This window comes from Microbacterium luteolum (assembly GCF_039533965.1).
In the GTDB taxonomy this organism is placed as follows: domain Bacteria; phylum Actinomycetota; class Actinomycetes; order Actinomycetales; family Microbacteriaceae; genus Microbacterium; species Microbacterium luteolum.
The window spans coordinates 396,544-451,859 of the sequence record NZ_BAAAUN010000001.1 but is presented as its reverse complement, the minus strand read 5'-3'; the positions used below and the strand labels follow the sequence as shown (position 1 = coordinate 451,859).

Below are 55,316 nucleotides of genomic sequence, written 5' to 3'. Positions count from 1 at the left end.
AGCGTGCGACGGAAGGTCTCCTCCTCGGCGACGGCGGATGCGGAGAGCGTCGACCAGTCCTTCTCGAGCACGGGGTAGGCCGACTTCATCGCGTCTCGCGACGTCGCGAAGAGCTCCGGGAACACGGGCTCGTCGACGCCGAGCAGACGCATCGCGCGCACCGTGCGCCGCATGAGACGCCGAAGGATGTAGCCGCGGCCCTCGTTCGACGGGCGCACGCCGTCGGAGAGCAGCATGAGCGACGAGCGCACGTGATCGGCGATCACGCGGAAGCGCACGTCGTCCTCGTGGGACGCGCCGTAGCGACGGCCCGAGAGCTCGACCGCACGGTCCAGCACCGGTCGCACCTGATCGGTCTCGTACATGTTGTCGACGCCCTGCTTGAGGAACGCGACGCGCTCGAGACCCATGCCGGTGTCGATGTTCTTCATCGGCAGTTCGCCGACGATGTCGAACTCGGTCTTGCTGCGGATGTTCTCGATGAAGTCCTGCATGAACACGAGGTTCCAGATCTCGAGGAACCTCGAGTCGTCGGCCGCGGGCCCGCCATCCTTGCCGAAGGCCGGACCCCGGTCGAAGAAGATCTCCGAGTCGGGACCGCCGGGGCCGGGCTGACCGGTGTTCCAGTAGTTGTCGGCGCGGCCGAGGCGCTGGATGCGCTCCGGCTTCAAGCCGATGATGTCGCGCCAGATCGCTTCGGCTTCGTCATCCGTCTCGTAGACGGTGACCCAGAGGTCCTTCTCGTCGAAGCCGTAGCCGCCGTCGGCCTCGGAACTCGTCAGGAGCTCCCAGGCGTACCGGATGGCGCCTTCCTTGAAGTAGTCGCCGAACGACCAGTTGCCGAGCATCTGGAAGAACGTGCCATGGCGCGCAGTGCGGCCGACCTCTTCGATGTCGTTGGTGCGGATGCACTTCTGCACGTCGGCGATCCGCGGGTGGGGAGCAGGCACCACACCGGTCAGATACGGGATCATCGGCACCATGCCTGCGACCGTGAACAGCAGGGAGGGATCGTCACTGACCAGAGAGGCCGACGGGACGATGACATGGTCGTTCTTCTCGAAGAAGTCGAGGTAACGCTGCGCGATCTCCGCAGTTTTCATAGAGTGCCGGGTGTCCTTGCGTGAGAATGCCGCGCCGAGGCGCAGCGATGGTTCAGTTGTCGCCCGGCTCCGTGAGCCGTGCCTCCTGCTCGCGGTAGGCGTCGCCGAGGGCAGCCGTGAATCCGTTGATCCTGGCATCGACCTCGGCGAGGATGTCGTGACCCCGCGGGTCCTTGTCCATGAAATGAGCAACGACGAAGCCGCCGACCAGACCGAACAGGAACCATCGCAAGCTCTTCATGTCACCATCCTTGCCTTTATCCGCGAAGGCGCGGTTTCTCCATCGTAGGCCGAAACGACAGAAGGCGTCGGGTTGCCCCGACGCCTTCTGAGAATTGCTCGATCGCTGGATCAGCGAGCCGCGTAGTACTCGACGACGAGCTGCACTTCACAGGTCACGGGGACCTCGGCGCGCTTCGGACGACGGAGCAGACGGGCCTGGAGCTTGTCGAGCTCGACCTCGAGGTAGCCGGGAACGGGGGGAAGCACCTCGGCGTGACCGCCGGCTGCCGCCACCTGGAAGGGCTCGGTGCCCTCGCTCTTGGCCTTGACGTGGATGAGCTGACCCGGCTTCACGCGGAACGACGGGCGGTCGACGAGCTGGCCGTCGACGAGGATGTGACGGTGCACGACGAGCTGGCGAGCCTGCGCGGTGGTGCGGGCGAAGCCCGAACGCACGACGAGCGCGTCGAGACGCATCTCGAGGAGCTCGACCAGGTTCTCACCGGTCAGGCCGTCGTGACGACGAGCCTCGTTGAACGTGTTGCGCATCTGCTTCTCGCGGATGCCGTACTGCTCGCGCAGACGCTGCTTCTCACGCAGACGGACGGCGTAGTCGCTGTCGGCCTTGCGCTTGGTGCGGCCGTGCTCACCCGGAGCGTAGGGACGCTTCTCGAGGTAGCGGGCGGCCTTCGGGGTGAGCGGGATGCCGAGGGCACGGCTGAGCCGAACCTTGCGGCGGTCCTGGGACTTCGTGGTCACGAAGTTGTCCTTCCGATGACGTGGTCGCGTCTTTCACGACTCACGGACGTATCGTCCGCGTTCTGCCTGGGAGCGCACGCCGGGGCACCGGCCAGGTGGGGTGTGAACGAGGAGATGCCCGAAAACTCGGTTTCGAGCCGGTCAAGTCTAACAGATCACCGGGTCGGCTCGATGATGCGGTTCAGCGATCGCCGAGGATGCGGCGGATCCGCTCCAGGCGGGCGGCGACGTCGCGCTCGGCCCCGAGGGTCTTCGGCTCGTAGTAGCGCCGGCCGTCGAGCTCGTCGGGCAGGTACTGCTGCGGCACGATGCCGTACTCGCTGTCGTGCGAGTAGACGTAGCCCTTGCCATGCCCGAGCCGCTTCGCGCCCGGGTAGTGCGCATCGCGCAGATGCACCGGTACCCGACCGAACCCGCCCTTGCGGATGTCGGCGATCGCGGCGTCGATACCGACGTAGGCGGCGTTCGACTTCGCGGTGGTGGCGAGGTACACGGTCGCCTCGGCCAGCGGGATGCGGCCCTCCGGCATCCCGATGAAGGCGACGGCGTCGGCCGCCGCGACCGCGATCACGAGCCCCTGGGGGTCGGCGAGACCGACATCCTCGGATGCCGAGATGACCAGGCGTCGGGCGATGAAACGCGGGTCCTCCCCCGCCTCGATCATGCGGGCGAGATAGTGGAGCGCGGCATCGGGGTCGGACCCTCTGATCGACTTGATGAACGCGCTGATCACGTCGTAGTGCTCGTCGCCCTGACGGTCATAGCGCAGCAGCGCCTTGTCGACCGCCTGCGCGACGTCGTCGTCGGAGACAGAGGGCACGCCGCTCGCGTCGGCGTCCTTCTTCTTCTTGCCCTTCGCCTTCGCGTCAGCCGAATGCGACAGGGCCACCGCGGCAGCGGCTTCGAGACCGGTGAGCGCCCGGCGGGCATCGCCGGATGCGAGCCGGATGAGGGCGGATCTCGCCTCGTCGCTCAGTGCGACGGCGCCGTTCAGACCGCGCGCATCGCCGACGGCCCGATCGACCAGCAGGCCGATGTCGTCATCGGTGAGCGGCTGCAGGGTGAGCAGCAGCGAACGCGACAGGAGCGGCGAGATCACCGAGAAGGACGGATTCTCGGTCGTCGCCGCGATCAGGATGACCCAGCCGTTCTCGACACCGGGCAGCAGAGCATCCTGCTGCGCCTTGGTGAACCGGTGGATCTCGTCGAGGAAGAGGATCGTCGTCTGCCCGTAGAGGTCGCGCTGGGTGATCGCCTCCTGCATGACCTCGCGCACGTCCTTCACACCGGCGGTCACGGCCGAGAGCTCGACGAAACGCCGCCCCGAGGAGCGGGCTATGGCCTGCGCGAGAGTGGTCTTGCCTGTCCCGGGAGGGCCCCAGAGGATGATCGAGACCGCGCCGGGCGACGTCGCCTCCGGGTCTGCGAGGGCCACGATCGGCGAACCCGATCGCAGAAGGTGACGCTGCCCGGCGACCTCGGAGAGGGAGACCGGGCGCATGCGCACGGCGAGAGGCGTCTGCCCGGAGAGCAGCGCGGCAGGGGACGTCATCCCACCAGGCTACTGGCGGGTCACGACACTCAGGCGACGCTCAACGCACCTCGCCGCCGACGGTAGGCTCTGAGGCGACGTGACGCACCGTCGCACGGATGGGAGATCGAGGCATGGCCGCACGCGGTTCGAGGAGCACCAGGCAGGAGCGCGTCCAGGCCGAGCGCCGCACCCGTCTGCACACCGCGCGCACGATCTGGCATCAGGGTCAGATCCGTCGGCGCACGCGCGACAACGCCATCGCCGCGATCGTCGGAGCCCTCATCGTCGTCGCGGCCATCGGCAGCCAGGTCGTGCACGCGCAGGTCACGGCTCCCGAGCCCACGCCCTCGCCGACGGTCGAACCGACGACCGGGCCGACGGAGACGCCCGCCGAGACCCCGGTTCCGATCCCCTCGGACACCCCTGCCGAGTAGTCCGTCACGACACGCGCCCGGGTCAGTACTCGATGACGGCCAGCCGATAGCCGCGCTTGACCACGGTCTGCACGAGCTCCGCGCCGCACAGGGACTCGCGCAACCGCGCCACGGCGACCTCGACCGCGTGGCCGTTGCGGTCGCTGCCCGGCAGCACTCGTCCGATCTCGGCCCGCGACAGCACCCGCCCGCCGGCGACGAACAGCGCTTCCATGAGACGCGCGGCGGTGTGCGACAGCGGCACGAAGCGCTCGTCGATGAGCACGCCTCCGCTGCGCACCTCGAGGCGCCCGGCATCCGTCTCCAGCGATGGGGCGCGGCCACCACCGAAGTGCGCGATCACGCAGCGGGCGAGTGAGCCGAGGCGTCCGCGGTCGGCGATCGTCGTCTCCAGATCCGCCGCGAGGAGCGGGCCCGCGGTGATGGGCCCCACGGCTGCGAGCAGAAGGCGCCCGGATGCTGCGCGGCGGCGGATGTCGTCGAGTGCCCCGGCCTCCTCGGCCACGGCCAGCCAGGAAGCTGCTCCGGGTGCGGAGGTGAACAGCACCGCGTCGGCCTCGCCCGCTCCTGCCTGCAGAGCCGAACGTCGGACGACCTCCGGGTCGGGCGGCGGCCCCCAGCGATAGACCGTGACGCTCACCACGTCGGCACCGGCACCGGCGAGGAGCTCGTCGAGTCCATCGGCCCCGGCGCCGTGGTGCTGCACGACGATCCGCTTGCCGGTGATCCCCGAGGCGAGCAGGTACTCGCCCACCTCCGCGGAGGTCTCGGACTCCGCCACCCAGTCGGCGGTGAACCCGGCCTGCTGGATCGCGCCGTGGGCCTTGGGGCCGCGCGCGACGAACTGCGCCCCTCGCAGCGCCGCGGTGATGCCCTCATCGAGGCCGTGCTCATGCGCGGCATCCATCCACCCGCGGAAGCCGACGCCCGTCGTCACCACGACGATGTCCGGTGGCGCGGCGATGAGCTGCTCCGTCCTGCGCATCAACTCGGCGTCGTCGGCATTCGCGACGATGCTCAGTGCGGGGGCGCGGTGCACGTGCGCGCCGCGACGCTCCAACGCGGTGGCGAGGTCGACCGACCGGCGATCGGCCGCGACGATGATCGTGCACCCGGCCAGGGCGGACTCGAGGGTCGGCGCGTTCGTCACGCCGAACTCTCCGCGAACTGCGACGTCGTGGGCAGCAGCAGGCCGGCGCGCGCGACGTCGCCGATCACGATCACGGCGGGATTGATCACGGCGGCCTCCTCTGCGTCGGCCACGATAGCGCCCAGAGTGCTGCGCACCGTGCGCTGTTGCGGCGTATGACCGTTCTCGACGACCGCGACCGGACGATCCGCCGAGACCCCGTGCTGCAGCGCCGCGGCGGCGAGACGCGGGAGCGCGGCGACCCCCATCAGCACGACGGTGGTGACGGAGTCGTCGGAGAGCGAGGCGAGCGTGCTCTCGGTGAACGGGCCCTGGCCGTTCACCACATGCAGAGCGGATGCCACGCCGCGATGCGTCACCGGGATGCCGGCTGCCTGGGGCACCGAGATCGCGCTGCTCACGCCCGGCGTCACCGAGACGGGGATGCCAGCGGCCTCGCACGCGAGCACCTCCTCGCCGCCGCGGCCGAGGACGAAGGGATCGCCACCCTTCAGCCGCACGACGCGCCTGCCCGCCCGCGCGTGCTCGACAAGAAGCGCGTTGATCTGGGCCTGCGGCACGGGGTGGTGCCCCGGACGCTTGCCGACATCGATGACCAGCACATCCGGTCCGAGCTGGGCGCGCACCTCGTCTGCGGGCCCGAGCCGATCCGCGACGACCACATCGGCCTCGGCGAGCAACCGGTGGGCGCGCAGGGTCATCAGGTCGGCCGGTCCTGGCCCTCCGCCGACGAGATCGACGCGCCCCACACGCGTCGATCCGCCGCTCGTCCACGATCCGGCCGTCCTCCTCCGGCGGAACCGGAACATCATGCGCCGTCCTCCCCGGCGGCGCCCCCGGCGACGTCGACGTGCACGCCGTCCGGGGTGACCCGGACGGGGTACACGCGCAGCGCTGCATCCGGCTTCCCCTGCGTCTCCAGACACACGCCGGTGCGCAGGTCGAACACCTGCTTGTGCAGAGGCGACGCGACCGTCGGCGCCTCTCCCCTGCTCCCCACGATGCCGCGGGAGATCACGTTCGCACCGCTGTACGGGTCGAAGTTCGAGACGGCGTGCACGCTGCCGTCGGCGAGCAGGAACAGCGCCACCTGCTCGCCGCCCAGCAGAGCCGCGCGGCCGCGTTCGACCTCCAGATCGGCCACGTCGCACACGCGCACGAGGGTCTCCTCTGCGATCAGACCGGTCATCGTCGTACCTCCAGTGCCGTCCCGGCGATCAGGACCGCGCCCGAACGCCGTTCCTCGGCCGTCGCCGGCCTGATCTGACCACGCTCGGCCACGTAACCGAGCGATGGGTCGGGGGTGTCGGCGGCGTTGACGAAGGAGCGGAACCTCTCCAGCTTCTGCGGATCCTTCAGCGTCGCGGCCCACTCGTCCTCGTAGTGCTCCACGTGCAGCGCCATCGCGGCGTCGAGATCGTCGCAGATGCCGAGACTGTCGTCGAAGATCACGGACCGGAGGCCGTCGAGCCCGCCTTCGACCTCCTCGCACCACGGGGCGGTGCGCTGCAGGCGATCGGCCGTGCGGATGTAGTACATGAAGAACCGGTCGATCGCGCGGATCAGACCCTCGTCGTCCAGCTCGGACGCGAGCAGCTCCGCGTGCCGCGGGGTGAAGCCGCCGTTGCCGCCGACATACATGTTCCACCCGTTCTCGGTGGCGATGATCCCGACGTCCTTCGAGCGGGCCTCCGCGCACTCCCGCGCACAACCCGAGACACCGAGCTTGAGCTTGTGCGGCGCCCGCAGACCCCGGTACCGCAGCTCGAGCTTCACGGCCATGCCCACCGCGTCGAGCACGCCGTAGCGGCACCACGTCGAGCCGACGCACGACTTCACCGTGCGGAGCGACTTGCCGTAGGCGTGACCGGACTCGAATCCCGCGTCGACGAGCCGCTCCCAGATCAGCGGCAGCTGCTCCAGACGCGCGCCGAACATGTCGATGCGCTGACCGCCCGTGATCTTCGTGTACAGGGCGAAGTCCTTGGCGATCTGCCCGATCGCCAGCAGTCCGTCCGGGGTCACCTCGCCACCCGGCATCCGCGGAACGACCGAATAAGTGCCGTCCTTCTGCATGTTCGCCATCACGTGGTCGTTGGTGTCCTGCAGCGTGGCGTTCTCGCCCTCGAGCACGTGCTGACCGACGAGCCCCGAAAGGATGCTGGCGATCGCCGGCTTGCAGATGTCGCAGCCGCGCCCGCGGCCGAAGCGCTCGACGATGGAGCTGAACGTCGACAGCTCGGCGATCCGCACCGCGTCGAACAGCTGGCGCCGCGACATGTCGAAGTGCTCGCACAGCGCGTTCGACACCGTCTGCCCGAGCTTCGTGAGCTCCTGGCCGACCACTTTCTTGACCATCAGCACGCAGGAACCGCAGGTCGCGCCCGCCTTCGTACAGCCCTTGACGGCGGCGGCGTCCCTGCACCCCTCCTCGTGAACGGCCTGGCGGATCCGACCTGCCGAGACGTTGGAGCACGAGCACACCACGGCTTCGTCGGGTAGCTCCCCGACCGGCGCGGCATTGCCCCCTTCCGGCAGGAGGTAGGCCGACGGGTCGGCGCCGAGCTTCGCCCCCACGAGGGGGCGCAGCGAGCCATAGGCGCTCGCATCGCCGACGAGGATGCCGCCGAGCAGGGTCTGCGCATCGTCGGAGAGCACGAGCTTCTTGTAGACGCCGGCGACCGGATCGGCGTAGACGACGTCGAGCGCGTCGGGCGTGCGAGCGAGCGCATCGCCGAAGCTCGCCACATCGACGCCCGAGAGCTTGAGCTTGGCGGATTCGTCATAGCCGGGGAAGCTGGCCTCTCCCCCGAGCAGCCGGGTCGCCGCGACCTCCGCCATCGCGTACCCGGGAGCCACAAGGCCCACGCACCGGTCGTCGAAGTTGGCGACCTCGCCGATCGCGAGGATGTTCGGGTCCGACGTCGAGCACCGCTCGTCGATCAGCACACCCCCGCGCGGATGCACCTCGAGCTCCGCGTTCCGAGCGAGCTCGTCCCGCGGGCGCACGCCGACCGTGAACACCACCACGTCCGCGCGCTGGAACGAGCCGTCCTGGAACTCGAGAGCCGTGACGGCACCTGATTCGTCCGGATCGAGCCTCGTCGTCCGCGCCTGCGTGCGCACCGTGATGCCGCGGGACTCCAGGAGGCGCTTCAGCATCCCCCCGCCCGCCTGATCGAGCTGCGCCGACATCAGGCGGTCCGAGTACTGCACGACCGTCGTGTCGACGTCCATCCCCTGCAGCGCACCCGCCGCCTCGAGCCCCAGCAGGCCGCCGCCAATGACCGCACCGCGCAGCGGACGACCGAGCGCAGCCCCCCGCGCGGCCACGAAGTCCCGCAGCGACTGCACGTCGTCGAGCGTGCGATACACGAAGCAGCCCGGAAGGTCGGCGCCGTCCACGGCCACCCGCGCCGCGTAGGAGCCGGTCGCGAGCACCAGCGTGTCGTAGTCGTAGTTGCGACGGGAGCGCGTCCGCACCGAGCGAGCGGAGCGATCGATGCGCAGGACGCGATCATTGTGGATCAGGCGCACGCGCGCGTCGCGGAAGACCGCGCGGTCGAGCTCCAGATCATCCGGCGTGGCTCCCGAGAAGAAGCTCGTCAGTCCCACGCGGTCGTACGGTCCGCGGCCCTCGTCGCCGATCACCGTCACCCGCACGTCCGCATCGGCGCGGCTGAGCAGGCTCTCGACGAACCGGTGCGCCACCATGCCGGCTCCGACCACCATGATCTCGTGCGGCGTGGATGCGGTGTCGTTCATGGGGCTCCTGTCGACCGGGGGAACTGTCGTGCTGGCGACGATAGGAGCGCCGTGTTTCCCGGAGAGGACGCTGCATGTTTCACCCGTCGAACGATCTCCTCACAGATCGGTAACGGTGATGTGAGAAGTGCCGGCCTCACCCGGAACCCGCGGGCGTACTAGGCTGAGCCTCGTCCTTTCCGCCTCCCGCGGCCTTACCGCGCAAGGAGAATCACCGTGTCTGCCACCGAGCCGTCGAAGCCGACTCCCCCCATTCCCGCACCCCCCGCCGTGCCGATGCCGCGAAAGGCGCCGACGCCTGCCGTCGTGCCTCCGGTGGCTCCGTCGCCGGCTTCATCCTCGTCGTCCGCCGAGTGGGGTCGCGTCTCCGAAGACGGCACCGTCGAGGTGCGTGAGGGCGAAGCCTGGCGCGTGGTCGGCCAGTACCCGGATGGAACCCCCGACGAGGCGCTCGCGTACTTCGTGCGGAAGTTCGACGACATCGCCTTCAAGGTGCACGCGCTCGAACAGCGTCAGCAGACCGGTGGCGCGTCGGCGAGCGATCTCGCCAAGCAGGCGGGCCACCTGATCGACGAGGCGACGGATGCCGCCGCCGTCGGAGACCTCGCCGGTCTCCGCGATCGCCTGAACGCCCTCACCGCCTCGCTCTCCGAGGCCACCGAGCAGGAGGCGCAGCAGGCCAAGGAGCTCGTCGACAAGGCGATCGCCGAGCGGACCGTCCTCGTGGAGCGCGCCGAGGCGATCGCCGCGCGCGACCTCAGCAAGGTCCAGTGGAAGCAGGTCACGGCGGAGCTCGGCGAGCTGTTCGACGCCTGGCAGGCTCAGCAGCAGACCGGCCCGCGCCTGTCGAAGGGCATCTCGCAGCAGCTCTGGAAGCGATTCCGCGATGCGCGCGCTGTGGTCGACAAGCAGCGGCGCGCGTTCTACTCCGAGCTGGATGACACCCACAAGGTCGCTCGCGATGCGAAGTCCCGCCTGGTGGAGCGTGCCGAGGCTCTCGCGCCGCGCGGCACCGACGGCATCCCCGCCTACCGCAACCTCCTCGACGAGTGGAAGGCCTCCGGCCGCGCCGGGCGCAAGGCCGACGACGCGCTGTGGGCCCGCTTCAAGGCGGCGGGAGACGCCCTCTACGCCGCGCGCGCCGAGCAGGCCGCGGCCGAGGAGGCCGAGTCCGGGCCGAAGATCGAGGCACGACAGGCCCTTCTCGAAGAGGCCAAGGCCGTCGCCGACGAGTCGAACATCAAGCGCGCACGTGCGCTGCTCACGCGCATCCAGCAGCAGTGGGACGAGATCGGACGCGTCTTCCCCCGGGAGAAGGAGCGCGCGCTGGACGACCGTCTCCGCGTGATCGAGCAGGGTCTGAAGGCCCGCGAGGAAGTCGACTGGAAGAAGAACAACCCGGAGACCAAGGCCCGCGCCAACGACATGAGCTCGCAGCTCCTCGAGGCGATCGAGAAGCTCGAGGCCGAGCTCGCCGCCGCCGAGAAGGCCGGCGACAAGAAGGCCGTGAAGACGGCTGCCGATGCGCTCGAGGCGCGACGCACCTGGCTCAGCGCCCTCGGCGGCTGACCCGGTTCTCCACAGGTCGCCCGCGATCACTCGCACGCGGGGTGCATCACGCCACACTGGCGTGATGCACCCCGCGTTCCTGTATCTGCCCGGCGCCCGTCTCAGCGAAGCCGAGCTGAGCGCGGCGCGGATCGACGGGCACGTGTTCGAGATCGGCGATGCCTACGTCCCGGCCGACCTGATCGAGACGGCCGATGTCCGGGCGACCGCCATCGCCACCCTCGTGCGCCCGGGAACAGCGGCGTCGGGACCGACCGCGGCCTGGATCCACGGCGCCGGCGACGTTCCTCCGGCGGTTCACCACGTCAAGCGCGCGGTGGATCGACGCCTGCGTCCGCACGTCAATGCACGGCTGGTGTTCCACGACACAGTGCTCCCAGCATCCGACCTGCAGCTGATCGGCGGGATCGCCGTGTCGACGCCGGCGAGGACCATGCTCGATCTCGCCACGACGTTGCACAGGGACCCCAGGATGAAGCCGTGGATGGAGCGCCTCGCGCGACTCTTCCCCGAGCTCTCCTCGGAGACGGCGTCCGTGCTCCGGTCGCTTCGGCGGGTACCCGGAAGCCGGGTCGGGCTGGCTGCGCTGGAGCGGCTCGATCTCAGGAGGAGGTGACGCGGTAGACGTCGTAGACCGCGTCGATCCTGCGCACCGCGTTCAGCACGCGATCGAGATGCACCGCATCGCCCATCTCGAACACGAACCGGCTGAGAGCGAGGCGCTCGTCGTTGGTCGTGACCGTCGCCGACAGGATGTTGACGTGGTGCTCGCTGAGCACCCTCGTCACGTCGGAGAGCAGACCGGAGCGATCCAGCGCCTCGACCTGGATCTGCACGCGGAACACGCTCTTCTTCGTCGGAGCCCAGGAGACCTCGACGAAGCGGTCCTGCTCCGCACTCAGCGCCTTCACGTTGACGCAGTCGGCACGGTGCACGGAGACGCCGCTGCCGCGGGTCACGAATCCGACGATGGAATCGCCCGGCACCGGGGTGCAGCACTTGGCGAGTTTGACCAGGATGTCGGCGGCACCGCGCACCAGCACGCCCGAGTCGCCGGAACGCGGCTCCCGCGTCGGAACGCTGCCGGGAAGATCGATGGTTCCGGTCGCCGGATCGCTCGCGGCGACGAGAGCCGTGACCTTCTCGAGGACCGACTGCGTCGAGACGTGTCCTTCGCCGACCGCGGCGTACAGGGCGGAGACGTCTTCGTAGTGGAGCTGGTGGGCGACCTCCGCGAAGGAGTCCTGGCTCATCAGCTTCTGCAGCGGCAGGTTCTGGCGGCGCATCGCCCTCGCGATGGCCTCCTTTCCCTGTTCGATCGCCTCTTCGCGGCGCTCCTTCGTGAACCAACCGCGGATCTTGTTGCGCGCGCGGGTGCTGGCCACGAATCCGAGCCAGTCCTGGCTCGGTCCGGCATCCGGGTTCTTCGAGGTGAACACCTCGACCACGTCGCCGCTCTTCAGCTCGGACTCCAGCGGCACCAGGCGCCCGTTGACCTTGGCCCCCATGGTGCGGTGACCGATCTCGGTGTGCACGGCGTAGGCGAAGTCCACGGGTGTCGCGCTGGCCGGGAGTCCGACCACCCGCCCCTTCGGCGTGAAGACGTAGACCTCCTTCGCGCCGATCTCGAAGCGCAGGGAGTCGAGGAACTCGCCGGGGTCGGCCGTCTCGGCCTGCCAGTCGGAGATGTGCGCGAGCCACGCCATGTCGGTGTCGGAGGCGCGGACCTCGGTCTTGCCGCCGCCGTTCATCCGCTCCTTGTACATCCAGTGCGCGGCGACGCCGTACTCCGCCTGCTGATGCATCTCGTGCGTGCGGATCTGGATCTCGACCGTACGACCGGCCGGACCGATCACCGTCGTATGGAGCGACTGGTAGAGGTTGAACTTCGGCGTCGCGATGTAGTCCTTGAAACGGCCGGGCAGCGGCGTCCAGCGGGCGTGGATCGCACCGAGCACGGCATAGCAGTCGCGAACCGAGGCGACGAGCACCCTGATCCCGATCAAGTCGTAGATGTCGTCGAACTCGCGACCCCGGATGACCATCTTCTGATACACGGAGTAGAGCTGTTTCGGCCGTCCGACGACCTTGCCGCGGATGCGGAGATCACGCAGATCCTCGTCGATCTCCTCGACGACCTGACCCAGGTACTTCTCGCGCTGCGGGGTGCGCTGCGCGATGAGGCTGTGGATCTCGTTGTAGATCTTCGGATGCAGCACGGCGAACGAGAGATCCTCGAGCTCCGACTTGATGGCCTGGATGCCGAGTCGATTGGCCAGCGGCGCGTAGATCTCCAGCGTCTCCTTGGCCTTCTTCGCCGCCTTCTCCGGCGGGACGAAGCCCCAGGTGCGCGCATTGTGCAGGCGGTCGGCGAGCTTGATCAGGAGCACGCGGATGTCCTTGGACATCGCGACGATCATCTTGCGGACGGTCTCGGCCTGAGCACTCTCGCCGTACTTGACCTTGTCGAGCTTGGTGACGCCGTCGACGAGCATGGCGACCTCGTCGCCGAACTCGGCCGTCAGATCGGTCAGGGCGTATCCCGTGTCCTCGACCGTGTCGTGCAGCAGGGCGGCCGCGATCGCGCGGGGTCCGAGACCGAGTTCGGCGAGGATCTGCGCGACGGCGAGCGGGTGCGTGATGTACGGCTCGCCGCTCTGCCGCTTCTGGCCCTCGTGCTTCTCCTTGGCGACCGCGTATGCGCGCTCGATGACCGGGAAGTCGCCGCGGGGGTGGTTGGCGCGGACGGTGCGGATCAGGTTGTCGAGGTCGTTGATCCTGGACGCGCGCGAGAAGATGCGGGGCACCAGTCGTCGCAGACTGGAACCCTGCGACGACGTCTGCGGCTCCGCCATCCACTCACCTCCCGAATCTTCTCATCTTACGCGTGCTGTGCGGGACGAGCTCCCGCGAGAGGGAACGATCAGGCGTCGACGGACGCCTTGCTGCGGGCCTCGCGGATGCGGGCGTCCCGCTCCTTGAGCTGCGGCTCGTTCTCGCGGAACAGCGAGTACAGCGGAGCGGCGACGAACAACGTCGAGTACGTGGCGACCAGGATGCCGACGAAGATCGACAGCGAGATGTCGGTGAGCGACTCGGCGCCGAGCCAGAAGGCGCCGATGAAGAGCACCGCGCCCACGGGCAGCGCCGCGACGACGGACGTGTTGATCGATCGCACCAGCGTCTGGTTCACGGCGAGGTTGACGGACTCCCCGAACAGCCGCGCGGACTTCTCCCCGTCCTCCGTGGTGTTCTCGCGGATCTTGTCGAACACGACCGTGGTGTCGTAGAGCGAGTACGCAAGGATCGTGAGGAAGCCGATCACGGCGGCGGGCGAGATCTCGAACCCGGCCAGCGCGTAGACGCCGACCGTGATCACGAGCACGTCCAGGAGGCCGATGATCGCGGCGGCCGACATCTTCCACGTGCGGAAGTAGATCGCGAGGATGAGGAACGTCAGCGCCAGGAAGATCGCGAGACCCCACAGCGACTGCTTGGTGACGTTCTCGCCCCAGGCCGGGCCGATGAACGACGACGTCACGTCAGCCGCGTCGACCTTGTAGACATCGGCGAGGGCTGCGGCGACCTGCTGCGTCTCGTCGGCGCTCATCTGGTCGGTCTGCACACGGACGTCGCGGTCGCTCACGATCACGACCTTGGTGGCCGCGCCGGGGACGACCGACTGCACGGCGGCGGTCGCCTTCTCCTGGTCGCGGCTGTCCGGTGCCTGCACCGTGAACTGCGACCCGCCGGTGAACTCGATCGAGAACTGGATCGGACGGATCAGCGGCACGAGCGCCGAGCCGACGACGAGCACGATCGCGATGATGAACCACAGACGGCGCTTGCCGACGAAGGGGAAGGAGGTCTTCCCCGAGTACAGGTTGTTGCCGAACTCACTCATGGAAGGCATCAGGCGTCTCCCTCCCTGGTTCCCTTGGTAGAACTGTCGGCGTTGGCGCGTCTCTCCCCGGCAAGGGCTTCCGCACGTTTGCGTTCGGCGATCGTCTGGCGACGGTCGGCCTCACCGCGGGCGCGGGCATTCTTCGCCCCGCGTCCGGTGGTGGCGCTGGAGACCTCTCGGAACTGCGAGCGGCTTCGGTAGACGGCGCCGAGGGCCTCGGGGTCGAGGCCGGACAGCTTGTGTCCGCCTCCGAAGAACCGCGTGCGTGCGAGGAGCTGCATCACGGGGTGCGTGAAGATCACGAAGATGAACACGTCGATCAAGGTCGTGAGACCGAGCGTGAACGCGAAGCCCTTCACCGTGGCATCCGCGAGGATGTAGAGCACCACGGCGGCGAGGATGTTGATCGACTTCGAGATGTAGATCGTGCGCTTGGCGCGGCCCCAGCCGTCTTCCACGGCGGAGGTGATCGACTTGCCGTCGCGGAGCTCGTCTCGTATTCGCTCGAAGTAGACGATGAACGAGTCGGCCGTGAAGCCGATCGACACGATCAGACCCGCGACGCCGGCGAGCGACAGACGGAAGCCCAGTCGCCAGGCCAGGATGCAGATGATGATGTAGGTCAGGACGCCCATCACGGCGATCGAGGCGATGATCACCGACCCGAGCGCTCGGTAGACGATGAGCGAGTAGATGGCCACGAGCGCGAGACCGATGAGACCGGCGATCAGGCCGATCTGCAGCTGCTGCGTGCCGAGGGTGGCCGAGATGGTGTCGGAGCTCTGCACGGTGAAGCTGAGCGGCAGCGCACCGAACTTCAGCTGGTCCGCGAGGGTCGTCGCGCTCTCCTGCGTGAAGCTGCCCGAGATGCTCGGGCGGCCGTCGAGGATCACACCGTTCATCCGCGGTGCACTGAGGACGCTGCCGTCGAGCACGAACGCGAACTGGTCCCGCGGCGACAGGCCGTCGATGCGGTTCTGGTTCAGACGCGTGCTGACGATGCCGAAGGCGTCTCCGCCTTCGCCGCTCATCGTCAGCTGGACGAGCCACGCTCCCGACTTGGGGTCCCGACCGGCCGAGGCATCCGTGATGGCCGTGCCGTCGAGCTCGGCCGGGCCGAGGAGGAACTTCTGAGTGGCGTCCGGCGAGCAGGCGATGAGCGGCTCGTCCTTCGGGGCGCGGGCCGGGTCGTTGTCCGGGTTGGCGCAATCGTAGGCCTGGAACTCGGCGGCGAGCTTCTCGGTCACCCAGGACAGGTCGCTGGCGTCCGTGGGCTCGACCGTCGGCGTCGCGTTCAGCGAGGGATCGGGCGACGGGAAGGGCGTTGATTCGCCGTCCTCGCCGACGAACTCCGTACTGGCCGCGTTGGTCGCCAGCACTGGTCGGAACTCCAGCTGAGCGCTCGACTGGATCCGCTCGCGGGTCTGCTCATCGGCGACACCGGGGATCTGGACGACGATGTTCTGTCCGCCCTCGGTGGTGATGTCGGCCTCGGCGACGCCGGACGCGTCGACGCGCTGACGGATGATGGCCGCGGCCTGGTCGAGCTGCTCGGACGAGGGCGCAGCCCCGTCCTCGGTCTCGGCGCTCAGGACGATCTGCGTGCCGCCCTGCAGGTCGAGGGCGAGTTCAGGCGTCCACGAGCTCACCGCCTCCCCGTTGCCGTCCTTGATGAGGTAGACGCCCAGCGAGTTGATGCCGAAGAGCACGCCCGTCACGAGGAGCAGGCCGAGGAGGACCCGCCAGGCGTGACGGACCGGAGAGGATGAAGCCACGTGTGTTCAGCTTTCTGAGATGCCGGAGATGCGGAGGGGCAGCGCTGGCGGCGGTCGTGCTTACTTGTCGTCTGCGTCCCGCTCGAGACGCGCGCGCGTCTCCTCGGTCGTCTCGATCGCCGGAGCGTCGGTCTCGTTCGCCACGACGTCGTCCTCGACGACCACGGGCTCCTCGACGACGACGTCCTTGGGCTCGACGATGCGGAGGATGGCCTGGCTGTGCACCTCGATGATGGTGCCGGGAGCGATCTCGACGAGCGCCGGGGAGTCGAGGTCCTCGGGGTCGTAGGCGACGATCGTGCCGTAGATGCCGCCCTGCAGCAGCACCTTGACGCCGGGGACGGTCTTGGTCGCCTTCTCCTCCTGCTCGGCCTTCATCGCCTTGGTGCGCTTGCGCGTGTTGAAGATCATGAAGACGAGAAGAACGGCCAGAAGACCGAAGAGGATGAATTCCATGGGCATGGGGGAAGCGCCTTTCTCAGGTGCACGCACCAGCCTTTGGGCGCACAGAGGTATCCGGGGGGAAGTCTTCAGCGATTATAGGTCATCAAGACGAAGCGCCCCGTCTGGGTGCGGGACACCCAGGTGCGCATACGCCTCCGGCATCGCGACTCTGCCCCGCGGTGTGCGACCGAGGAACCCGATGCGGACGAGGTACGGTTCGACGACGCTCTCGACGGTCTCGCCCTCTTCGCCGACCGCGACGGCGAGCGTGCTGAGTCCCACCGGTCCGCCGCGGAACCGCCGGACGAGCGCTTCCAGCACGGCGCGATCCAGCCGGTCGAGACCGATCGCATCGACGTCGTAGAGCTCGAGAGCGGCCCGGACGTCATGGATGGTCGCCGACCCGTCGCCGTGCACCAGTGCGTAGTCGCGGACGCGTCGGAGCAGACGGTTCGCGATGCGCGGAGTACCGCGGGAGCGCCGGGCGATCTCCGCGAGCGAGTCCCGGGGGATCTCCACGCCCAGCACGATCGCCGACCGCTCGATGACCTGCTCGAGCTCCCGCTCGTCGTAGAACTCCAGGTGTCCGGTGAATCCGAAGCGATCGCGGAGCGGGTTCGGCAGCAGCCCGGACCTGGTCGTCGCGCCGACCAGGGTGAACGGAGCGAGTTCGAGCGGGATGCTGGTGGCGCCGGCGCCCTTGCCGACCATGATGTCGATGCGGTAGTCCTCCATCGCGAGGTACAGCATCTCCTCCGCGGAGCGGGCCATTCGGTGGATCTCGTCGATGAAGAGGACCTCACCGGGGACCAGGCTCGACAGGAGCGCGGCGAGATCCCCGGCATGCTGGATCGCCGGCCCGCTGGACAGGCGCAACGGCCGGTCGCTCTCGTGCGCGACGATCATCGCGAGCGTGGTCTTGCCGAGTCCGGGCGGGCCGGCCAGGAGGATGTGATCGGCGGGGCGGCTCTGGATGCGGGCCGCCTCGAGAAGCAGCTGCAGCTGCCCGCGGACTTTCTGCTGACCGACGAACTCGCTGAGGCTGGCCGGGCGCAGGGCGCCCTCGATCGCGAGCTCGGTGTCGTCGACGGGCTCGGTGGCATCGCGGGCGTCAGACACGCGCCTGTCCTCCCTGAGCCGGTCCGAGCAGGGCGAGCGTGCTCCGCAGGAGCGAGGCGACGGAGCTGCGCTCGGCGTCGGTGGCGTCGGCCGCGGTCTGCGCCGCCGCCTCGGCGGCGACCTTCTCCGACCAGCCGAGACCCACGAGGGCCGCAGCGACCTGCGAGACGACGTCGCCGCCCGTCGCGGGGATCGGCCTCGACGACGACACCGCGCTGGGATGCACCTTGCCGGCGAGCTGGAGCACGATGAGCTTCGCGGTCTTCGGACCGATGCCCGAGACCCGGCGGAACGGCGCGTCGTCTTCGGACGTCACGGCATCCGCGATCTGGTCGACGGTGAGGTGCGAGAGCACTCCGAGCGCCGACTTCGGTCCCACCCCGGTGACGCTGATCAGCAGCCCGAAGACCTCCAGCTCGCTGCGGTCGGTGAACCCGAACAGCGACAGGGCATCCTCGCGGACGATGAGGCTGGTGTGCAGCCGGAGCTGCTCCCCCACGGTCGCCGTGTGCGCGACATCGGCCGGGACGGCGACGGAGAACCCGACTCCACCCACCTCGATGACGACCTGGTCGGGCGTCGAGTGCAGGACGACGCCGTGCAGAGAGGAGATCATCCCGTCAGCCTACGGCGTGACTCGTAGCTATGTTCGAGCGACACGCTCTGCGGCAGCCCAGGCACGCTGCGCCGGCGTGAGCGCGCCCTGCGTGGCGACCGCACCGCCCCGGCGCCAGGCGTGGCACAGGGCGATCGCGAGAGCATCCGCCGCATCAGCGGGCTGCGGCGGCGCGTCCAGGCGGAGGATGCGGGCGATCATGGCCTGCACCTGGCGCTTGTCGGCGGAGCCGTACCCGGTGACAGCCGCCTTGACCTCGCTCGGCGTGTGCGTGGCGGCGGGAAGCCCGGATTCCGCGGCGATCAGCAGCGCGACGCCGCTCGCCTGCGCCGTGCCCATCACCGTATGGGTGTTCTGCTGCGCGAACACACGCTCGACGGCGACGGCATCCGGTCGGTACTCGGCGATCACCTCGCGGATGCCGGCTGCGACGATCGCGAGACGGTCGCCGATCTCGGCATCCGGAGAGGAGCGGATGACCCCCACGTGCACGAGAGTTCCGCGGCGCGACCGGTCGACGTCGACGACACCGACACCGCACCGGGTGAGGCCGGGATCGATGCCGAGCACGCGCAGGGAGGAGGTCACTCCCCCAGGCTAAGCCGGGCGGCCGAGGACGGCCGTCAGGCTCGCCTCAGGCGTCGTCGTTCTCGAGCTCCGCCTGCACCTCGGTCGACAGGTCGAAGTTCGTGAAGACGTTCTGCACGTCCTCGCTGTCCTCGAGCGCGTCGATGAGACGGAAGACCTTGCGAGCGGTGTCGGCGTCGATCTCGACCTTGAGGTTCGGGACGAACTCCACGTCGGCGGACTCGTAGTCGATCCCGGCCTCCTGCAGTGCACTGCGCACCGCGACCAGATCATGCGCCTCGGTGATGACCTCGAAGCCCTCGGCGTGCGGTTCGATCTCCTCGGCACCGGCCTCGAGCGCCGCCATCATCACGTCGTCCTCGGTGGTGCCTTCAGAGCCGACGACGATGACGCCCTTGCGGCTGAAGTTGTAGGCCACGCTCCCCGGGTCGGCGAGAGTTCCGCCGTTGCGGGTGAGTGCCGTGCGCACCTCTGCGGCCGCGCGGTTCTTGTTGTCGGTCAGACACTCGATCATGAGGGCCACACCGTTGGGCCCGTATCCCTCGTACATGATCGAGAGGTACTCGACGGCTTCGCCGCCGATGCCCGCTCCGCGTTTCACCGCGCGGTCGATGTTGTCCTTGGGGACCGAGGTCTTCCTGGCCTTCTGCACCGCGTCGAACAGGGTCGGGTTGCCGGCCATGTCGGCGCCGCCGAGCTTCGCCGCGACCTCGATGTTCTTGATGAGCTTGGCCCACGACTTCGCCCGTCGGGAGTCGATGATGGCCTTCTTGTGCTTCGTGGTCGCCCACTTGGAATGCCCGGACATAAGTCTCCGCTCGTCGTATCCGCCCCGGAGCTCGCACCCAGGGCATCGTCAATCCTAACGAACTGCGCGAGTGGCGCAGGATGGAGATATGCGCAGATCCCGACACATCACCCCGGTCCTCCGCTCTTCCGAGGTGCGCGACGACGAGCCGACGCCGGCCGACACCTTGCGATACCTGATCCATCTGCCCGACGACTACGACGCCGACCCGGACCGACGCTGGCCGCTCGTGCTGTTCCTCCATGGCGCGGGCGAGCGGGGTGCCGACCTCGAACTGGCTGCGCTGCACGGCCCGCCGAAGCTGGCGGCTGCCGGTCACGAGTTCCCGTTCATCCTCGTCACACCCCAGTGCGCCGCCTCGAGCCAGTGGGTCGCAGAGCTCTCGACGCTGTCGGGGCTGGTCGACGAGGTCGTCGCGGCGCACCGCGTGGATCCGGCACGCGTATCGGTGACCGGGCTCAGCATGGGCGGGTACGGAACCTGGAGCCTGGCGGTGCGGTATCCCGATCGATTCGCCGCGATCGCGCCGATCTGCGGCGGGCTGTGGATGCAGAGCGCTGCGCCGATCCGCACCGTGCCCGTCTGGGCCTTCCACGGCGACGCGGACGATGTCGTGCCGATCTCCGCCACGGAGCAGATCGTGACCGAGCTCCGTTCACTCGGCGCCGACCCGCAGTTCACCCGATACGCGGGCGTCGGCCACGATTCCTGGACCGAGACCTACGAGAACCCCCAGATCTACGACTGGTTGCTCTCCCAGCGGCGCCTCCCCTGATATCCGTCTGGTGCGAGAGGGCTCGCGGGTGTAGTCCTGACCCATGGACCCGAGTGGCTTCGACGACAGAACGCATGCTCTCGATGCCGCCCACCGCCTCGCGACGGAGTTCCTGGAGACTCTCGATGACCGACCGGTGTGGCCGCGCGCGAGCCTGGACGAGATGCTGGACGCCTTCGGCGGGCAGCTGCCGGAGGACGGCACCAACCCTGCCGCGGTGATCGAGGAGATCGCCGAGCGTGCCGAGCCCGGGCTCGTCGCGATACCGGGCGGGCGCTTCTTCGGTTTCGTGATCGGCGCCACGCATCCGGCCGCCCTGGCCGCGGACTGGCTCGTCTCGGCGTGGGATCAGAACTCCGGCTCGTCCACCCTCACACCCGCGACCGTCGCCATGGAGCGCATCGCCGGGCAGTGGATGCTCGAACTCTTCGGCCTCCCCGCGACGGCGAGCGTCGGCTTCGTGACAGGTGGGCAGCTCGCGAACTTCACGTGTCTGTCGACCGCCCGCGTCGCCGCACTGGGGCGCGCGGGGTGGGATCTCGCCGAGCGCGGTCTGCGCGGCGCTCCCCCGATGCGATTCGTGGTCGGCGCAGACCGGCACGGCTCGATCGATCGGGCGGCCCGGTTTCTCGGCATCGGGCGATCCGAGCTGACGGTCGTGGAATCCGACGACCAGGGCAGGATGCGAGCGGATGCTCTCGAGCAGGCTCTCCTCGGCGGAGACGGCCCGACGATCGTCTGCCTACAGGCCGGCGAGGTGCACACCGGGGCGTTCGACGACTTCGCCACGCTGATCCCGATCGCCAAGCGACACGACGCCTGGGTGCACGTCGACGGAGCATTCGGACTGTGGGCCGCGGCATCCGACTCTCTGCGCCCGCTCACGCTCGGAATGGAGCAGGCGGACTCCTGGGCGACGGATGCCCACAAGACGCTGAACGTGCCCTACGACTGCGGCATGGCGATCGTGCGCGACCCGGCCGATTCGATCGCGGCGTTCCGGACCGGCGGCGACTATCTGATCTACTCGGGCCTCGATCCCTGGGATGTCACGCCCGAGCTCTCGCGTCGCGCCCGCGGCGTTCCGGCCTGGGCAGCGATGCGCAGCCTCGGCCGGTCGGGCATCGCCGCCCTCATCGACCGCCTGCATGAGAACGCCGTCGCGATGGCGACGGGGCTCGCATCCATCGACGAGATCGAGATCCTCAACGACGTCGACTACACGCAGGTCATGTTCCGGGCCGGGACGGATGCCGCGACCCGGGCATTGGGCGAGGCGATCCTCCGCGACGGGACGGCCGCCGTCACCGGCGCGGAGTGGCGCGGCAGGGCGTCGCTCCGCTGCTCGATGTCATCGTGGGCGACGACTCCCGATGACATCGAGCGCACCATCGGGGCGATCCGCCGACTGGTCGCGAGCTAGGCGGCTGCCGCGGAGACGGCGCGCACCCTGTCGAGGAACCGCCGATGGAAGCGCGTCTCTCCCGTGATCTCCGGGTGGAAGCTCAGCCCGAGCAGGCTGCCCTGCTCCACGGCGACGACGCGTCCGTCGGGCAGAGCCGCGAGAACCTCGGCGGCCGGCCCGACGGATTCGACGACGGGGCCGCGGATGAAGGCAGCCTTCACCGGATCCGGTCCGAGCTCTGCGACGGTGAGCTCCGCTTCGAAGGACTCGACCTGCCGGCCGAACGCGTTGCGCCGCACCACGGCGTCGATGCCCCCGAACGACTCCTGACCGTCGATCGCATCCACGACGGTGTCGGCGAGCAGGATCAGCCCGGCGCAGGTGCCGAGCACGGGCATCCCTGCGGCTATCGCCGCACGTATCGGCTCCTGCATCCCGAAGATCCGGGACAGCTTGTCGATCACGCTGGACTCGCCACCCGGGATGACGAGGCCGTCGACGGCCGCGAGCTCCTCCGGGCGCCGGACGAGCGTGACGTCGGCTCCGAGTTCGGCGAGCAGGGCGGCGTGCTCGCGCACGTCGCCCTGCAGCGCGAGGACGCCGACCTTCGGCTTACCAGCCACGCTCGGCGAGGCGGTGCGGAGCCGGCAGGTCGGAGACGTTGATGCCGACCATCGCCTCGCCGAGTCCGCGCGAGGCCTCCGCGACGACCTTCGCGTCGTCGTAGAACGTGGTCGCCTTGACGATCGCCTTCGCGCGCTCGACGGGGTTGCCCGCCTTGAAGATGCCCGAGCCTACGAACACGCCGTCGGCGCCGAGCTGCATCATCATCGCGGCATCCGCGGGGGTCGCGACACCGCCGGCCACGAACAGCACGACGGGGAGCTTGCCGGTCTCGGCGATCTCGGCGACGAGCTCGTAGGGCGCCTGCAGTTCCTTCGCGGCGACGAACAGCTCATCCTTCGGCAGCGCGGTGAGCGCGGCGATCTCGCCGCGGATCTTGCGGATGTGCTTCATCGCCTCGGAGACGTCGCCCGTGCCGGCCTCGCCCTTGGAGCGGATCATCGCGGCACCCTCGTTGATGCGGCGGAGAGCCTCACCGAGGTTGGTGGCGCCGCAGACGAAGGGGACCTTGAAGCCGAACTTGTCGATGTGGTTCACGTAGTCGGCCGGCGAGAGCACCTCCGACTCGTCGATGTAGTCGACGCCGAGCTCCTGCAGGATCTGCGCCTCGACGAAGTGCCCGATGCGCGCCTTCGCCATGACCGGGATCGAGACCGTGTCGATGATGCTGTCGATCATGTCGGGGTCGCTCATCCGCGAGACGCCGCCCTGCGCGCGGATGTCGGCAGGCACGCGCTCGAGCGCCATGACGGCGACGGCGCCGGCGTCCTCGGCGATCTTGGCCTGCTCGGCGGTGACGACGTCCATGATGACGCCGCCCTTGAGCATCTCGGCGAGGCCACGCTTGACGCGCGAGGATCCGGTGGTGGTCTGGTCGGTCATGAGGACTCCTGTCGGGTGCGCCACTGTCGTGAGCAACAAAGTCTGGATTGATCTAGGCCAAACATAGCACTGTCCGAAACGACCTAGAATCGAGAAGTCATGAGCGACGAGATCACAGGAACCACGGCGGCCGACATCGCCGACAGCGTGCGCGGACTCCGCGACCGCGGCATCCTGCGTCCGGGGAGCCCGCTGCCGCCGGTGCGAGAGCTCGCCGCGCGTCTCGGCGTGAATCGGAACACCGCGGTGGCCGCCTACCGGCAGCTCGCCCAGGCAGGGCTGGTGGTATCGCGCGGACGCGCAGGAACGGTCGTGACGGGCCACGAATCCGTCCCGCAAGAGGGCTATGCCGCCGACACCGTGCTGCGCGACGTCGGCACCGGCAACCCCGATCCCCGCCTCATCCCCGACCCCTCCCCTGCGCTCATGAACATCGCGAGCCGGCCCGTGCTCTACGGCGAACCCGTGATCGACCGGGGCCTCGACGAGTGGGCGCGGACCTGGGTCGCCGCCGACCTCGACGCCGAGTTCCGCGTGACGATCACGAGCGGCGCCGTCGATGCGGTCGAGCGTCTGCTGGCACAGGCACTGATGCGCGACGATGCCGTGGCGCTCGAGGATCCGTGCTTCCTCGCCAGCATCCACACCGTGAGACTCGGCGGATACCGCGCCATCGCGGTGCCCGTGGACGAGCAGGGCATGACCGTCGACGGCCTACGTGCCGCTCTGGACGCGGGCGTCCGTGCGGTCATCTGCACACCGCGCGCGCAGAATCCGACCGGCGCGAGCCTCACCGCCGAGCGCGCGGCCGCGCTGCGTGCAGTGCTGGCCGATCACCCCTACGTCCTGATCATCGAAGACGACCACTTCTCGATGCTCTCGCAGCGGCCCTACGAGTCGCTCATCGGTCCGGACCACCGCCGATTCGCCCTCGTACGCTCGGTGTCGAAGTTCCTGGGCCCGGACATGTGCCTCGCGGTCGCCGCGACCGACGCCGAGACCGCGGACCGGCTGGCGATGCGCCTGAGCCCCGGCACCACGTGGGTCAGCCATCTGCTGCAGCGCCTCGCGCTGACGCAGCTCACGGATGAGGCGGTGACCGCCGAGGTCGCGGCCGCGGCCGCGCACTACGCCGAGCGCAACGCCGCCTTCTCCGCGCGGCTGCGCGACCACGGCATCCCTGCACCGACCTCGGACGGGCTGAGCCTCTGGGTCGAACTGCCTCAGTCGGCCCGTATCGTGGCCGAGCGCCTGATGCGGCGCGGCTGGCTCGCACGTACCGGCGACGAGTTCGCCCTGGACGATCGCGCCGAGCCCTCCCACCACCTGCGCCTCACCGTGCACGACCTCGACGATCAGGACGCCGCGACGCTCGTCGCGGACCTCGTCGCCGCCGTGCGTTGACCACCCGCCGCGGACACCGGGCCGCCTTGAATGAAAGGATCGGAGAATGAAGATCCTCTCCATCCAGTCGGCCGTCGCCTACGGCCACGTCGGAAACTCCGCCGCCGTCTTCCCGCTGCAGCGCATCGGCGTGGAGGTGCTGCCGGTCTACACGGTGAACTTCTCCAACCACACCGGCTACGGCGCATGGAGAGGGCCGCTGATCGCGCCCGACGATGTGCGCGAGGTCATCACCGGCATCGAGGAGCGCGGCGTCTTCGGGCAGGTCGACGCGGTGCTCAGCGGCTATCAGGGCGGCGAGGGCATCGGCGACGTGATCATCGACGCCGTCGCACGCGTCAAGGCCGCGAACCCGAACGCCGTCTACGCGTGCGACCCGGTCATGGGCAACGCGAAGTCCGGCTGCTTCGTCGCCCCGGCGATCCCGGTGCTGCTGCGGGAGCGCGTGGTGCCGGTGGCCGACATCATCACCCCGAACCAGTTCGAGCTCGGCTTCCTCACCGGCACCGAGCCGGACACTCTCGAGTCGACCCTCGCCTCGGCCGACCTGGCGCGGGCGATGGGGCCCCGGACGGTGCTCGTCACGAGCGTCGAGCGGCCCGACCGCGAAGAGGGCACGATCGAGATGCTCGTCGTCGACGACGCCGGCGCGTGGATCGTGCAGACCCCGCATCTGCCGATGAAGGCGAACGGTTCCGGCGACGTCACGGCTGCACTGTTCACTGCGCACTATGTCGAGACAGGCAGCGCCCAGACGGCGCTGGAGCGCACGGCATCCAGCGTCTACGACCTGCTCAAGGCGACGCTCGACTCCGGGGAGCGCGAACTGCAGCTCGTCGAGGCCCAGGAGTTCTACGCGAACCCCCGCATGCAGTTCAGCGCGCGCCAGGTGCGCTGAGCGTCAAACCTGCCTTTGGGTCCCTGAGCTTGTCGAAGGGCAGACGCTTCGACAAGCTCAGCGACCCCGCATCCGGTGGTCGTTGAGCGAAGCGACGAGCCGAAACGCGTTCAGCGCGGCCAGGCGTTCGCCACGGCCTCGCGAACCTCGCCGAGAAGCTGCGGCAGCGCCTTGGTCTTGGCGATGATCGGGAAGAAGTTGGCGTCCGATGTCCACCGCGGCACGACGTGCTGGTGCAGGTGGCCGTCGACGCCGGCGCCCGCCACGGCACCCTGATTCATGCCGAGGTTGAATCCGTCGCAGCGCGACACCTCGCGCAGGACGCGCATCGCCGTCTGCGTGAGCGCACCGATCTCGGCGACCTCTTCGGGCGTCGCCTGGTCGTAGGTCGCGATGTGGCGATACGGGCAGACCAGCAGGTGACCGGAGTTGTACGGGAACAGGTTCAGCAGCACGTAGGCCGTCTCCCCGCGCGCGACGATCAGCCGGTCGGGGTCCGCATGCTTCGGCGCCTCGCAGAACGGGCACTCGTCGCGCAGCGGCTCCGGCCCCGCCTGGATGTAGGCCATCCGGTGCGGGGTCCACAGCCGCTGGAACTCGTCGGGCACGCCGACGAGGCGCCCGGCATCCTCCAGCTCAGCCATGGCTGAGTCCCTGAGCATGCCTGCGGGTCACGCCAGTTCCCCCGCCGTCTGCACCAGGGCGTGCGAGTCGATCGCCGCGCGGATGCGGGCGACGGCATCCGCGATCGGCACGCCGTTCTCCTGAGTGCCGTCGCGGTAGCGGAACGAGACGGTGCCGGCAGCACGGTCCTGCTCCCCCGCGATCAGCAGCAGCGGCACCTTGCCGGTGGTGTGGTTGCGGATCTTCTTCTGCATCCGGTCGTCCGAGGTGTCGAGTTCGGCGCGCACGCCGGAGTCCCGCAGCGTCGTGATGACCTCACCGAGGTAGTCGGCGTACTCTTCGGCGACCGGAATGCCCACGACCTGCACGGGCGACAGCCACACCGGGAAGTCCCCCGCGTAGTGCTCAAGCAGGATCGCGAAGAATCGCTCGATCGAGCCGAAGAGCGCGCGGTGGATCATGATCGGACGCTTCTTCTGCCCGTCCTTGTCCATGAACTCCAGGTCGAAGCGCTCCGGCAGGTTGGGGTCGACCTGGACGGTCGAGAGCTGCCAGGTGCGGCCGATCGCGTCACGGGTCTTCAGGTCGATCTTGGGACCGTAGAAGGCCGCCTCACCGGGAACCTCGGTGAGCTTGAGGCCGGATGCCACGGCGACGCGGCGCAGCGCATCGGTCGACGACTCCCAGAACTCGTCCGAGCCGATCCACTTCGACTTCTCGTCGTCCTTCATCGAGAGCTCGAGCTCGAAGTCGGTCAGGCCGAAGTCGCGCAGCATCGAGAGGATGAAGTCGAGGACCTTCGAGACCTCGTCCTCGAGCTGGTCGGGCGTGACGAACAGGTGCGAGTCGTCCTGAGTGAAGCCCCGCACGCGGGTGAGACCGTGCAGCGCGCCGGAGAGCTCGTTGCGATAGACCGTGCCGTTCTCGGCGAACCGCAGCGGCAGATCCCGGTAGCTGCGCGCGCGCTCCTTGTAGATGAGGATGTGCATCGGGCAGTTCATGGGCTTCAGGTAGTAGTCCTGGCCCTGCTTGGTGATGTTGCCCTCGTCATCGCGCTCCTCGTCCATCACGATCGGCGGGAACATGCCCTCCTTGTACGTGACGAGGTGGTTCGAGGTGAGGAAGAGGTCTTCCTTCGAGATGTGCGGGGTGTACACGTAGGTGTAGCCGCCCTCGATGTGGCGCTTGCGGGCGTGCTGCTCCATCTCGCCGCGGATCATGCCGCCGCGAGGGTGCCAGACCGAGAGGCCGGAGCCGATCTCCTCCGGGAACGAGAACAGGTCGAGCTCCTTGCCGAGGCGGCGGTGGTCGCGCTTGGCGGCCTCCTCGAGGCGGTGCTGGTAGGCGCGCAGCTCGTCCTTCGTCGGCCATGCCGTGCCGTAGATGCGCTGCAGCTGCGGGTTCTTCTCGCTGCCGCGCCAGTAGGCGGCGGCGATGCGGGTGAGGTCCCAGCCGTTGCCGATCATGCGGGTGTTCGGCAGGTGCGGTCCGCGGCAGAGGTCCTTCCAGACGACCTCGCCGTCGCGCGTGGTGTTGTCGTAGATCGTGAGTTCGCCCTCGCCGACCTCGACGGAGGCACCCTCGGCGACCTCCTTGCCCGGGCCCTTGAGTCCGATGAGCTCCAGCTTGAACGGCTCATCGGCGAGCTCGGCGCGTGCCTCGTCATCCGTCACGACGCGGCGGACGAAGCGCTGTCCTTCGCGGATGATGCGCTGCATCTCCTTCGTGATGGCCTTGATGTCCTCGGGGGTGAACGGGGTCTCGACACCGAAGTCGTAGTAGAAGCCGTCGGTGATGGGCGGACCGATGCCCAGGTTCGCCTGCGGGTTGATGCGCTGCACCGCCTGCGCGAGGACGTGAGCGGCCGAGTGGCGGAGGATGTTCAGACCGTCGGCGCTGTCGATCGTCACCGGTTCGACCTCGTCGGCATCCGTCACGGTCGTGGCGAGATCCTTGAGGTCGCCGTTGACGCGCATGGCGACGACGTTTCGGTCGGTGAACAGGGCGAAGCCATCGTGCGGCCGGGCGTTTTCAGGCACAGAAACTCTCCATCTGGGTCACTACCCAGGTTACCGCTCCGCCCAGGCGCTCCGGACCGCTACGCGACGGCCTCGGATGCCGTGCTCGAGGCCGTCGGCGCGAGGATCACGATCGCGGCGCCGACGAGGGCGACCGACGAACCGACCCAGTCCCACACGGTCGGCTTGAAGCCGTCGACGATGATTCCCCAGGCGAGCGAGCCAGCGATGAAGATCCCGCCGTACGAGGCGAGCACCCGACCGAAGTTCGCGTCCGGCTGCAGGGCCGCGATGAATCCGTAGGCGCCGAGCGCCATCACTCCGAGGACCGCGAAGATCCAGCCGCGATCCTCTTTCACCGCCTGCCAGATCAGCCACGCGCCACCGATCTCGGCGAGAGCCGCGAGGACGAACAGAACCACGATGCGGAAGACGGTCATCCCGCCAGTGTGTCAGGGACGACGAGCCCGGTCTCGTAGGCGAGGATCACCAGCTGCGCGCGATCGGATGCACCGAGCTTCGACATTATCCGGTTCACGTGGGTCTTCGCGGTGTGCGGAGAGATGACCAGCTGCTCGGCGATCTGCTGATTGGTCGCGCCGCCGGCGACTCGGAGCAGCACCTCGCGTTCGCGGACGGTGATCTGTCGCAACGCGGGCGAGTCCCAGGCGTCTGCAGCGGGACGCCGCGGCATCACGGTGCGGGCGATCAGCGCGCGGGTCGCTGCGGGCGACAGCAGCGCCTCGCCGCGATGGATCGTGCGAACCGCCTCGACGATCTCCTCCGGTTCCGCACCCTTTCCGATGAACCCGCTGGCCCCGGCCCGCAACGCCGCAACGACGTACTCGTCCTCTTCGAACGTCGTGAGGATCAGCACCCGCGTGCCGCTCCCCTGCTCTGCGCAGATCTCCGCGGTGGCCGCGATGCCGTCGAGTTCCGGCATCCGGATGTCCATCAGGACGACGTCGGGCAGGGTCTCCCGCGCGGCGACGACTGCTGAGCGCCCGTTCGCCGCCTCTCCGACCACCTGCAGCCCTCCGTCCGCGAGGATGTCGCGGACAGCCTGGCGGATCAGTGGTTGATCGTCGACGATGAGGACGCGCGTCATGCGTGATCTCCCGCTGTCGGGATCGCGACGTGAAGCCGGAACTCGTCCTGGTCGCGCAAGACGACGACACGCCCTCGCACGGCGGCCACGCGCTCCCGCAACCCACGCAGTCCGTGGCCGCTCGGCGTGGCATCCGGGCTCTCCTCGCCGACGGCATTGGTCACGACGATGTCGACCACGCCGTCACCGCCGCGAATCGCGAGCGCCGCCCGATCGCCCTCTCCGTGCTTGTGGGCATTCGTGAGCCCTTCTCGAATCGCCAGGTAGGCCACATGATCGCTCGATCCCGCGAGCGCAGCGAGCTCCGCATCCCGGCGCAGATCGACGCGCAACCCTGCCGCCTCGACCTGCGCCACAAGATCGTCCACTCCGTCCAGTCCTATGGGCGGATGCCGGTCGCCCGGCACGTCCGTGTCACCGTCGCGCAGCACCGACATCAGCCCACCGATATCGGTCAGAACGGTTCGAGCGGCCGCACGGATCGCGGTGAGCGCTTCTCGTGCCCGTTCCGGCCGCGCCTCGATCGCCGATGAGGCGACGCCCGCGTTCAGGCTGATGACCGCGATCTGGTGGGCGACGATGTCGTGGAGATCGCGAGCGATGCGTACGCGCTCCTCCGCCACGCGTCGCCGCGCCTCCTCTTCTCGACCGCGTTCGGCTCGTTCGGCGCGCTCTCTCATCGCCGCGGCGTACTCCCGTCGGGATCGAGTCGCGTCTCCGACGGCACCGGCGAGGACGATGAAGAGCAGGAACTGCAGGGCACGCGAGTCGAAGACCTCGCCGTCGAGCGTGATCGCGTTCGTGCAGAAGACCAGGATCGAGGCCGCGCCAACCAGCAGCAGCCCGACCGGCCGTGCCACCCGGTCGGTGACGGCGAACGCCGCCACCGCGATGGCGATCATGACTCCGGGCGGGAGCAACCCGAACAGCGCGGTGAGCGTGCTGCATCCCAGGCTGACGGCGAGGACCATGATCGGCAGCCGACGACGGAAGGGCATCAGCGCGGCCGGCAGCAAGGCCGGGACGAGCAGCAGCCCACGAGCCTGGAACACCGCATCGGGGTAGGGAAGGAATGCGAGCAGGATGACGATGGCCACCGCGAGGACGTCGGTCAGCAATGTCGCCGGACGGGGAAAACGGAAGGACGACACCCCTCCAGTATTCCGGGCTGACGCACGGGGCGAGTCCCTCCCGGGGATGAGACTCGCCTACCGCGAACGCGGTACGGAAGTGTCTACGACGGGCGGATGCTTGCGCGCGCCTCCGAGATCAGGCTGGGAAGGTGCATGCATCGCGTGCTCGGAAAGGACAGCAATGAAGAAGGCAGTCAGACGGACACTGCTCACCCTCACCGGCATCGCGACGGTGATCGTCGTCGGCCTCGCCACGACGACGGTCGTGAACGTCGTCGCGACCGAATCGGAGAAGGACGCGATCGCAACCTACGGGCAGGCGGTCTCGGTGGACGGGCGTGACATGAACGTCCTGGTCACGGGCGAGGGCCCCGAGACGATCGTGATGCTCCCAGGGTTCGGCACCGCGTCGCCGGTGATCGACTTCAGCCCCCTCATCCCCGATCTCGCGGACGATCATCGCGTCGTCGTGGTCGAGCCGTTCGGCTACGGCCTGAGCGACGGCACCGAGAAGGCACGCACGACGGAGAACATCGTGAGCGAGGTCCACGATGCCCTGCAGTCGCTCGGCGTCGACGAGTACACACTCATGGGGCATTCGATCGCCGGGATCTACGCGATCGAGTTCGCCGAACGCTACCCCGACGAGGTGAGGGCATTCGTGGGCATCGACAGCAGCCTCCCCGGGCAGCCGAGCGCAGACGTCGAGTTGCCGATCGGACTCCTCGTCACGGCCAGGAATCTCGGTCTGATGCGGATCATCGCCGGCGCGGCCGATGGCGGGTACATCCCGCCGACCTATTCAGCGGAGGATCGTGAGCAGATGCACATGTTCACGAATCGGAACACCTTGGCGCCGACCTACGTCGACGCGATGTCGCGTCTCGGAGAGACGTTCCGCGAAGCCGAGGGCAAGGAGTTCCCGGATGACCTCCCGCTGCTCCTGTTCGTCCAGAAGCAGAACAAGACCGTCCCCGAGTGGCTCGACCTGCACGAGCGACAGGCGGCGAGCGTGATGGACGGAACCGTCATCCCTCTGGCCGGAGACCATTACCTCCACCACACGCACGCGAAGGACATCGTCGACGGCTTCCTCGCGTGGGAGGCAGTGCGTCAGCCGTCGGACTGATCCGCCGGCTTCGTTCAGCCTCGGCTGACGTCGCCGGAACCTGACACGTCCTCCGTGACGCGGGCATCGCCGCTGTAGGAGATGTCGCCGCTGCCGTCGATGACGGCGTCGAGCGTCCCCTCCGCGGTCACATCGGCGCTGCCCGCGCCGCGAATGGTGACGAACGCCTGGGTGCTGCGCAGACCGGACGCCTCATAGCCGCCGTCGCCGTTGATGTCGACCCGTTGCGTTCCGGCGGTTCCCGCGATCGAGACTCCGCCCGATCCCTCGATCCGCACGACGAGCTCTTCGACCACGGCGTCGCGGACATCGATGGCGCCAGAGCCGTCGATCGTGAGGATGGCGGTCCCTGCGTCGATGCCGGTGGCGTCGACATCGCCCGAACCGCGGACGGTGATCGTCGGCTCGTTCGCCCCCGAGAGGTCGATCGAGGCATCGCCCGATCCGAGGACGGTGAGCGACTCGAGAGAGCTCACCGTGAGCGCGTAGCGGATCTTCCCGTTGCCCAGCATCGGCTCTCCGTTCATGCCGAGGCGCAGGACGCCGTCCTCCACATCTGCCGTGAGGCTGTCGATGACCCGCTCGCCGGCGGTCACGGTCAGTGACGGCGTCGCGCCGAGCGTGACCGTCAGGTCGCCGGAGCTGTCGAGCTCCACGACGCTGACATCCGAGATCTCCCGCTCTTGGGTGACCGCGGGTCCGGAGTCGAGCGCCGCGCACCCCGAGAGTGCCGTCGCAGCGGTGACGACGAAGAGAGCGGTGGTGGCGAAAGCGAGGAATGGAGTGCGCATGACGTCAGCGTAAGTATGCGGCGCGCCACGCGGACAGCTACCGGGGTGCCAACATCGTCTGCCCCCTGGGTATGACGCTCCTGGCGGCGAAGGACCGCCTCATCACGTACCGTGAGGGAATGAGAGCAGTCGCCCGATGGATCCTCGCGATCGCGCTCGGCGCGATCGGCGTCATGCACTTCACGTCGACCCGCGGGTTCCGCGTCGTCGTCCCGGACTGGGCGGTGGAGCTGACGAAGCTCGACAAGAACGACATCGTCCTCGCCTCCGGTGCCGCCGAGATCGCTCTGTCCGCCGGCCTGATCGCGCTCCCCCGCGAACGGCGCCGGATCGGCTGGGCCACGGCGGCCTTCTTCGTCGCCGTCCTCCCCGGCAACATCCATCAGTGGCAGACGCGCCGCTCGACGCCCGGGCTCGATACGGATGCTCGACGGCTCGGGCGGCTCTTCCTGCAGCCGCTGCTCGTGCTCTGGTCGCTCTGGGCGACGAACGACGTACCGGCTCGCCGTCGCTGAAAAGCCACAGAGGCGGGCACGTATTGTCGCCAGGGTCGGCGACAATGGGGCCATGTCCTCTCCCTCGATCGTCTGGTTCCGCGACGACCTTCGACTGGCCGACAATCCTGCCCTGCGCGCCGCGCTCGATCTCGGTGAGCCGATCATCGCGCTGTTCGTCCTGGATGAGGAGTCCGACGGCATCCGCGCCCTCGGCGGCGCCTCGCTCTGGTGGCTGCATCATTCGCTCGCCTCGCTCGCGGAACGTCTGCGGGAGCGCGGAGCGGAGCTGATCCTGCGGCGGGGCGCGGCCGGTCGCATCGTGCGTGACCTGGTCGCGGATTCCGGGGCCGGTGCCGTGTTCTGGAACCGCAGATACGGAGGTCCCGAACGAGACGTCGATGCCGGCGTCAAGTCGGCCCTGCGCGAAGAGGGCGTGACGGTCGCCTCGTTCGCCGCGTCGCTGCTTCATGAGCCCTGGACCGTCACGACGGGCAGCGGCACGCACTACTCGGTGTTCACGCCGTTCTGGCGGGCCTGCCTCGCGCTCCCCGCGCCTCGTGCTCCGCTCCCGGAACCGCGGGAGATTCCCGGCGCGACGCCGGTCCCGGCATCCGACGCGCTCGACGACTGGGAGCTCCTGCCCACGGCGCCGGACTGGGCGGCGGGTCTTCGCGAGACGTGGGAACCGGGCGAACCGGCCGCACGGCGGCGGCTGAAGGAGTTCCTCGACACCGATCTCCCCGGGTACGACAGCGCTCGTGACGAGCCGTCTGCGGGTGCGACCTCGCTGCTCTCGCCGAGACTCCGCTGGGGCGAGCTGAGCCCGTTCACGGTGTGGCATGAGGCAGTCGGCGTGGACGGAGCGGGTCGCTTCCTCTCGGAGCTCGGCTGGCGGGAGTTCGCCTGGCACACGCTGTACCACGCCCCGGATCTCGCGACGAAGAACCTGCGGCGCGATTTCGACGCGTTCCCCTGGCCGCCGCTCGATCCGTCGCGGCTCGACGCCTGGCAGCACGGCGAGACGGGGATTCCGCTGGTGGATGCCGGGATGCGCGAGCTCTGGCACACGGGGTACATGCACAACCGGGTCCGGATGGTGACGGCGTCTTTCCTCATCAAGAACCTCCTCATCGACTGGCGGCTCGGCGAGGAGTGGTTCTGGGACACGCTCGTCGACGCCGACGACGCGAGCAACCCGTTCAACTGGCAGTGGGTGGCAGGGTCCGGAGCGGATGCTGCGCCGTATTTCCGCGTTTTCAACCCCGAGCTGCAGGCGAAGAAGTTCGACCCCCAGGGCGTCTACATCTCGCAATGGGCATCGGATGCCCCGACCGAGCCGATCGTCGACCTCGGCGAGACCCGCAAGGCGGCTCTCGCCGCCTATGACGAGGTCAAGCGCGGGTCGCGGAGCGAGAGGTGAACGCCATGCGCCCGTGGGAGATGCACGACACGGTCGTGATCGGTGCCGGCGTGATCGGGGCTTCGATCGGCTACCACCTCGCAGCACGCGGAGCGGCGGTGACCGTTGTAGATGCGGGTCTTCCCGCGTCCGGCGCGACCCGGCACTCGTTCGCCTGGATCAGCAGCGTCGGGGGCGCCGATGGGCCGGCCGTCGGGCTCAGGGACCTCTCGGTGCAGGACTGGAGGCGCCTCGGCGCGGAGATCCCGGGACTCGAGCTGGACTGGTCCGGAGCGCTCACGTGGGGTGACGAGTTCGGTCGCGCAGAGGCGATCGAGCCGCCGATCGGCGTCGAGCCGCGGCTCTCCGAACTTCCCTCGTCCGCCCGATTCAGCCCGGAGGAGGGGTGGATCGATCCGGTTCGCGTCACGGAGCAACTGATCGAGGCCGCCCGTCATCGCGGAGCGCAGATCCAGCTCGGAGCGCCAGTGGTGCGACTGATCCGTGGTAAGGCCGCGGGCGTGATCGGCGTCGACCTCGGCCATGTCGTACTGGGAGCGTCGAACGTCATCGTCGCGGCGGGGACGGGGGCGGCCGCGCTCTGCAGCTCGGTCGGCGTCAGCCTTCCCCTGGCGTCGGCTCCCGCGGTGATGGTTCGCCTCGCGGCCGAGCCGGGACTCATCGGGCACATCGTCGCGAACGACGAGTTCGAGGCCCGGCAGAGTCCGGACGGCACGATCCTGATGCCGCGCGGCTACGCAGGCGAGGACTCGGCCGAGTCGCTGCTGGCCACGGGCGAGATGGCCCGACGACTGCTGGTCGATTCGTTCGACGGCGCAGAGGACGTCCGCCTGCTCGGCGCCGAGATCGGCTGGCGGCCGATGACGAGCGACGGAGAGCCCGCTGTCGGCGTCACGCGCATCCCCGGGCTCCACGTCGCCGTCGCGCACCCCGGCGTCTGCCTCGCGGCGACGATCGGAAGGCTCGTGGCCGACGAGGTCATGACCTCGCTGCCCGCGCCCGAGTTGGCGCGCTTCCGTCCGACACGGTTCGACTGAGCGCGCCGGAGGCGGGCATCTCCGAACGCCTGACGAGACGGATCCGGCCGATTCCATCCCTCCCGCGCGCGGTGAGTTCTGGAAACTCCGCGGTGCAGAGGGCGGCGATCGCCGCGTTCCACGTGCGCACGTCGACCTCGACGCCATCGAGAGTTCGGATCCAAGCCGCGACGTCGGCACGCAGCGCCGGTGCGCTCGTCGCATCGATGACACGGCCGTGCTCTCTGAGCAGAACTCGGTCGCGGCGCCCGAAGATCACATCGATCGACGCCTGCCGGTCGTTCGAGAAAAGCACGAGACGATTCCGGTCCATCAGCCTGTACACGGCGTCGGCGATGACGAGGCAGGCGGCCAGGGTCGTCAGGGCCGCCACCGTCACGGCGAGTGCGACGGCGAGGAGGAGTTGGCCGACGACGACCAGGAAAAGGGATTCGATGACGAAGAGCGCGAGAACCGCCAGCATCATCCAGCGCAGCGCACGCGGCAACCACACGATCAGCCACTGCAACGTGAAGCTGATCTCCAGGAGAGCGACGAGGTCGTCCCTCAGCGAACCGACGTGAACGCGCTGCGGACGGGTGTCGGGGACGCGATTCACACGCTCACTCTAGAAGACGGCGGCTCGCTGCCGCGCTGCACGGAGCGATCAGACTGTGACGCTGCGATCGGCCCGCACCCGGAACCACAGACTGAGCTCGGCCAACGCGCGAAGAGTGGTCGACCTCTCGTCGGCATACTCGAGGTCCGCGAAGGAATCGCGGAAGCCCGCCGGCGCATGGTCCCGCTCGCCCTGCAGACTCCGGTATCCCATGGTCCAGTCCTCGAACTGCCGTTCCTCGATGGGCTCCTCCATCAGGATCCGCATGTCGCGATGACGCACGTCCCGTCCGATGGTGCGGGCGAGTCCGCGCACGAGATGAGCGGGGCCCTCCAGAACCTGAATGAATCGCTCGCCGCGGTACAGCAGCATCCCGGTGATGTCGCGCGCACCGTTGAGGCTCCTGGCCTGCTCGAGAAGGTGCGTGAGGGCCGTCTCCCGGAACGGCGCAGCCGCTCGGCTCGTATACACGAGCGAGAGCAGCGTGGTGTCGTCCGCGCTCACAGCTGCACCACTCCCCTCAGCTGCTCGTCGGTGCCGTCATCCGGCGACGCCAGTGCCCCCGAGGATGAGACCGCGGCGGTCGCGCCGTCGAGGGTCGAGAAGCTGCCGAGAGCGCGCGAGCGTGCGTCGAACGCGGAGTAGCTGCCGTCAGGCTGTCGATCGACGTAGCCCAGGAAGTCTCCGCTGCGGCTGCCGACATGGAATCCTTCCTCGACGCACGCCCAGAGGACGTCGGAGGAAGCGGAGTGGGGATCGTTCACCCGTGAACACTATGAGGTCGCACCGATATTCTGCTTCCCCCTTGCGCAGCGGACATCGGCTGTGGCAAGGGTTGGGGGGTCAGATGCGACGCACCGAGAGCATCTGCCAGCCCTCAGGCACCTTGGCCTCGAGGGCCGCCATGTCGTCGGCTTCGATCTCCTGAGGTTCGTCGCGCCGCTGGAAACGCCCCTCGACGATACGGATGCCGCCGGGCCTCATCTCCACATGAGCAGTGGCCATGTCCCAGCCCGCCGGAGCCTGGGCGAGAAGCTGTGCCCGGAGCTCCGGGATGTCGGTGCCCTCGACGGTCGCGGTCTTCTTCTCAGCGGGGCGGATCAGGGCAGCGAGCATCCACCCAGCCTAGGCGAGGCGTCGAAGCGCCCGGCGCCGACGTAGCGACCGCTCATTCCTCGATCGAACAGCGATCCTTCGTGTCGAACCACCCGACGTTGTTCCATTGCCACTCGCCCGGTGTGAAACTCTCCGAGCGGATCCTCACCGAGGAGAAGACGGACGCACCGACGGCGATCGAATACCACTCGTCGTCGGGCGGCGAGAAGTGAACCACAGAGCCCTCAGAGGAGGCGGACAGAGCCTCGACAGGGTGCAGCTCGACACCCTGTTGCTGGTCGTCTGACTCGTACGAAACGGCGTACCAATCGTCCGCGTCGGAGACGCAAGTGACGTAGTCCACAGAACCATCGGAATTGATCCGAACAGCCGAGGCGTGGGTGGCAGTGCAGCCGGTGAGGACGAGCACGATACCGACCGCGGCAGGCGAGAGGGCTCGGCTGATCTGCTTGCGCATGCGTTTGAGGCTACGGCGAGTGATGTCGCTCTCGGATGCGGAGATGCGCGATCGTTACGCGGCGAGAGTCAGGGGTGGTCCCGGCAGGTCTGGGGAACCCTCGGGACCACCTGCCGGTGTTGCTGGGGACTTCACCGGCCCGTAGACCGCGATTTCCTGCGATCCATGCTCAACATACCGGTGAGGCCGTCGAGGCTGTCAATCCCCTAGCCGTGTCCGTGGTTCTCGCTACCGTTGTCAGCTGCAGCGGATGCGTGCCGTTCTGGGGAACGCCGCGCTAAGCCCTGCAACCTTGAGGCCTGTCGTCGTGTGAAGGGATACGGCGGCAGGCCGCTTCACTGTTCCCGCACTCCCCCGGGACACGAAAAAACCCCCGGAGAACCGGGGGTTTGTCTGTGCGCGATACTGGGATCGAACCAGTGACCTCTTCCGTGTCAGGGAAGCGCGCTACCGCTGCGCCAATCGCGCCTGTACAGGCTATTCAGTTTGTATGCGACGAGGTGGCGACGGGATTCGAACCCGTGTAAACGGCTTTGCAGGCCGGTGCCTAGCCGCTCGGCCACGCCACCGTGTGGATTGACCCCACGTGCTTCGAGTCTCCGAGAGAAACTCACTGCACTCGAGCGGATGACGAGATTCGAACTCGCGACCCTCACCTTGGCAAGGTGATGCGCTACCACTGCGCTACATCCGCATTTGTTCCCGGTTGACCCGGGCACTCATGAAACATTAGCCGAAGATCGGCGAGGGTCCAAACCGGAATCGAATCCCGCGCGTGTCTGGCCGAGTGGTCCTCACGGCCTCCGAGCGTCGGGTAGTATCTGTTGACGTACCCCACAGGTATGGGCGATTGGCGCAGTTGGTAGCGCGCTTCCTTCACACGGAAGAGGTCATCGGTTCGAGTCCGGTATCGCCCACAGAAAACCTCGGCAGATCCCAGATCTCCCGAGGTTTCTTCGTGTCCGGCACGGGACGGCGGCTGTCCACCAATATCTTGGTCTCATGAATCCGCGCGTCGCCGCCATCGTCTTCCGCCTCGCCTTCGCTGTACTCTCGCTCACGGCCGTGGGCGTGCAGTTCTTCGCCGTGACGATCCCCCAGGGCCACAGCATCCTCAACTTCTTCTGCTACTTCACGAACCTCTCGAACATCATGATCTCGATCGTGTTCATCGTGAGCGCCCTGCGGCTGATCTCCGGACGCAAGGATCCGTCCGAGTCCGACGTCGCGATCCGCGGCGGTGCCGTCGTCTACATCGTGTTCGTCGGGGTCGTGTTCAACACGATCCTCGCCGACACCGACCTCGGCGAGCTGATCCCCTGGGTCAATGTCGTCCTTCACATGATCGTGCCGGTCGCCGGCCTGGTCGACTGGATCATCTGGGCTCCGCGCCGTCGCCTTCCCTTCCGCATCGCGCTGTGGTGGATGGTGTGGCCGGCGGCGTACTCGATCTTCTCGGTGGCCCGCGGAGCGATCGACGGCTTCTACCCGTATCCGTTCTTCAACCCCGCGGCCTCCGGCGGATACGGCGGGGTCGCGCTGTGGTGCCTGGTACTGGTCGTCGCCTTCTTCGTCCTCGCGGTGCTCGTGCGCTGGATCGGGAACCTGCGACACCGAACCCTGCACTCGCGATCGGCCGCTGAGGCGACATCGCTCTGACGCCGACGGATCTGCCCCGATCGCCCCTCGGTCGCCGACGCGTCACCCGCGCGCGACGCGGACGATCCGATCGTCTCCCTCGGACGGCCCGCCGCGACCGTCCGTGTTGTTGGTGAGGATCCACAGCGCATCATCGGGTGCGACCACGATGTCGCGAAGACGCCCGTACTCGCCGACAAGAAGCTCGGTCGCCGCGCCGAGATCGTCGAGGGAGACCTCTCGGAGGCGCTCGCCCCGCAGGTTTGCGATCCAGAGCAACCCGTCCGCGACGGCGATGCCACTGGGACTGGCGACATCGGGAGTCCACTGCTGGACGGGATCGATGAATCCTGCACGGCCGGCGATGCCCTCGACCTCGGGCCAGCCGTAGTCGCCACCGGCCTCGATCACGTTCAGCTCGTCCCAGGTGTCCTGACCGAACTCGCTCGCGTACATCGTGCCACCCTCATCCCAGGCCAGACCCTGCGGATTCCGGTGCCCGTAGCTGTAGACCGGCGAGTCCTCGAAGGGATTGTCGGCGGGGATCGCTCCCTCCGGCGTCAAACGGAGGATCTTCCCGGAGAGAGAGTCGAGATCCTGCGCGCTCGAAGGATCTCCCGCATCGCCCACGGTCGCGTAGAGCATCCCGTCGGGGCCGAACGCGATGCGCCCGCCGTTGTGATTGCCGGCCGCGGCCATTCCGGATATGACGCTCTCAGCACGTCCCAGCGCGAGATCTCCAGCTGCGCCGGTGAGTTCGAAACGCTCGATGCGGTTGTCCTCCGGGCCCGTGAAGTAGGCGTAGAGGTAGTCGTCGAGGACGGCGATGCCCAGCAGCCCGCCCTCACCCCTCGGTGCGACACCCTCGATGACGCCGACCTCCCGCGCGCTGCCGTCGGCGGCGAGTTCGAGGATGCGGGCGGAATCCCGTTCGCTGATCAGAGCGACGTCATCGTGGAACGCGATGGACCACGGCACGTCCAGGTCCTGCGCCACGACGGTCGCCTCCCCCGGCTCCACCGACGACGACGCGGAACTCGTTGCCGCGGGTGGACGCGGGACGGGCGCGACCGTGCAGGCGACGAGCACGAGAACGGCGGATGCTGCCACACCCGCGCTCAGGATCCTTCTGGTCACCGCCGTCATCGCCTCTCCCTTCGCGCTGCCTTCGACACTATGCGCCCGCCCCGTTCCTCGAAACCATCGGTCGCTCCCGCCGCCCGGTGTCGGAGCCTGCTCCTATCGTTCGAGTCATGCCGTCGAATCGCGACCTGCCCGGCCCTTGCCTCCTCTGCGGAGGCGGCTCGGGGTCGCGCATCGGCAGCGCCTGGATCTGCGAGACGTGCGGCTGGCGGTACGGCGATGTTCCCGACAGTGATCTCCCGCTGCCGCAGATCGAGGTCGTCTACTACCTGCGGTACGACCGACGCGTGAAGATCGGCACGAGCAGACGCCCTCGGCAGCGGCTCGCGAGCATCAGACATGACGAGCTGCTCGCCTTCGAACGCGGCGGCAGGTCGATCGAACAGCAGCGGCACCGCGAGTACGCTGCGATCCGCGAAGGCGGCGAGTGGTTCACCCTCGACGCCGAGCTGCGCGCCCACATCACGCGCCTCCGCGCCGTGGGCGACCCGTGGCAGCTCTACGCACGCTGGTTCAGCGAGGCGCTCCGCGCATGACAGAGGCGCCCCGGGCCGGTGGGCCAGGAGCGCCTCTGCGGCAGGTGACGATCAGGCCGTGGCGACCCGACCCCGTGCGGTCGCCGGCTGCGGCTGGGAGAACAGCACGACCACGATGACCGCGGCGCCGACCACGACGTGCGGCAGCCAGACGTTCAGGGCTTCGCCAGAGAACCCGAAGATCCACGGCGACAGCGCCAGGAACAGGCTCGCGACGATGTCGAACACGAGGTGGACGGGCATCGGGATGAATCCGAACGGGCCCCACTCGTACTTGGTGAACAGGCTGTAGACGATCAGGCCGATACCGAGCACGATCGGGATGATGACGGCAGGACCGCCCATGCCGGCGAATCCGAAGAGCCACGGTGCAGCGATGAGGGCCACGCCGACGATGTAGTCGAGGATGCCGTGGACCTTGGTGGGGATGAAACGCATGATTCCTCCTTGAGCTTCGCCGCGATCGCGGCTCACAGATGATTCGTCGCACCCGGCGAATCGGATTGCTCGACTCGCGGCGGAGTCCCAGACCGCCCTGCTACGGTGAGCGAACCGGCATCTTGCCGGTATCAGGGAAGACTTCTTGTCGACCAACGGGCCGTTCTCGGCCATTTCGTTCTCCGTCGCCTCCTCTGTGCGATCCGAGGAGAGCCATGTCTCACCCATCCCTGCCCGTTGCTTCGAGCGATTCCTCCGCCCACTCCTGGGCCGAGCCGCAGCTCCCGACCGGCACGACCGCAGTCATCTACTGCGAGGGTCAGTTCGGCGAGCAGGACGGCAAGACCGCCAACGGGCTGGTCCGCCACTCCGAGAAGTACGAGATCCTCAGCGTCATCGACAGCACCCATGCGGGCGCGGATGCCGGCATGCTGCTCGACGGCACGACGATCGGCATCCCGATCCTCGACGGCCTCACCGCCGCGATCGCTCACGCCGGACACGTACCCGACTATCTGATCTGCGGTGTCGCGCCCGCCGACGGTCTGCTCTCACCCGGCCAGCGCACCGTGCTGCTCGACGGGATCGCCCGCGGTATGCACATCATCAACGGCCTGCACGAGTTCCTGACGGATGACGCGGAATTCGTCGCGGCGAGCCTGCTCGCCGGCGTCACGATCACCGACATCCGCCGCCCGAAGGAGAAGAAGGACCTCCACCTCTTCTCCGGGCGGATCTTCGACGTCACGTGCCCGCGGATCGCGATCCTCGGAACCGACGGCGCGATCGGCAAGCGCACGACGGCGACCCTGCTCGTCCGTGCTCTCAACGACCACGGCATCCACGCCGTGATGGTCGGGACCGGTCAGACGACGATCATCCAGGGTGGGAAGTACGGTGTCGCACTCGACGCGCTCGTCCCGCAGTTCTGCTCGGGCGAGGTCGAGAACCAGGTCGTCGCGGCCTTCGAGGGCGAGGATCCCGACGTGATCATCGTCGAGGGTCAGGGTGCGCTCAGCCACCCCGCGTACATCACCTCGGCGCACATCCTCCGCGGCAGTCAGCCGGCCGGCGTCATCGTGCAGCACGCCCCGGGGCGGAAGAACCTCGGCGATTTCCCGATGGTCGCGATGCCCACGGTGGAGAGCGAAGTCGCACTCATCGAGGCCTTCGCAGACACCAAGGTGATCGGCATAACGGTGAATCACGAGAACCTCTCGGAGGCTCAGCTCAGCGCGTCGATCGACGAGATCGAACTGAGCCTGGGTCTCCCTGCCACCGATCCTCTGACGCGCCCGCTGACCGAGCTCGTCGAGATGGTGCTGCAGGCCTTCCCGTCGCTCAGCCCGCTGCAGCCCAGCCGTAGCGGCGTGTGAGCGCACTCGCGACCCTGTCGTAGCGCCGACGGTCGAGCACGGCCGCCTCGCGCCGCAGGCCGTGCTCGTGCACGCTGTACAGCTGCTCGATGTCGACCCAGGACTCACGCCCCTGCGAGTCCCAGGAGCCGGCGCCGATCGCGAGGAAATCGCGGTCGCCGTCATGGGCCCGACTGGTCATGCGGACCGCGTACACGCGATCGGCCGACGCACGTCCGATGACGAGCACCGGCCGGTCCTTGCCTCGACCGTCGTTCTCCTCGTACGGGACCCAGGTCCACACGATCTCTCCGGCATCCGGCGCGCCGTCGCTCTGGGGCGAGTACCCGACGAGCAGATCGTCGATGCGCTCCGGGTCGATCCGGATCGTGGCCGTGCCACCGCCGCTCCCCCGGTCGTGCTGCACACGAGCGGGTCCGCGCGCCTCGGAGGATGGCCGCAGACGCGCGACCGGGCGCCTCGGACGATCTTCCGTCCGAGGCGCCCGGTTCGATCCCCGCAGAGTCTGCAGGAACTTCACGATTGCTGCGAGGATGCCGTCGGTGTTGCTCACACGGTCACCCTAACCGCTGTCATGCGTCCGCGAGAGCGTAGCCCTCCTCGCCGTGCACGACCTGGTCGACACCGGCGATCTCGTCTTCGTTCGTGACACGGAAGCCGATCGTCTTCTCGATCGCGAAGCCGATGATGAAGGCGACGACGAAGGAGTAGATCAGGACGCCGAGGGCGGCGATCACCTGGACGGCGAGCTGGCGGGCGTCTCCGCCGACGAACAGGCCGGTGCCGGTGGCGAAGAAGCCCAGGTACAGGGTTCCGATCAGACCGCCGACGAGGTGGATGCCGACCACGTCGAGGGAGTCGTCGAAGCCGAGACGGAACTTCAGCTCGACCGCGAGAGCGCAGACGATACCCGCGACGGCGCCGAGCAGGAGCGACCAGCCGGGCGTCAGGTTGGCGCATGCCGGGGTGATGGCGACGAGACCGGCGACCGCACCGGATGCCGCGCCGACCGAGGTGGGCTTGCCGTCCTTGATCTTCTCGATCAGGATCCAGCCGAGGATGGCCGCAGCCGTGGCACCCAGCGTGTTGAGACCGATGAGGCCGACACCGCCCATGTCCTCGGCGAGCCACTCCGCGCCGGCGTTGAAGCCGAACCAACCGAACCACAGCAGTGCGGCGCCGAGCAGCGTCAGCGGCACGTTGTGCGGCTTGAGGATGCCCTTCTGGAAACCGATGCGCTTCCCGAGGACGATGGCGAGAGCGAGGGCTGCAGCACCCGCGTTGATGTGCACGGCGGTACCACCGGCGTAGTCGATGACGCCGATGCCGCTGTCCTCACCGAACAGCGTGGTGCCGAGGTTCATGATCCAACCGCCGCCCCAGACCCAGGCGGCGACCGGGAAGTAGCCGACGGTGGCGAAGACACCCGCGAAGATCAGCCAGCTGCCGAACTTCGCGCGGTCGGCGATGGCGCCGGAGATCAGGGCGACCGTGATGATCGCGAAGGTGGCGCCGTACGCGACACCGAGAAGGGCGACGTTCGATCCCTCACCCGCGGCGAGGCTCGACAGACCGAAGTCCGCGAAGGGGTTGCCGGCGAAGGCGGTCGGGCTGTCGACGGCGCTCATGGAGAAGCCGAAGAGAATCCACAGCACGGCGACAAGGCCGATCGAGCCGAAGCTCATCATCATCATGCTGACGACGCTCTTCGCCTTGACGAGACCGCCGTAGAAGAAGGCGACGCCAGGCGTCATGAGCAGGACCAGCGCTGTCGCGGTGATCGCCCACGAGATGTTGCCGGGAGCATCCATAGGAAAACCTCACATCCGAAGTAATTGAGAGCTTCAGTGTGACGACGCGCGGTTTCGCGCATGCGTGAGGTTTGTTTCCCCGGTGTTACAGAAGGGCTCCGGGTGTGAACATCGCGTTACACGGGCCTGCGGGCTCACGCAGAATGCGTCAGCGCGTTCAGTCGCGAGATGGCGCGGAGGTACTTCTTGCGGTATCCGCCGGCGAGCATCTCATCGGAGAACACGGAGTCCAGACCGAGGCCCGTGGCGATGATCGGGAGCTGCGCGTCGTACACGCGATCCACGAATGCGACGAACCGGAGCGCCTCGGACTGGTCCGTCAGCTGGCGGACGCCGCGGAGACCGACCTGGTCGAGTCCGTCGATCACCCGGATGTAGCGAGACGGATGCACCTGGGCCAGGTGACGGATCAGATCATCGAAGCGGTCGTCGGATGCCGTGCCGGCGGTCGCGCCCGCCTCTCGCGCGGCGTCGTAGGCCTCGTCGTCGAGGACGACGGCGTGTCCGTCGAGAGCGCGCTGCCGGAAGTCGACGCCGTCGATGCGGATCGTCTGGAAGCTGTCGGACATCGCGTGGATCTCGCGAAGGAAGTCCTGCGCGGCGAAACGTCCTTCGCCGAGAGCGTTCGGAGGGGTGTTCGAGGTCGCGGCCAGGCGGGTGCCCGTCGGGACGAGCTCGCCCAGCAGGCGCGTCATGACCATGGTGTCGCCCGGATCGTCGAGCTCGAACTCGTCGATGCAGAGGAGATCGGCGCCCTTGAGCAGGTCGACCGTGTTCTTGTAGCCCAGCGCACCGACAAGTGCGGTGTATTCGATGAACGAGCCGAAGTACTTCCGGCGTGCGGGCATGGCGTGATAGATCGACGCGAGGAGGTGCGTCTTGCCGACGCCGAAGCCGCCGTCGAGGTAGACCCCCGGCTTGACCTCGGGCTCCTTCTTCGCACGGCTGAAGAACCCGCCGCGCTTCACCGGACCGCCGCGGCCGGCGAAGCGGATGAGCGTCTCCTTGGCCTCCTCCTGGGAGGGATAGGCAGGATCCGCGCGATAACTGTCGAACGTGGCCGTGTCGAACTGCGGCGGCGGCACCAGGCTCGCCAGCATCTCGGGTCCGCTGACGGCGGGCTGGCGCTCGGTGAGGTGCACGATTCCTGTGCGGCTGGTCGTGTCGGTCATCACGGTCCTGAATCGGGTGCGCACCTGTGTCGAAGTCTTACGATTCGGGCGCAGGGCGCGCTGCGGGGATCTATCGTCGAAGGGACGGCTCAACACTACGCCGTTCGCACCCACCCCCTCGTCCGCTCAATGCTTCGGAGAACCCATGGCCATCGAGTTCGATTCCTCCTCCCCCAAGTTCGCCGAGTACGCCGAACCCGGCCGCCTCGTGACAACCGAATGGCTCGCGGAGCGACTCGGAACGCCCGGACTCGTCGTGGTCGAATCCGATGAGGATGTGCTCCTCTACGAGACCGGCCACATCCCCGGCGCGGTCAAGGTCGACTGGCACACCGAGCTCAATGACCCGGTCGTTCGCGACTACGTCGACGGCGAGGGCTTCGCCGAGCTCCTCAGCCGCAAGGGCATCGCCCGTGACGACACGGTCGTCATCTACGGCGACAAGAACAACTGGTGGGCGGCTTACGCCCTCTGGGTCTTCTCCCTCTTCGGACACGAGGACGTGCGACTGCTCGACGGCGGCCGCGACCGCTGGATCTCCGAGGGACGCGAGCTCACACGCGAGGCCACCACGCGCCCCGCGACCGAGTACCCCGTCGTCGAGCGCGACGACTCCGCGATCCGCGCCTACAAGGAGGACGTCCTCGCACACATCGGCAACCCGCTGATCGACGTGCGCTCGCCCGAGGAGTACAGCGGTGAGCGCACCACGGCGCCCGCCTACCCCGAGGAGGGCGCCCTGCGCGCCGGGCACATCCCCACCGCGCAGAGCGTGCCGTGGGCCAAGGCCGTCGCGGAGGACGGTGGATTCAAGAGCCGCGCTGAGCTCGACGCGATCTACCGCGACGGCGCCGGCCTGAAGGACGGCGACGACGTCGTCGCCTACTGCCGGATCGGTGAGCGCTCGAGCCACACCTGGTTCGTGCTCACGCACCTGCTCGGCTTCGAGAACGTGCGCAACTACGACGGCTCCTGGACGGAGTGGGGCAGCGCGGTCCGGGTCCCGATCGTGACGGGCGCCGAGCCCGGCGCGCTCTGAACATGGGAGGATGTCAGGGATGAGCGCCAGCGACCTTCCTGACATCCTCGCCGACATCCGCGACGGCTTCCTGGAGACCCCCGAAGCGGATCGGCTGCTGCTGCTGCTCGAGTACTCCGACGAACTGCCCGCCGTCTCCGATGAGGTCGCGAATCATCCGGAGATGTACGAGCGCGTCGCGGAGTGCCAGTCCCCGGTCTACATCTACGTCGAGGTGAACGACGACATCGTCACCATGCACGCGACGGCGCCGCCGGAGGCGCCGACCACCCGCGGTTTCGCCAGCATCCTCGTCCAGGGCCTCACCGGGCTCACCTCCGACGAGGTGCTCGCCATCCCGGACGACTACCCCCAGTCCATCGGACTCACCAAGGCGGTCTCACCGCTGCGGATCGGCGGGATGACCGGGATGCTGATGCGCGCGAAGAAACAGGTCAGGCAGAAGCGCTGAAACCCTGCGCCTCGAGCCAGTCGGTGATCGCCGCCGTCCAGCCGGGCTGGTCGTAGTTCCAGATCTTCGTGTGCCGTGCGACGCTGAACTCCGGCATGGTCACGAGATCGGGGCGCGCCCGCTGCAGCGCCAGGGAGGAGTCGATCGGCACGAAGCCGTCGTCGGCGCTGTGGAGGATGAGCATCGGCGCGGTCAGCTCCCCCGACCGGGCGACCATGTCGAGGCGGTCGAACGAGATCGCGTCGTCCGCACCGCTGATGCGGGCGGTGAGAGGCCGCTGCAGGGCACTCATCGCCAGCTCCGGCAGCGGAGCACGGACTCCCGCGATCCGCGCCTGGAACCTCAGCACCGTGCGCCAGTCGACGACCGGCGACTCGAGGATCAGGCCGACGATGCGATCCCGGTAGCTCGAGTTGACCGACGCCTGCAGGGAGACGGCGCCGCCCATGGACCAGCCCATCAGGATCACACGCTCGGCCCCGTGGCGCAGCGCATAGGCGATCGCCGCATCCACGTCGCGCCATTCCGCGGTCCCGAGAGCGTAGGCACCCGCCCGGCTGCGCGGCGCCTCGGTGTCGTTCCGGTACGAGACGACGAGGTTGGGGAACCCCGCCGCGTGCAGGACCGGAACCGCTCGCAGGCATTCGACGCGCGTTGCACCCCGCCCGTGCACCTGGATCACCCACGTCGACGACGCCGCGGGGAAGAACCACGCGGGACACGGTCCTGCCGGTGATCCGATCAGCACGTTCTGCCAGGACAGGTGCAGCTCGCTCGGCGACGAGTAGTAGTAGCCGCTGAAGCCCGCGCCCCGATCCACCCGCGCGCCGGTCTCGATCTTGGTCAGGAGCTTGCGCCGCACACTGGTCGCATCGACGCCGAGGACCGCTCCCAGCTTCACGTAGCCGTACGTGCCCGTGGTGAACAGCCCGTAGCGACCCGGGAGCTCGGTGTCGGCCGTGCGCTCGAGTTCGATCGTCTGCGCGCCGGTGTCGACGGCGAGGATCTGCGTGTCGACCGGTCTCCGCATCGGGGTGACCACGCGTCGGGCCACTCCGAAAACGAGGAACGACAGCGCGGCCCCGAGCGCGAGCACTGCGGGGACAAGGAGTGCAACGGCGTGCCTGAGACTCTTCATCGCCTCCTGACTCTAGCCTGTTGCCGTGACCGCACACCCCGATGCCGGGACCCCTTTCGACAGCGCGATGGCCGAACTGCGCGAGACCGCGTTCCGCGACGACATCACGGTGCGCGAGATCTCCACGCCCCAGGGCCTGGCGCCCTTCGCCGTCGCTCTCGCCGCCGACGTGCGTCCGGAGGGCGACGGAGAGTCGATCTACGGCACCGGCCGGTTCGTGCTGCTGCACGATCCGGACGAGCCAGGAGCCTGGGGCGGGGCGTGGCGCATCGTGATCTTCGCGCAGGCGCCGCTCGAGAGCGAGATCGGCACGGACCCCCTGCTGGCGGACGTGACGTGGTCCTGGCTGGTCGATGCGCTCGACTCCCGCGAGGCGATCTACCACTCGGCATCGGGCACTTCTACGAAGACGCTGTCCAAGGGATTCGGCGGCCTCGCCGTCGAAGGCGACGGCGCACAGATAGAATTGCGGGCGTCCTGGACTCCGGATGGCCCGTTCCGACCTCACGTCGAAGCATGGGCCGAGCTGGTCGGAATGCTGGCGGGACTTCCGCCGGGCTCCGAGGGCATCGCCGTGATCGGCGCTCGAAAGGCAGCACGTGACTGAATACTCCGTGATCTCGGATGTCGACGAGTTCCGCGCGGCGTGCGCCGCACTCGCGGCCGGCACCGGACCGGTCGCCGTCGACGTCGAGCGGGCGTCCGGCTTCCGCTACTCGCAGCGCGCCTACCTGGTCCAGGTGTTCCGGCGGGACGCGGGCGTCTTCCTGTTCGATCCCCCGGAGCTCGGCGACTTCTCCCCGCTCCAGGAGGCGATCGGCGAGACGGAGTGGGTCTTCCACGCCGCGAGCCAGGACCTCCCCTCCCTCCGCGAGCTCCACCTCGAGCCGCCGTCGATCTTCGACACCGAGCTCGCGTCGCGCCTGCTCGGGCACGAACGCGTGGGCCTCGCCGCCGTCGTCGAGGACACCCTCGGGATCACGCTCAAGAAGGAGCACTCCGCCTCGGACTGGTCGACCCGTCCGCTCCCGGACTCGTGGCTCGACTACGCGGCGCTCGACGTGCTGCACCTGATCGACGTCCGCGACGCGCTCGTCGCCGAGCTCGAGGAGCAGGAGAAGACGGAGTTCGCCGCCGAGGAGTTCGCCGCGACGCTGACCCGCCTGCCCAAGCCCCCGCGCGAGGACCCCTGGCGCCGTCTGAGCGGTCTGCACCAGGTGCGCGGCGCACGCAATCTCGCGGTCGCCCGGTCCCTGTGGCAGGCCCGCGAGACGTTCGCGCAGGAACAGGACGTCTCCCCGGGCCGGCTGGTTCCGGATCGCTCGCTCGTCGCCGCCGTGATGGCGAACCCGCAGTCGAAGCAGGCTCTGGCCGGTGTCAAGGAGTTCCAGGGTCGTGCGAGCCGCACGCAGCTGGACCGCTGGTGGCAGGCCATCGTGGACGGCCGCGCCACGGAGGAGCTCCCCCGCGAACGGGTTCCGAGCGACACCCTCCCGCCGCCGCGTGCCTGGTCGGATCGCAACCCCGAAGCAGACGCGCGTCTGAAGGCCGCCCGCCCTGTCGTCGAGGCGGTCGCCGAGGAACTGGGGATGCCGACCGAGAACCTGCTGACCCCGGAGTTCCTGCGACGCGTGGCCTGGGACGCGCCCGGTGAGACCGCGGAGGACATCGGAGCCGCCCTCTCGGCGCTCGGCGCACGTCCGTGGCAGATTGCACAGACCGCACAGAAGATCGCGGCTGCCTTTGTAGAGGCGACGCAATCGCCTGACACCACGCCCGCACCCGCTTCGTAGGTTCGATCCAACCGATTCTTCCCGGTTTCGGCGCCTTCCTAGACTGAGGCGACCGCACAAACTTGGAGGCAGAGTGGCCGAGATCTCGGACGTCTTCTTCGTCGATGGAGTGCGCACCCCGTTCGGGCGCGCCGGCGAAAAGGGCATGTACTGGAACACCCGCGCTGATGACCTCGCCGTCAAGGCGACCATCGGCCTCATGGAGCGCAACGCGGCCGTCCCGGCCGACCGCATCGATGACGTCGCGATCGCCGCGACGAGCCAGACCGGCGACCAGGGCCTCACCCTCGGGCGATCCGTGGCGATCCTCGCGGGCCTCCCGCAGACGGTCCCCGGCCTCGCCGTCGAGCGCATGTGCGCCGGTGCGATGACCAGCGTCACCACCATGGGCGCATCCATCGGCGTCGGCATGTACGACTTCGCCCTCGCGGGCGGCGTCGAGCACATGGGACATCACCCGATCGGCGGCAACGCCGACCCGAACCCGCGGTTCGTCGCCGAGAAGATGGTCGAACCCGGTGCCCTCAACATGGGCGTCACGGCAGAGCGGATCTTCGACCGCTTCCCGCATCTCACCAAGGAGCGCTCCGACCGCTTCGGCATGCTCAGCCAGCACAAGGTGCAGGCCGCGTACGACGCGGGAAAGATCCAGCCCGACCTGGTCTCCGTCGCCACGAAGGGCGCTGACGGCGCCTGGGGGCTCGCGACCGAGGATGAAGGTCGTCGCCCGCAGACCACGATGGAGGACCTCGCCGCGCTCAAGACGCCGTTCCGTCCGCACGGACGCGTCACGGCAGGTACCTCCTCGCCGCTCACCGACGGCGCGACCATGTCGCTGCTCGCCGGCGGCGGTGCGGTCAAGGAGTTCGGTCTCGCCCCGAAGATGCGGATGGTCTCGTTCGCGTTCGCCGGCGTGCAGCCCGAGATCATGGGCATCGGGCCGATCCCCTCCACGGAGAAGGCCTTGAAGAAGGCCGGCCTGCAGATCTCCGACATCGGACTGTTCGAGCTGAACGAAGCGTTCGCCATCCAGGTGATCTCGCTGCTCGACCACTTCGGCATCGCGGACGACGACCCGCGGGTCAACCAGTGGGGCGGCGCGATCGCGCTCGGCCACCCGCTCGCGGCATCCGGTGTGCGTCTGATGATCCAGCTCGCGGCCCAGTTCGCCGAGCGCCCTGATGTCCGCTATGGCCTGACGGCGATGTGCGTCGGCCTGGGCCAGGGCGGTTCGGTCATCTGGGAGAACCCGCACTACGACGGAAAGAAGAAGAAGTGAGCTACGAAGACGTCGACTTCTCGCCCATCCAGGCGCTCACCGAGGGAGAGGTCATCACGCACTCCCCCGTGCGCGACATCCGCCTCGCCTCCGGCAAGACCCTCGCGCTGATCACGCTCGACAACGGTCGCGACCACAACCGGCCCAGCACGCTGGGACCCGCCACGCTCACCGAGCTCGGCGAGACCCTCGACGCGCTCAAGGCCCGGGCGGCAGCAGGTGAGATCCAGGCGGTCGGCATCACCGGCAAGCAGTACATCCTCGCCGCCGGCGCCGACCTGTCCGACATCAGCAAGGTCGGGTCGCGCGACAACGCCCGCCTGATCGCGCAGCTCGGCCACAAGGTCCTCGGCAAGCTCGGCGAGCTCGGGGTCCCCTCGTTCGCCTTCGTGAACGGCCTGGCGCTCGGCGGCGGGCTGGAGATCGCGCTCAACTCGTCGTACCGCACGGTCGACGCCTCCGCCGCGGCGATCGCGCTGCCCGAGGTCTTCCTCGGCATCATCCCCGGCTGGGGCGGCGCCTATCTGCTGCCGAACCTCATCGGCATCGAGAACGCCCTCGAGGTCGTCATCTCGAACCCGCTGAAGCAGAACCGGATGCTGAAGCCCCAGCAGGCGTTCGACCTGGGGATCGTCGACGCGATCTTCCCCGCGGCGAACTACCTCGAGAACTCGCTCGCGTGGGCGGACGCGGTCCTCGGCGGCAAGAAGGTCGAGCGGAAGAACGAGCCGGGCAAGATCGAGCGACTCACCAAGTGGCCGATCGCGATCAAGATGGCGCGCGGGATGCTGGAGTCGAAGATCGGCACCGTTCCGAAGTCCCCGTATGCGGCGCTCGACCTTCTCGACAAGGCGAAGAGCGGCACCAAGGCAGAAGGTTTCGCCCGCGAGGACGAAGCCCTCGCCGAGCTCGTCACGGGTGACCAGTTCGCCGCCTCGATGTATGCGTTCGATCTGGTGCAGAAGCGTGCGAAGCGCCCCGTCGGCGCACCCGACAAGGAGCTCGCGAAGAAGGTCACGAAGGTCGGCATCATCGGCGCGGGCCTCATGGCCAGTCAGTTCGCCCTGCTCTTCGTGCGCAAGCTCCAGGTCCCGGTGCTGATCACCGATCTGGATCAGGCGCGCGTCGACAAGGGCGTGGCGTACATCCACGAGGAGATCGGCAAGCTCGAGGCCAAGGGACGGCTCGACTCCGACGCGGCGAACAGACTGCGCGCGCTCGTCACCGGCACGACCGACAAGACCCTCTACGCGGACTGCGACTTCGTGATCGAGGCCGTGTTCGAAGAGGTGGGCGTCAAGCAGCAGGTGTTCGGCGAGATCGAGAAGATCATCGCCGAGGACGCGATCCTCGCGACCAACACCTCGTCGCTCTCGGTCGAGGAGATCGGGTCGAAGCTGGCGCACCCTGAGCGCCTGGTCGGCTTCCACTTCTTCAACCCGGTCGCCGTGATGCCGCTGATCGAGATCGTGAAGACGCCGGCGACGGCGGATGCCGCACTCTCGACCGCCTTCGTCGTCGCGAAGAACCTCGGCAAGAACGCGGTGCTCACCGCTGACGCGCCCGGTTTCGTCGTGAACCGCCTGCTCGCCAAGGTCATGGGCGAAGCGGCGCGCGCCGTCTACGAGGGCACCCCGATCGCCGATGTCGAGAAGGCCTTCGGTCCGCTCGGCCTCCCGATGGGTCCGTTCCAACTGATCGACCTGGTCGGCTGGAAGGTCGCCGCGCACGTGCAGGACACGATGGTGCACGCGTTCCCCGACCGCTTCTACGCGAACGAGAACTTCCACGCTCTCGCCGAGTTGGACGCGGTCGTCGAGAAGGACAAGGGCGGTCGGGTGACCGGCTGGACGAAGCAGGCGGAGAAGGTGCTCAAGCCGGCTGTCGGCAAGGCGCCGGCCTCGGCGGCGACCATCCTCCAGCGCGTGCAGGACGGTCTCGCCACCGAGATCAAGCTCATGCTCGACGAGGGAGTCGTCCCCGAGGTCGAGGATATCGATCTCTGCCTCATCCTGGGCGCGGGCTGGCCCTTCATCGACGGTGGCGCTTCGCCGTACCTGGACCGCGAGGGTGCATCGGACCGTGCGTTCGGCGCTTCGTTCCACACTCCGCAGATCCGCGGCATCGAGAGCCGCTGAGCGCGAAGCCGCTCGACGCGGCGCCCCATCCGGATCGTTCACGATTCGGATGGGGCGCCGCGCCGTGCGCCGATGGCTCGGGGCCTAGCCTGAGAAGATGATCGACCGACCATCGCCGCGCACCGCCGAGCACCCCATGGCGTTCCGCTGGAGCGAGTTCCGTCGAGGTGCGCTCGCCGCGTTGATCTCCTTCAACGTGCTGTTCCTGCCGGTCGCGACGATCGTCGGCACGATCTCGACCGGCAACCCGAGCGGCATCCTCGTCGTCTTCTTCTACGTGGCGCTGCTCCATCTGGTCTACGTCCTGGCGATATCCGCGGCCGCGACGGTGATCGGCGGGTGTGCGGCGTACGGCCTGGGCGTGCTTCTGCGCGGAGTCTCGAGCGTCCGTCGGCACATCTTCGCGTTCGCCGGCCTCGGTCTCCTGGTCGGCGGGATCGTCATCCTGATCGTCGGCTCCTGGCCCAAGGCCGAGAACGACATCTACGGCACCCTGCTCGACCAGATCACCACACCGATCGTCGCCCTGCCGCTCCTCGCTCTGTGCGCGTTCAGCGTCGCCTACGGCTGGCATTGGACGGCTTCTCGTTCGCTGGAGGCCGACGGCGTCGAACAGCTCTCCGCCCCCGAAGGTCAGCTCCCGGGCTGACGGGGTCTCCGGTCCTCCTCACCACGACGGGGCCAATGCGACAGCGCCCGCTCGGCGAGAGCGGTGATCGTCAGCGACGGGTTCACCCCGGGATTGGCCGGCACGGCCGCGCCGTCGACCACATGCAGTCCCGGATGCCCCCACACGCGGTGATACGCATCGATCACGCCGTTCGCCGGCGAGTCGGAGATCACCGCCCCGCCGAGGAAATGCGCGGTGAGGGGGATGCCGAAGACCTCGGGCCACGATCCGCGCGCCTCGGCGGGAACGCCGCCTTCCCTGCGCATCCGCGCGGCGATGGCACGCGCGGCGCGATGCGCCTGCGGCAGATGGCTCGGATTCGGCTCCCCATGACCTTGAGCGCTGGTCAGGATGAGGCGACCGAGCCTCTGTCGCAGCGAGAGCGTGAGCGAGTTGTCCGCCGTCTGCATCACGAGAGCGATGATGCCGCGCTCGCTCCAGCGCCGCAGCGACCCCAGGCGCCACTGGCGTATCGGCGACCTCACGGCGCGGGCCACGACGCCGCCGATCCTCCGGGCGAGCGAGCGGTCTCCCGACACCATCACGGTCGCGAGGGCACCCATCAGGTTCGAGCCCGGTCCGTAGCGGACGTTCTCGACATGCGTGTGCTCGTCCACATGGAAAGACGTCGTGATCGCCACGCCGTGGGCCAGCGCGAGGGAATCCGGGACCCTCGTCGCCACCGCGCCGTCCAGCGCCTCGGAGTTGGTGCGGGTGAGCCGGCCCACGGCATCCGAGACGTGCGGGAGCGCCCCGGTGTGCTTCATGCGGTGCAGCAGCTGCTGCGTGCCCCAGGTGCCCGCTGCGAGCACGACCTGGCGTGCGGTCACGGTGCGCCGCTCATGCCGGAGCCACGCGCCGCTGCGCTGCGTCGTGACGGCGAACCCGCCGGTCTCGAGCGCTCGCACCTCGGTGACGGTGCGAAGCGGCTCGATGGCGGCGCCGCGACGCTCCGCGAGGGCGAGGTAGTTCTTCATCAGGGTGTTCT

The 55,316-nt window shown here is 68.4% G+C and carries 57 protein-coding genes and 4 tRNA genes (2 of these 61 only partly in view); 22 read left to right on the top strand and 39 right to left on the bottom strand.

What is annotated here, in order from left to right; genetic code table 11:
- The 4 genes from alaS to ABD648_RS02225 all read right to left on the bottom strand — a co-directional run.
- On the bottom strand, nt 1-1,103 hold the 5' portion of the coding sequence (gene alaS, locus ABD648_RS02240) for an alanine--tRNA ligase (RefSeq protein WP_282217102.1). It extends 1,558 nt beyond the left edge of the window; the window shows 1,103 of its 2,661 coding nt (coding positions 1-1,103); it begins with the start codon at nt 1,101-1,103; its stop codon lies off the left edge, out of view.
- A 52-nt stretch (nt 1,104-1,155) separates the two neighbouring features.
- Nucleotides 1,156-1,344 carry a hypothetical protein gene (locus ABD648_RS02235; protein WP_282217101.1) on the bottom strand — a complete coding sequence of 63 codons (189 nt, stop codon included), beginning with the start codon at nt 1,342-1,344 and terminating at the stop codon, nt 1,156-1,158.
- A 110-nt stretch (nt 1,345-1,454) separates the two neighbouring features.
- The gene (rpsD, locus tag ABD648_RS02230) at nt 1,455-2,084 is read right to left on the bottom strand and encodes a 30S ribosomal protein S4 (protein WP_282217100.1); all 630 of its coding nucleotides are present in this window, start codon (nt 2,082-2,084) and stop codon (nt 1,455-1,457) included.
- A 181-nt stretch (nt 2,085-2,265) separates the two neighbouring features.
- Entirely contained in the window at nt 2,266-3,636 is a 1,371-nt protein-coding gene (locus tag ABD648_RS02225) for a replication-associated recombination protein A (RefSeq protein WP_282217099.1), read from the bottom strand.
- Nucleotides 3,637-3,749: 113 nt separating this feature from the next.
- Between ABD648_RS02225 and ABD648_RS02220 the strand changes: the two genes are divergently transcribed.
- Complete coding sequence (locus tag ABD648_RS02220) at nt 3,750-4,052, top strand: hypothetical protein (protein ID WP_282217098.1); 303 nt, start codon at nt 3,750-3,752, stop codon at nt 4,050-4,052.
- Nucleotides 4,053-4,074: 22 nt separating this feature from the next.
- Here the strand turns inward: ABD648_RS02220 and ABD648_RS02215 are convergent, their stop codons facing one another.
- From ABD648_RS02215 to nirB, 4 genes are read right to left on the bottom strand one after another with little or no spacing between them, the layout of a single operon-like run.
- Complete coding sequence (locus tag ABD648_RS02215; RefSeq protein ID WP_282217097.1) at nt 4,075-5,202, bottom strand: uroporphyrinogen-III synthase; 1,128 nt, start codon at nt 5,200-5,202, stop codon at nt 4,075-4,077.
- Nucleotides 5,199-6,014 carry a uroporphyrinogen-III C-methyltransferase gene (gene cobA / locus ABD648_RS02210; protein ID WP_282217096.1) on the bottom strand — a complete coding sequence of 272 codons (816 nt, stop codon included), beginning with the start codon at nt 6,012-6,014 and terminating at the stop codon, nt 5,199-5,201. Before cobA ends, ABD648_RS02215 begins: the two co-directional genes overlap by 4 nt.
- Nucleotides 6,011-6,391 (bottom strand): nitrite reductase small subunit NirD, encoded by a 381-nt coding sequence (gene nirD / locus ABD648_RS02205; protein WP_282217095.1) that lies wholly within the window; start codon nt 6,389-6,391, stop codon nt 6,011-6,013. The genes cobA and nirD overlap by 4 nt, the downstream gene beginning before the upstream one ends.
- Complete coding sequence (nirB, locus tag ABD648_RS02200) at nt 6,388-8,967, bottom strand: nitrite reductase large subunit NirB (protein WP_282217094.1); 2,580 nt, start codon at nt 8,965-8,967, stop codon at nt 6,388-6,390. Before nirB ends, nirD begins: the two co-directional genes overlap by 4 nt.
- 216 nt (nt 8,968-9,183) lie before the next feature.
- Between nirB and ABD648_RS02195 the strand changes: the two genes are divergently transcribed.
- Both ABD648_RS02195 and ABD648_RS02190 read left to right on the top strand, forming a co-directional pair.
- Complete coding sequence (locus tag ABD648_RS02195; protein WP_282217093.1) at nt 9,184-10,536, top strand: DUF349 domain-containing protein; 1,353 nt, start codon at nt 9,184-9,186, stop codon at nt 10,534-10,536.
- 64 nt (nt 10,537-10,600) lie between these two features.
- On the top strand, nt 10,601-11,152 hold the full coding sequence (locus ABD648_RS02190) for a type IV toxin-antitoxin system AbiEi family antitoxin (protein WP_282217092.1): 552 nt from the start codon (nt 10,601-10,603) through the stop codon (nt 11,150-11,152).
- On the opposite strand, the gene ABD648_RS02185 is transcribed toward ABD648_RS02190, so the two are convergent.
- The 8 genes from ABD648_RS02185 to ABD648_RS02150 all read right to left on the bottom strand — a co-directional run bounded on the left by ABD648_RS02185 (nt 11,139) and on the right by ABD648_RS02150 (nt 19,790).
- Nucleotides 11,139-13,391, bottom strand: coding sequence for a RelA/SpoT family protein (locus ABD648_RS02185; protein WP_282217091.1), 2,253 nt, complete (start codon nt 13,389-13,391; stop codon nt 11,139-11,141). The genes ABD648_RS02190 and ABD648_RS02185 overlap by 14 nt on opposite strands.
- A gap of 68 nt (nt 13,392-13,459) precedes the next feature.
- Nucleotides 13,460-14,449 carry a protein translocase subunit SecF gene (secF, locus tag ABD648_RS02180; RefSeq protein ID WP_282217090.1) on the bottom strand — a complete coding sequence of 330 codons (990 nt, stop codon included), beginning with the start codon at nt 14,447-14,449 and terminating at the stop codon, nt 13,460-13,462.
- The gene (gene secD, locus ABD648_RS02175; protein WP_282217089.1) at nt 14,449-16,215 is read right to left on the bottom strand and encodes a protein translocase subunit SecD; all 1,767 of its coding nucleotides are present in this window, start codon (nt 16,213-16,215) and stop codon (nt 14,449-14,451) included. Before secD ends, secF begins: the two co-directional genes overlap by 1 nt.
- 60 nt (nt 16,216-16,275) lie before the next feature.
- A complete protein-coding gene (locus ABD648_RS02170) occupies nt 16,276-16,677 on the bottom strand; it encodes a preprotein translocase subunit YajC (protein WP_350352280.1) in 402 nt (133 codons plus the stop codon).
- Nucleotides 16,678-16,752: 75 nt separating this feature from the next.
- Nucleotides 16,753-17,778, bottom strand: coding sequence for a Holliday junction branch migration DNA helicase RuvB (ruvB, locus tag ABD648_RS02165; RefSeq protein ID WP_282217088.1), 1,026 nt, complete (start codon nt 17,776-17,778; stop codon nt 16,753-16,755).
- On the bottom strand, nt 17,771-18,394 hold the full coding sequence (ruvA, locus tag ABD648_RS02160) for a Holliday junction branch migration protein RuvA (RefSeq protein WP_282217087.1): 624 nt from the start codon (nt 18,392-18,394) through the stop codon (nt 17,771-17,773). The genes ruvB and ruvA overlap by 8 nt, the downstream gene beginning before the upstream one ends.
- 27 nt (nt 18,395-18,421) lie before the next feature.
- On the bottom strand, nt 18,422-18,982 hold the full coding sequence (gene ruvC / locus ABD648_RS02155; protein ID WP_282217086.1) for a crossover junction endodeoxyribonuclease RuvC: 561 nt from the start codon (nt 18,980-18,982) through the stop codon (nt 18,422-18,424).
- Nucleotides 18,983-19,028: 46 nt separating this feature from the next.
- Entirely contained in the window at nt 19,029-19,790 is a 762-nt protein-coding gene (locus tag ABD648_RS02150; RefSeq protein WP_282217085.1) for a YebC/PmpR family DNA-binding transcriptional regulator, read from the bottom strand.
- A gap of 88 nt (nt 19,791-19,878) precedes the next feature.
- Between ABD648_RS02150 and ABD648_RS02145 the strand changes: the two genes are divergently transcribed.
- Together ABD648_RS02145 and ABD648_RS02140 are read left to right on the top strand one after the other, a co-directional pair.
- On the top strand, nt 19,879-20,565 hold the full coding sequence (locus ABD648_RS02145; protein ID WP_282217084.1) for a carboxylesterase family protein: 687 nt from the start codon (nt 19,879-19,881) through the stop codon (nt 20,563-20,565).
- A 43-nt stretch (nt 20,566-20,608) separates the two neighbouring features.
- Nucleotides 20,609-21,988, top strand: a complete 1,380-nt coding sequence (locus tag ABD648_RS02140) for a pyridoxal phosphate-dependent decarboxylase family protein (RefSeq protein ID WP_282217083.1) — start codon at nt 20,609-20,611, stop codon at nt 21,986-21,988.
- Here ABD648_RS02140 and pdxT read toward each other — a convergent pair.
- Both pdxT and pdxS read right to left on the bottom strand, forming a co-directional pair.
- Nucleotides 21,985-22,593, bottom strand: a complete 609-nt coding sequence (pdxT, locus tag ABD648_RS02135; RefSeq protein ID WP_282217082.1) for a pyridoxal 5'-phosphate synthase glutaminase subunit PdxT — start codon at nt 22,591-22,593, stop codon at nt 21,985-21,987. The genes ABD648_RS02140 and pdxT overlap by 4 nt on opposite strands.
- Nucleotides 22,583-23,476, bottom strand: coding sequence for a pyridoxal 5'-phosphate synthase lyase subunit PdxS (gene pdxS, locus ABD648_RS02130; protein WP_282217081.1), 894 nt, complete (start codon nt 23,474-23,476; stop codon nt 22,583-22,585). Before pdxS ends, pdxT begins: the two co-directional genes overlap by 11 nt.
- Nucleotides 23,477-23,575: 99 nt before the next feature.
- Between pdxS and ABD648_RS02125 the strand changes: the two genes are divergently transcribed.
- Both ABD648_RS02125 and pdxY read left to right on the top strand, forming a co-directional pair.
- The gene (locus ABD648_RS02125; RefSeq protein ID WP_282217080.1) at nt 23,576-24,880 is read left to right on the top strand and encodes an aminotransferase class I/II-fold pyridoxal phosphate-dependent enzyme; all 1,305 of its coding nucleotides are present in this window, start codon (nt 23,576-23,578) and stop codon (nt 24,878-24,880) included.
- Nucleotides 24,881-24,926: 46 nt separating this feature from the next.
- The gene (gene pdxY / locus ABD648_RS02120) at nt 24,927-25,778 is read left to right on the top strand and encodes a pyridoxal kinase PdxY (RefSeq protein WP_282217079.1); all 852 of its coding nucleotides are present in this window, start codon (nt 24,927-24,929) and stop codon (nt 25,776-25,778) included.
- 110 nt (nt 25,779-25,888) lie between these two features.
- Here the strand turns inward: pdxY and ABD648_RS02115 are convergent, their stop codons facing one another.
- The 5 genes from ABD648_RS02115 to ABD648_RS02095 form a co-directional block, all read right to left on the bottom strand.
- A complete protein-coding gene (locus ABD648_RS02115; protein WP_282217078.1) occupies nt 25,889-26,422 on the bottom strand; it encodes an HIT family protein in 534 nt (177 codons plus the stop codon).
- Nucleotides 26,423-26,449: 27 nt separating this feature from the next.
- A complete protein-coding gene (gene thrS, locus ABD648_RS02110) occupies nt 26,450-28,378 on the bottom strand; it encodes a threonine--tRNA ligase (protein ID WP_282217478.1) in 1,929 nt (642 codons plus the stop codon).
- Between the two features lie 122 nt (nt 28,379-28,500).
- Complete coding sequence (locus tag ABD648_RS02105) at nt 28,501-28,860, bottom strand: YnfA family protein (RefSeq protein ID WP_282217077.1); 360 nt, start codon at nt 28,858-28,860, stop codon at nt 28,501-28,503.
- Entirely contained in the window at nt 28,857-29,528 is a 672-nt protein-coding gene (locus ABD648_RS02100; RefSeq protein ID WP_282217076.1) for a response regulator transcription factor, read from the bottom strand. Before ABD648_RS02100 ends, ABD648_RS02105 begins: the two co-directional genes overlap by 4 nt.
- Nucleotides 29,525-30,679: a sensor histidine kinase gene (locus tag ABD648_RS02095; RefSeq protein WP_282217075.1), complete on the bottom strand. Its 1,155-nt coding sequence runs from the start codon at nt 30,677-30,679 to the stop codon at nt 29,525-29,527. Before ABD648_RS02095 ends, ABD648_RS02100 begins: the two co-directional genes overlap by 4 nt.
- A 163-nt stretch (nt 30,680-30,842) precedes the next feature.
- Here ABD648_RS02095 and ABD648_RS02090 point away from each other — a divergent pair, with 163 nt between their 5' ends.
- Nucleotides 30,843-31,790 carry an alpha/beta hydrolase gene (locus ABD648_RS02090; protein ID WP_282217074.1) on the top strand — a complete coding sequence of 316 codons (948 nt, stop codon included), beginning with the start codon at nt 30,843-30,845 and terminating at the stop codon, nt 31,788-31,790.
- Between the two features lie 14 nt (nt 31,791-31,804).
- Here ABD648_RS02090 and ABD648_RS02085 read toward each other — a convergent pair whose 3' ends face one another.
- On the bottom strand, nt 31,805-32,581 hold the full coding sequence (locus ABD648_RS02085) for a GIN domain-containing protein (protein ID WP_282217073.1): 777 nt from the start codon (nt 32,579-32,581) through the stop codon (nt 31,805-31,807).
- 119 nt (nt 32,582-32,700) lie between these two features.
- On the opposite strand from ABD648_RS02085, the gene ABD648_RS02080 reads away from it, so the two are divergent.
- From ABD648_RS02080 to ABD648_RS02070, 3 genes are read left to right on the top strand one after another with little or no spacing between them, the layout of a single operon-like run.
- Entirely contained in the window at nt 32,701-33,096 is a 396-nt protein-coding gene (locus ABD648_RS02080) for a DoxX family protein (RefSeq protein WP_282217072.1), read from the top strand.
- 52 nt (nt 33,097-33,148) lie between these two features.
- Nucleotides 33,149-34,498, top strand: coding sequence for a cryptochrome/photolyase family protein (locus tag ABD648_RS02075; protein WP_282217071.1), 1,350 nt, complete (start codon nt 33,149-33,151; stop codon nt 34,496-34,498).
- 5 nt (nt 34,499-34,503) lie between these two features.
- The gene (locus ABD648_RS02070) at nt 34,504-35,535 is read left to right on the top strand and encodes an NAD(P)/FAD-dependent oxidoreductase (RefSeq protein WP_282217477.1); all 1,032 of its coding nucleotides are present in this window, start codon (nt 34,504-34,506) and stop codon (nt 35,533-35,535) included.
- Here the strand turns inward: ABD648_RS02070 and ABD648_RS02065 are convergent.
- The 8 genes from ABD648_RS02065 to ABD648_RS02030 form a co-directional block, all read right to left on the bottom strand.
- Nucleotides 35,477-36,133, bottom strand: a complete 657-nt coding sequence (locus tag ABD648_RS02065; protein WP_282217070.1) for a hypothetical protein — start codon at nt 36,131-36,133, stop codon at nt 35,477-35,479. The two genes, ABD648_RS02070 and ABD648_RS02065, sit on opposite strands and share 59 nt — an antisense overlap.
- A gap of 48 nt (nt 36,134-36,181) precedes the next feature.
- The gene (locus ABD648_RS02060) at nt 36,182-36,637 is read right to left on the bottom strand and encodes a BLUF domain-containing protein (protein ID WP_282217069.1); all 456 of its coding nucleotides are present in this window, start codon (nt 36,635-36,637) and stop codon (nt 36,182-36,184) included.
- Nucleotides 36,634-36,897 (bottom strand): hypothetical protein, encoded by a 264-nt coding sequence (locus ABD648_RS02055; protein WP_282217068.1) that lies wholly within the window; start codon nt 36,895-36,897, stop codon nt 36,634-36,636. The genes ABD648_RS02060 and ABD648_RS02055 overlap by 4 nt, the downstream gene beginning before the upstream one ends.
- A 79-nt stretch (nt 36,898-36,976) precedes the next feature.
- A complete protein-coding gene (locus ABD648_RS02050) occupies nt 36,977-37,249 on the bottom strand; it encodes a hypothetical protein (protein WP_282217067.1) in 273 nt (90 codons plus the stop codon).
- A 52-nt stretch (nt 37,250-37,301) separates the two neighbouring features.
- On the bottom strand, nt 37,302-37,706 hold the full coding sequence (locus ABD648_RS02045; protein WP_282217066.1) for a hypothetical protein: 405 nt from the start codon (nt 37,704-37,706) through the stop codon (nt 37,302-37,304).
- 396 nt (nt 37,707-38,102) lie between these two features.
- Nucleotides 38,103-38,174, bottom strand: a tRNA-Val gene (locus ABD648_RS02040).
- Nucleotides 38,175-38,204: 30 nt separating this feature from the next.
- Nucleotides 38,205-38,275, bottom strand: a tRNA-Cys gene (locus ABD648_RS02035).
- Nucleotides 38,276-38,328: 53 nt separating this feature from the next.
- Nucleotides 38,329-38,400 (bottom strand) — tRNA-Gly (locus ABD648_RS02030).
- 150 nt (nt 38,401-38,550) lie between these two features.
- Between ABD648_RS02030 and ABD648_RS02025 the strand changes: the two genes are divergently transcribed.
- Nucleotides 38,551-38,623 (top strand) — tRNA-Val (locus ABD648_RS02025).
- Nucleotides 38,624-38,708: 85 nt separating this feature from the next.
- Nucleotides 38,709-39,365, top strand: coding sequence for a Pr6Pr family membrane protein (locus ABD648_RS02020; protein WP_282217065.1), 657 nt, complete (start codon nt 38,709-38,711; stop codon nt 39,363-39,365).
- Nucleotides 39,366-39,407: 42 nt separating this feature from the next.
- Here ABD648_RS02020 and ABD648_RS02015 read toward each other — a convergent pair whose 3' ends face one another.
- A complete protein-coding gene (locus tag ABD648_RS02015; protein ID WP_282217064.1) occupies nt 39,408-40,490 on the bottom strand; it encodes a PQQ-dependent sugar dehydrogenase in 1,083 nt (360 codons plus the stop codon).
- 107 nt (nt 40,491-40,597) lie between these two features.
- Between ABD648_RS02015 and ABD648_RS02010 the strand changes: the two genes are divergently transcribed.
- Nucleotides 40,598-41,023, top strand: a complete 426-nt coding sequence (locus ABD648_RS02010; RefSeq protein ID WP_282217063.1) for a GIY-YIG nuclease family protein — start codon at nt 40,598-40,600, stop codon at nt 41,021-41,023.
- A gap of 51 nt (nt 41,024-41,074) precedes the next feature.
- On the opposite strand, the gene ABD648_RS02005 is transcribed toward ABD648_RS02010, so the two are convergent.
- Nucleotides 41,075-41,461, bottom strand: a complete 387-nt coding sequence (locus tag ABD648_RS02005; RefSeq protein WP_282217062.1) for an SPW repeat domain-containing protein — start codon at nt 41,459-41,461, stop codon at nt 41,075-41,077.
- 215 nt (nt 41,462-41,676) lie between these two features.
- Here ABD648_RS02005 and ABD648_RS02000 point away from each other — a divergent pair, with 215 nt between their 5' ends.
- Complete coding sequence (locus ABD648_RS02000) at nt 41,677-42,837, top strand: N-acetyltransferase DgcN family protein (protein ID WP_282217061.1); 1,161 nt, start codon at nt 41,677-41,679, stop codon at nt 42,835-42,837.
- Here the strand turns inward: ABD648_RS02000 and ABD648_RS01995 are convergent.
- From ABD648_RS01995 to zapE, 3 genes are all read right to left on the bottom strand, one after another.
- Nucleotides 42,803-43,390, bottom strand: a complete 588-nt coding sequence (locus tag ABD648_RS01995; protein ID WP_282217060.1) for a type II toxin-antitoxin system PemK/MazF family toxin — start codon at nt 43,388-43,390, stop codon at nt 42,803-42,805. The two genes, ABD648_RS02000 and ABD648_RS01995, sit on opposite strands and share 35 nt — an antisense overlap.
- A 19-nt stretch (nt 43,391-43,409) precedes the next feature.
- On the bottom strand, nt 43,410-44,648 hold the full coding sequence (locus tag ABD648_RS01990; RefSeq protein ID WP_282217059.1) for an ammonium transporter: 1,239 nt from the start codon (nt 44,646-44,648) through the stop codon (nt 43,410-43,412).
- Nucleotides 44,649-44,782: 134 nt separating this feature from the next.
- Entirely contained in the window at nt 44,783-45,820 is a 1,038-nt protein-coding gene (zapE, locus tag ABD648_RS01985) for a cell division protein ZapE (RefSeq protein ID WP_282217058.1), read from the bottom strand.
- Nucleotides 45,821-45,965: 145 nt separating this feature from the next.
- Between zapE and ABD648_RS01980 the strand changes: the two genes are divergently transcribed.
- Both ABD648_RS01980 and ABD648_RS01975 read left to right on the top strand, forming a co-directional pair.
- Nucleotides 45,966-46,859: a sulfurtransferase gene (locus tag ABD648_RS01980; protein WP_282217057.1), complete on the top strand. Its 894-nt coding sequence runs from the start codon at nt 45,966-45,968 to the stop codon at nt 46,857-46,859.
- Nucleotides 46,860-46,878: 19 nt separating this feature from the next.
- Nucleotides 46,879-47,310, top strand: a complete 432-nt coding sequence (locus ABD648_RS01975; protein ID WP_282217056.1) for a SufE family protein — start codon at nt 46,879-46,881, stop codon at nt 47,308-47,310.
- Here the strand turns inward: ABD648_RS01975 and ABD648_RS01970 are convergent.
- Nucleotides 47,294-48,448 carry an alpha/beta hydrolase family protein gene (locus tag ABD648_RS01970; RefSeq protein WP_282217055.1) on the bottom strand — a complete coding sequence of 385 codons (1,155 nt, stop codon included), beginning with the start codon at nt 48,446-48,448 and terminating at the stop codon, nt 47,294-47,296. The two genes, ABD648_RS01975 and ABD648_RS01970, sit on opposite strands and share 17 nt — an antisense overlap.
- A gap of 25 nt (nt 48,449-48,473) precedes the next feature.
- On the opposite strand from ABD648_RS01970, the gene ABD648_RS01965 reads away from it, so the two are divergent.
- The 5 genes from ABD648_RS01965 (at nt 48,474) to ABD648_RS01945 (ending at nt 54,307) form a co-directional block, all read left to right on the top strand.
- Nucleotides 48,474-49,055 (top strand): DUF3000 domain-containing protein, encoded by a 582-nt coding sequence (locus ABD648_RS01965; protein ID WP_282217054.1) that lies wholly within the window; start codon nt 48,474-48,476, stop codon nt 49,053-49,055.
- The gene (locus ABD648_RS01960; RefSeq protein WP_282217053.1) at nt 49,048-50,241 is read left to right on the top strand and encodes a ribonuclease D; all 1,194 of its coding nucleotides are present in this window, start codon (nt 49,048-49,050) and stop codon (nt 50,239-50,241) included. Before ABD648_RS01965 ends, ABD648_RS01960 begins: the two co-directional genes overlap by 8 nt.
- A 73-nt stretch (nt 50,242-50,314) precedes the next feature.
- Nucleotides 50,315-51,520, top strand: coding sequence for a thiolase family protein (locus ABD648_RS01955; protein ID WP_282217052.1), 1,206 nt, complete (start codon nt 50,315-50,317; stop codon nt 51,518-51,520).
- Nucleotides 51,517-53,658 carry a 3-hydroxyacyl-CoA dehydrogenase NAD-binding domain-containing protein gene (locus tag ABD648_RS01950; protein WP_282217051.1) on the top strand — a complete coding sequence of 714 codons (2,142 nt, stop codon included), beginning with the start codon at nt 51,517-51,519 and terminating at the stop codon, nt 53,656-53,658. Before ABD648_RS01955 ends, ABD648_RS01950 begins: the two co-directional genes overlap by 4 nt.
- A 97-nt stretch (nt 53,659-53,755) precedes the next feature.
- The gene (locus ABD648_RS01945) at nt 53,756-54,307 is read left to right on the top strand and encodes a hypothetical protein (RefSeq protein ID WP_282217050.1); all 552 of its coding nucleotides are present in this window, start codon (nt 53,756-53,758) and stop codon (nt 54,305-54,307) included.
- Here ABD648_RS01945 and ABD648_RS01940 read toward each other — a convergent pair.
- Nucleotides 54,292-55,316: the 3' portion of a GMC oxidoreductase gene (locus ABD648_RS01940; protein WP_282217049.1), read on the bottom strand. 607 nt of this gene lie beyond the right edge of the window; 1,025 of the gene's 1,632 nt are visible here — the last part of the coding sequence; the start codon falls outside the window, past its right edge; its stop codon occupies nt 54,292-54,294. The two genes, ABD648_RS01945 and ABD648_RS01940, sit on opposite strands and share 16 nt — an antisense overlap.

Bases quoted from the DNA above. Each gene is read 5' to 3' on its own strand.
- ABD648_RS02145 (WP_282217084.1), top strand. From the start codon at position 19,879: ATGCGCAGATCCCGACACATCACCCCGGTCCTCCGCTCTTCCGAGGTG.
- ABD648_RS02125 (WP_282217080.1), top strand. From the start codon at position 23,576: ATGAGCGACGAGATCACAGGAACCACGGCGGCCGACATCGCCGACAGC.
- ABD648_RS02080 (WP_282217072.1), top strand. From the start codon at position 32,701: ATGAGAGCAGTCGCCCGATGGATCCTCGCGATCGCGCTCGGCGCGATC.
- ABD648_RS01945 (WP_282217050.1), top strand. From the start codon at position 53,756: ATGATCGACCGACCATCGCCGCGCACCGCCGAGCACCCCATGGCGTTC.
- ABD648_RS01980 (WP_282217057.1), top strand. From the start codon at position 45,966: ATGGCCATCGAGTTCGATTCCTCCTCCCCCAAGTTCGCCGAGTACGCC.
- ABD648_RS02050 (WP_282217067.1), bottom strand. From the start codon at position 37,249: ATGCTCGCTGCCCTGATCCGCCCCGCTGAGAAGAAGACCGCGACCGTC.
- pdxY (WP_282217079.1), top strand. From the start codon at position 24,927: ATGAAGATCCTCTCCATCCAGTCGGCCGTCGCCTACGGCCACGTCGGA.
- ABD648_RS02235 (WP_282217101.1), bottom strand. From the start codon at position 1,344: ATGAAGAGCTTGCGATGGTTCCTGTTCGGTCTGGTCGGCGGCTTCGTC.
- zapE (WP_282217058.1), bottom strand. From the start codon at position 45,820: ATGACCGACACGACCAGCCGCACAGGAATCGTGCACCTCACCGAGCGC.
- ABD648_RS02000 (WP_282217061.1), top strand. From the start codon at position 41,677: ATGTCTCACCCATCCCTGCCCGTTGCTTCGAGCGATTCCTCCGCCCAC.
- thrS (WP_282217478.1), bottom strand. From the start codon at position 28,378: ATGCGCGTCAACGGCGACCTCAAGGATCTCGCCACGACCGTGACGGAT.
- ABD648_RS01975 (WP_282217056.1), top strand. From the start codon at position 46,879: ATGAGCGCCAGCGACCTTCCTGACATCCTCGCCGACATCCGCGACGGC.
- cobA (WP_282217096.1), bottom strand. From the start codon at position 6,014: ATGATGTTCCGGTTCCGCCGGAGGAGGACGGCCGGATCGTGGACGAGC.
- secF (WP_282217090.1), bottom strand. From the start codon at position 14,449: ATGCCTTCCATGAGTGAGTTCGGCAACAACCTGTACTCGGGGAAGACC.
- ABD648_RS02150 (WP_282217085.1), bottom strand. From the start codon at position 19,790: ATGTCCGGGCATTCCAAGTGGGCGACCACGAAGCACAAGAAGGCCATC.
- ABD648_RS02170 (WP_350352280.1), bottom strand. From the start codon at position 16,677: ATGCCCATGGAATTCATCCTCTTCGGTCTTCTGGCCGTTCTTCTCGTC.
- ABD648_RS02100 (WP_282217076.1), bottom strand. From the start codon at position 29,528: ATGACGCGCGTCCTCATCGTCGACGATCAACCACTGATCCGCCAGGCT.
- ABD648_RS02005 (WP_282217062.1), bottom strand. From the start codon at position 41,461: ATGCGTTTCATCCCCACCAAGGTCCACGGCATCCTCGACTACATCGTC.
- ABD648_RS02115 (WP_282217078.1), bottom strand. From the start codon at position 26,422: ATGGCTGAGCTGGAGGATGCCGGGCGCCTCGTCGGCGTGCCCGACGAG.
- ABD648_RS01990 (WP_282217059.1), bottom strand. From the start codon at position 44,648: ATGGATGCTCCCGGCAACATCTCGTGGGCGATCACCGCGACAGCGCTG.
- ABD648_RS02090 (WP_282217074.1), top strand. From the start codon at position 30,843: ATGAAGAAGGCAGTCAGACGGACACTGCTCACCCTCACCGGCATCGCG.
- ABD648_RS02225 (WP_282217099.1), bottom strand. From the start codon at position 3,636: ATGACGTCCCCTGCCGCGCTGCTCTCCGGGCAGACGCCTCTCGCCGTG.
- ABD648_RS02015 (WP_282217064.1), bottom strand. From the start codon at position 40,490: ATGACGGCGGTGACCAGAAGGATCCTGAGCGCGGGTGTGGCAGCATCC.
- ABD648_RS02105 (WP_282217077.1), bottom strand. From the start codon at position 28,860: ATGACCGTCTTCCGCATCGTGGTTCTGTTCGTCCTCGCGGCTCTCGCC.
- ABD648_RS02140 (WP_282217083.1), top strand. From the start codon at position 20,609: ATGGACCCGAGTGGCTTCGACGACAGAACGCATGCTCTCGATGCCGCC.
- ABD648_RS02185 (WP_282217091.1), bottom strand. From the start codon at position 13,391: ATGGCGGAGCCGCAGACGTCGTCGCAGGGTTCCAGTCTGCGACGACTG.
- ABD648_RS02045 (WP_282217066.1), bottom strand. From the start codon at position 37,706: ATGCGCAAGCAGATCAGCCGAGCCCTCTCGCCTGCCGCGGTCGGTATC.
- ABD648_RS02010 (WP_282217063.1), top strand. From the start codon at position 40,598: ATGCCGTCGAATCGCGACCTGCCCGGCCCTTGCCTCCTCTGCGGAGGC.
- nirB (WP_282217094.1), bottom strand. From the start codon at position 8,967: ATGAACGACACCGCATCCACGCCGCACGAGATCATGGTGGTCGGAGCC.
- ABD648_RS02220 (WP_282217098.1), top strand. From the start codon at position 3,750: ATGGCCGCACGCGGTTCGAGGAGCACCAGGCAGGAGCGCGTCCAGGCC.
- ABD648_RS02075 (WP_282217071.1), top strand. From the start codon at position 33,149: ATGTCCTCTCCCTCGATCGTCTGGTTCCGCGACGACCTTCGACTGGCC.
- ABD648_RS02085 (WP_282217073.1), bottom strand. From the start codon at position 32,581: ATGCGCACTCCATTCCTCGCTTTCGCCACCACCGCTCTCTTCGTCGTC.
- ruvA (WP_282217087.1), bottom strand. From the start codon at position 18,394: ATGATCTCCTCTCTGCACGGCGTCGTCCTGCACTCGACGCCCGACCAG.
- ABD648_RS02020 (WP_282217065.1), top strand. From the start codon at position 38,709: ATGAATCCGCGCGTCGCCGCCATCGTCTTCCGCCTCGCCTTCGCTGTA.
- nirD (WP_282217095.1), bottom strand. From the start codon at position 6,391: ATGACCGGTCTGATCGCAGAGGAGACCCTCGTGCGCGTGTGCGACGTG.
- pdxS (WP_282217081.1), bottom strand. From the start codon at position 23,476: ATGACCGACCAGACCACCACCGGATCCTCGCGCGTCAAGCGTGGCCTC.
- ABD648_RS01970 (WP_282217055.1), bottom strand. From the start codon at position 48,448: ATGAAGAGTCTCAGGCACGCCGTTGCACTCCTTGTCCCCGCAGTGCTC.
- ABD648_RS02190 (WP_282217092.1), top strand. From the start codon at position 10,601: ATGCACCCCGCGTTCCTGTATCTGCCCGGCGCCCGTCTCAGCGAAGCC.
- ABD648_RS02070 (WP_282217477.1), top strand. From the start codon at position 34,504: ATGCGCCCGTGGGAGATGCACGACACGGTCGTGATCGGTGCCGGCGTG.